Raw genomic sequence first — 55,857 nt, forward strand, 5'->3', positions numbered from 1 at the left:
TCGCCACGCCCTACCACGCGAGCATGATCACCGATACCAGGTCAGAACCCTTACAGGACACGCCCTAGTCGATGCGCAGCACCGCCCACTGGTAGTGGAGGCGGTCGTCGGCGCCCGGCCACGTCGCCCACTGCTCGAGGGTGCCGTGGCGCTGCAGTGCGTCACGGAGCCCGTCGTCGGTGCGGATGCTGAAGAACCGCGGCGGCCCGAACTCGGGCCGCTCGCCCCACCTGCTCTCGCTTCCTTGCCGGTCGCCCCACAGCCCGATCGCGAGGGGCGACCCGGGACGCAGCACGCGCGCGATCTCGGCGAGTGCCGTGTCCAGGTCGTCGTCGGCCACGTGCAGCAGCGTGCTCATCGTCCAGCCGGCATCGAAAGCAGCGGAGGCGAACGGCAGCTCCAGCACCGACGCGACGTGCACGTCGAAACCGAGTGAGCGGCAGACCGCCACGCTGCCCGGCGCGAGGTCGACACCGGTGTAGGTGAGCCCTGCCGTGACGAAGGCGGCTGCGTCGCGGCCCGGACCGGACCCGACCTCCAGCACCGATCGCCGCTCTTCGCGTTCGAGCAGGTCGAGGTAGTCCGTGCGGCGGGCGACGCGCTCGACGGGCAGGTCCCGTTCGAGCCGCGCCCGCACCTCGTTGTCGTAGTAGGTGACCAGGTCGCTCTCCCGTTGAGCTCTCGCCTCCATGCGCGCCATGGTGCCAGCGCACCGGGCCGCAAGCAGGGAGGATCGGGATCGTGGAGGACCGCGCAGCACTCGACGGGCTCGTGAACGACCGGGACGACACCTGATGGAACGCGTTCTTCGCCGACCGTGCGCGCGGCGAAACGCGCCGGCGAACCGTCGAGAACGACGTTGCCATGATCGAAAGGCCCTTTTGATCATGGCAACGTCGTTCTCGACGGGGTTGCGCCGGAGTGCAGCAGCGCCGCACCCAGCGGCGTCTGCTCGTAGAGCACCTCGCGACCGCGGCGCCGGGCCGTGACCAAGCCGGCCTCCCGCAGCACGGTGAGGTGCTGCGAGACGGTGGCAGGCGCCAGCTCCACGCGCCGGGCCAGGCCGGTGGTGGTGCTGGCGGCGGACGTCTCGGCCAGCACCAGCGCGCGCCCGGCGCCGAGGAGCCTGCCGATCGCCGCCGACCGCGCGACGGGCTCCCAGAGCCGCGCCGCACCCAACATCGGATAGGTGAGAACGGGCGTGGCAACGGCCGCATCGTCGGTCGGGCCGATCCCCAGTGCGGGCCAGCCGAAGGCGGTCGGGGCGAGGATCAGCCCGCGGCCGCGCAGGTCGACGGTGCCGCGGCGCAGCCCGGTGAGGCGCAGCGTGCCGTCCTGCCACACCGCTCGGCGGTGGAGGTCGGCGAACAGCCCCGCCAAGCCGCCGTCGGCGAGCCGGCGGGCGCGCGCGGTGATGTCCGCGTCGAGCATGCCGCGCATCCGGTCCCACAGCGGCACGACGAGTGCCTGCCAGGCCCGCCGCTGCTGCTCGACCAGCGTGTCGCGGGCCGCGACCGGGTCGCCCAGGAGCGCGTCGTACAGGTCGGCGTGCACGGTGCGCCGGTCGAGGCGTTGCGCGTGCTCGGCCAGCTCGGCGGCCACGATGTCCGGGGCGGTGGCCTGGACCTGGGCGAGATCGTCCTCGATGGTGGTGAGCGGGCTGGTCGGGCTGGGCCACAGGAAGTCCGGACCGTGGCCGCGCGCCGGCATCGCCGCGCCCAGCAGGCCCAGATCGAGCCCGGCCAGCACGTGCTGGACGTCGCGCAGCCACGGCAGGTACCAGGCGTGCCGGCTCGGGCTCTGCAGCACCAGCAGCGCCGACATCGTCTCCTGCAGCGGCGACACCGCGAACCGGCACCGGCCCTCGTCGCCCGGCCCGAACCGCAACACCAGTGCCACGTCGGCCAGGATCGCACGGACAACGATTCGACACACAGCGAATCCTCAATCCGGGCCCGTCCCGCGGCGCACCCTGTCGTCCGTGATCGAACCCGTTGCCCGGACCCGGCTGCTGCGCGACAACACCGCCTTCCGCGCGCTGTGGGCGTCGCGAGCCGTGTCGTTCGTCGGCGACGGGATCACCACGACGGTGCTCGTCCTGCTGGCCGCCCAGCGGGACGGACCGGCCGGGCTGAGCCTCCTGCTGCTCGCGAACGCGCTTCCCCGCCTCGCCGGACCGCTCGCCGGGGTGCTCGCCGACCGCGTCCCGACCCGCAGGCTGATGATCAGCTGCGAGCTGGGCTCGGCGCTGGTCGTCGCGGTGATCGCGGTCGCGCTGCCACCGCTGCCGGTGCTGCTCGTGCTCGTCGCGATCGCCGGCGCACTGGCCACCGTCCGCGGCCCGGCCGGACGCAGCCTCGTCCCGGTGCTGGTCGAGCCCGCCGACCGGGCACCGGCCAACGCCCTGTTCGGGCTCGCCCTCACGCTGCAGCTCGCCGTCGGGCCCGGTCTGGGCGGCCTCGTCGCGGCGGGCCCCGGTGGGATCCACACCGCGCTGGTGGTGGACGTCGCGACGTTCCTGCTCTCCGCCCTGCTGCTGGCCCGGCTACCGGCGATCACCCCGCCGCGCGACCCGGCGTCCGGGACCGGGATCTGGGCCGACGCGGCCGCCGGACTGCGCTACGTCGCGGCGCACCCGCAGGTCCGGATGCTGGTGCTGAGCCTGTTCGTCCTCGTGGCGTTCGCCGGCATCGAGAACGTCGCACTGGTGTTCCTGACCGGCGACGAGCTCGCCGCCGGGCCGGCAGGCTACGGCCTCGCTGCGAGCGCGTTCGGCGCCGGCATGCTCCTGACGTCGCTCGCGTGCACCCGGCTGGTGCGCGGACGCTCCCCCGTCGCCCTGCTGGGCATCGGCATCGCCGCCACCGGCGTGGGCACCCTGCTGGCCGGGACGGCCCCGGCACTCGCCGTCCTCATCGCCGCGCAGCTGATCTCCGGCGGCGGCAACGCGGCCGAGAACATCGGGTACGACACGGTGGTGCAGAACCTCGTGCCGCGGCCGCTGCTGGGCCGCGTGTTCGGCACGGTCGGGACGGCCGCCCAGCTGGGGGCCGGTCTCGCCTACGCGGCCGGCGGCCTGCTGGTCGGGCTGACCGGCGCCCGCACGACGTACCTCATCGCCGGTGCCGGCACGCTCGCCGTGCTGGCTGCGCTCGTTCCCGTGCTGCGACGGCGGGTGCGGGAGACCTCCGGCGGCTGACTACCGGCCCTCGGCCGGAGCGTCGGTCGGGTACAGCCGCCCCGGCCGGACCGTGCGCTGCGGCTGCGCGACACCGTCGACGTACCAGGCCACCGGATGGCGGGACCCGAGCTCGCCGACGGCGAACCGCGTCACGCTCGCGGCGAGCACCCGCTGGTCACACGACCGGTCTGCCGCGTAGGCACAGGCCTCCCGCTCGGCGCCGAAGACGATCTCGACGGCGCCGGCGTCGTCGGGCCGCGTCGCGTGCACGGCGAAGATCCACTTGGGGGAGCTGCTCACCGGAGTATCCTTTCGGATTTCCGAAAGGAAGGCAACCTACCGTCGATGCCGTGTCGAGCGAGGATCCCGCCGCCGAGCCGACCCCGCCCGCGGACGACATCTCAGCACTGAGCGAAGATCAACTTATCGCAGCCGTCCGCCGTTCGGAAGAGATCCGCAAGACCGGCCGGGAACGCACCGGACGGCTGCTCGCCGAGCTGCACCGGCGCGGGCAGCTGTCCTGGCCCGCCATCAGCCGGGCCACCGGGATCCGCCAGACCACGGCCTACGAGCTCGCGGTCCAGTTCATGCCACCGGATCCCGGCGCGGAGCAGTAGCGTCCGTCGCCCCCGCGCGACCGTGCGTGCCCCGCAGCACCAGCGACACCGGGATCCGCCGCTCGACGGGCGCGCCACCCGGGTCCCGGATGTCGGCCACCAGCAGGTCGACGGCCGCAGCGGCCAGCGCCTCCAGGTCGCAGTGCACCGTGGTGAGGTCCACCAGCGGCCACCCCGCCATCGGGATGTCGTCGAAGCCGATGACGGTCAGGTCTGCGGGCACCGCGATCCCCCGCTCGCGCGCTGCCGAGAGCACGCCGAGCGCGATGACGTCGTTGCCGCAGACCACTGCCGTGGGCAGATCGGGCCGTCCCAGCAGCTCGTGCGCAGCGGCCCGGCCGGGGTCGTGCCCGAACGCCGTGCGGACCGTCGCGTTGCGGCGCAACGCGATCCCGCGGCGCGCGAGCCCGCGTCGCAGCGCCTCGCCGCGCTCCAGGCCGGTGGACGTGGTGACCGGACCCTGGATCGACGCCACCCGCCGGTGTCCGAGGTCGGCCAGCAGCGCGGCGATCGCGGCAGCGCCGCCGCGGTTGTCCACCGAGCAACTGTGCGACTCGGCGCGGTCCAGCACGCGGTTGACCAGCACGTGCGGCACGCCGCGCTCGGACAGGTCGCGCGGCAGCGCGGAGCGCCGCGAGGTGGTGGTCAGGATGACGCCGTCGTAGGAGCCGTCGGCCAGTGCGTCGAGACCGATCGCGCGGTGGTCGGTGTCGGTGACGACGACGGTGCGCAGATCGTGCTCGGCGAGGTGACGGCGCAGCGGCTCGACGAGCTCCGGGTAGTAGGGGTTGGTGAGCTCCTCGGAGACGACCGCGATGCGTCGGGTGCTCCGCATCGACAACGACCGGGCCGCGTCGCTGGGCGTGTACGAGAGCTCGGCAGCGGCCCGCAGTACACGCTCGCGCGTCTCGGGTGACGTGCCAGGCAGGTTGCGCAACGCCCGCGACACCGTCGGCTGCGACACCCCCGCGCGCCGGGCTACGTCGAAGCCGGTGACCTGCTTGACCACAGTTGACAAGTATACGTATGCGATCGAGCGTTCCCGACATGTTCACGTACCTCAAGTCCGCACCGCCCACCGCCGCCGACACGGCGCGACGCTCCGGTGTCCGCACCACCGTCGAGGGCGTCATCGCCGACGTCCGGGCGCGCGGTGACGCCGCCGTGCGGGAGTACTCGGAGAAGTTCGATCGCTGGTCGCCGGAGAGCTTCCGGCTCGATGCGGAGCAGCTCGAGAAGATCGTCGCGACGGTGCCGGAGCAGGCGATCGCCGACATCCGCACGGTCCAGCAGCGGGTCCGGACGTTCGCGCAGCACCAGCGCGACTCGTTGCGCGACTTCGAGGTGGAGACCGAGCCGGGCGTCCTGCTCGGCCAGCGCAACATCCCGGTCGGCTCGGCGGGCGCCTACGTGCCGGGCGGCCGCTACCCGCTCGTCGCCTCGGCCCACATGACGGTGGTCACGGCGAAGGTCGCCGGTGTCGAGCGGGTGACGGCCTGCACGCCCCCGATCCGCGGCGAGATCCCGGCGGCGACGGTCGCGGCGCTGCACCTCGCGGGGGCCGACGAGATCCTGCTGCTCGGCGGCACCCAGGCCGTCGCCGCCATGGCGGTCGGCACCGAGACGATTCCGAAGGTCGACCTGCTCGCCGGTCCGGGCAACGCCTACGTCGCCGAGGCGAAGCGGCAGCTGTTCGGCGAGGTCGGCATCGACCTGTTCGCCGGGCCGACGGAGGTGCTGATCGTCGCCGACGAGCACGCCGACCCGTTCGTCGTGGCCGTGGACCTGCTCAGCCAGGCCGAGCACGGGCCCGACTCCCCCGCGGTGCTGATCACGACGTCCGAACCGCTGGGCCGACGCGTGCTGGCGCTCGTCGACGAGCTGCTGGTGGACATGCCGACGGCCGACTTCGCGGAGCCCGCCTGGCGCGATCACGGCGAGGTCGTGGTGGTCGACGACCTCGCCGCCGCCTACGCGCTCGCCGACGACTACGCGTCGGAGCACGTGCAGATCCTCACCACGCACCCGCGCGAGGCGCTGGAGCGGATGCGCAACTACGGCGCGCTGTTCCTCGGCGAGGGCACGTGCGTCTCCTACGGGGACAAGGTGATCGGCACCAACCACACGCTCCCCACCCGCGGCGCGGCCCGCTACACCGGAGGGCTCTGGGTCGGGAAGTACCTGAAGACGGTGACCTACCAGGAGGTCAGCGACCCGGCCGCGAGCGCCGCGCTGGGCGAGCTGTGCGGCCGCGCCGCGCGCGTCGAGTCCTTCGAGGGGCACGCCCGCTCCGGCGATGTCCGGGCGCACAAGTTCGGCGGCGCCGAGCTGCCATGGGCACCGGTGGCCCGATGAGCCTCACGGGACGAACGGCGCTGGTCACCGGTGCCGGCAACGGCCTGGGCCGGGCGATCGCCGTCGAGTTCGCCGCGCGCGGGGCGCGGGTGGTGCTGAGTGGCCGAAATCGCTCCACGGTGGAGGCAGTGGCCGGTGAGATCGGGACTGCGGCACGCGTTGCCACTGTGGACACCTCCGCGGCGGAGTCGGTCGGGGCACTGGCCGCGGAGCTGGCGGACGAGGAGATCTCGGTGCTGGTCAACAACGCCGGGGTGGCCGGACCGGTCGCACCGCTGACCGACATCGCCGTGGCCGAGTGGGACGACGTCTTCGCCGTCAACGTGCGCGGTGTGTTCCTGATGTGCCGGGCGTTCCTGCCGCCGATGATCGCGCGCGGCGCCGGCGACGTCATCAACGTCGCGTCCGTCAGCGGCAAGCGCCCGCTCGCGCGCCGGACGCCGTACACCGCGTCGAAGATGGCCGTGATCGGGTTGACGACGACGCTGGCGCACGAGGTCGGCCCGCTGGGGGTCGCGGTGAACACGCTGTCACCGGGCCCGGTGGCCGGGCCGCGGATGGCCCGCAACTTCGCGCTGGAGGCGGAGCGGACCGGTACGACGGTCGCCGCGGCCGAGGAGGAGTTCGTGTCCCGATCGGCGCTGCGCCGGATGGTGACCGAACGGGAGGTCGCGCTCGCCGCGGCGGCGATGCTCGCCATGCCCGGACTCTGCGGTGCCGACATCGACCTGTCGGCCGGGATGGTTGCGCGGTAGCGCGCAATCTCGTCGAGGGTGGCCAACGCCGCGACGGAGGACAGCTCGTCCGGCCCGATCGTCTGTCTGGATCACTACCCGACGGGTTCGAGACGAACGACGGCCATCACGAGATCGGTCACAGCGGTCAGGACGTGGCCTGGTCCCGTGGTGTCCTCCATCAGGACGATGGTGCCCGCCCCGACCCGACGCTCCTCCCCGTTGGCGGTGCCGATCGCCTCACCGGACAGGAAGAAGGCGAACTGGCGGGCCGGACTCGGGTGCGCCGGACCCGTCCAGCCCTGGGGAAAGGACAGGAACGTGACGCTGCCCGCGGCCAGGGCCTCGGTCACGAAGACCGGAGGCGCAGGCGGCGCGAAGTCCATGGGCACCGCGGAGTAGTCGAGATCCTCGAGTCGCGTGACGTTGTCCCTGTCCGTGTAGATGCGGAGGTAGCCGACCGACCGCGCGGAGGCCTGCTCTAGCTCCGCATCCTCGCCTCTGTCCATGGCTTCGGATGCTAGTGATCCCCGCCAGGTCGCCCGCCGCCCGATCCCGGCCGGGACTACACGTTGAACCGGAACTCCACCACGTCACCATCGGCCATGATGTAGTCCTTGCCCTCCATCCGCACCTTGCCCGCGGCCTTGGCCGCCGCCATCGACCCAGCGGCGATGAGGTCGTCGTAGGACACGATCTCGGCCTTGATGAAGCCGCGCTCGAAGTCGGTGTGGATCACACCGGCCGCCTGCGGCGCGGTGGCGCCCTGCGGGATCGTCCAGGCCCGGGCCTCCTTCGGCCCCGCGGTCAGGTAGGTCTGCAGGCCGAGGGTGTGGAAGCCGGCGCGCGCGAGCGCGTGCAGGCCGGGCTCGGACTGGCCGATCGACTCGAGCAGCTCGCGGGCCGACTCCTCGTCCAGTTCGAGCAGCTCGGCCTCCACCTTCGCGTCGAGGAACACGACGTCGGCGGGCGCGACGAGCTCGGTGAGCTCCTTGCGGCGGGCCTCGTCGGTGAGGACGCCCTCGTCGGCGTTGAAGACGTAGAGGAACGGCTTCGTGGTGAGCAGCGTCAGCTCGCGCAGCGGCTCGGTGTCGACCTTGGCCGCGAACAGGGTGGTGCCGCCGTTGAGGATCTCGACGGCAGCCTCGGCCGCTTCGAGTACGGGGCGGCGGTCCTTCTGCATCCGCGCTTCCTTGGTGAGGCGCGGGACGGCCTTCTCCAGCGTCTGGAGGTCGGCGAGGATCAGCTCGGTGGAGATCGTCTCGATGTCGGCCGCCGGGTCGACGCGGTTGTCGACGTGCACCACGTCGGGGTCGTCGAACACGCGCACGACCTGGCAGATCGCCTGCGCCTCGCGGATGTTGGCGAGGAACTTGTTGCCCAGTCCCGCGCCCTCCGACGCGCCCTTCACGATCCCCGCGATGTCGACGAACGACACCACGGCCGGCACGATCTTCGCCGAGCCGTGGACCTTCGCGAGCGCGTCGAGGCGCGGATCGGGCAGCGGCACGATCCCGACGTTGGGCTCGATCGTGGCGAACGGGTAGTTCGCGGCCAGTACGTCGTTGCGCGTCAGAGCGTTGAACAGCGTCGACTTGCCGACGTTGGGCAGGCCGACGATCCCGAGGGTGAGTGACACGAGGTACCAGGGTAGTCGGCCGCTACCCCATCGCTTGCAGGTACGCGAGGACGGCCCGCACGCGGCGGTTGTCGTCCTCGGACTGCTGCAGGTCGAGCTTGCCGAAGATGCTGCTGATGTGCTTGCCGACGGCCTTCTCCGTGACGACCATCGCGGCGGCGATCGCGTTGTTGGAGCGGCCCTGCGCGATGAGGTCGAGCACCTCCCGCTCGCGCGGGGTGAGGCGCTCCAGCGGGGCGGTGTGGCGGCCCAGCAGCTGCCCGATCACCTCCGGGTCCATCGCCATGCCGCCCGCCGCGACGCGACGCACCGCGGCCACGAACTCCTCGACGTCGCCGATGCGGTCCTTGAGCAGGTACCCGACACCACCGGACTGATCGGCCAGCAGCTCCCGCGCGTAGAGCTGCTCCACGTACTGCGACAGCACCAGCACCGGCAGGCCCGGGATCTCCTTGCGCGCGGCGATCGCCGCGACCAACCCCTCGTCGGTGAACGTCGGCGGCAGCCGCACGTCGACCACCGCGACGTCCGGTCGGTGCTCGAGCAGTGACGCCCGCAGCATCGGACCGTTGTCGACGGCGTCGACGACGGTGAACCCGTTGGCCGACAGCAGCCGGATCAGGCCGTCGCGGAGGAGGACGTGGTCCTCGGCGAGGACGACGCGAAGGTCAGCTGGCACGGCAACTCCATCGTCGGTTCGGTCGGCCCACCGGGGACACGACGGCTACGGGATCCGCACCGCCACGTCCATCGTCGCCGACGATCATCCCGACGGTGCCGCCGGGACCGGTGCCGGGCGAGCCGGCTCCGGCACGGTGTGCGGCACCACCACGCAGGGCAGCTCCATCGTCAGCTCGGTGGGTCCACCGACGGGCGAGGAGACCCGCAGCGTGCCGTCGAACGCGGCGAGCCTGCGCTCGATGCCGCGCAGCCCCGTGCCACCGCGCGCATCCGCACCGCCCTGGCCGTCGTCGCCGACGACCACGCGCAGCACGCCGTCGATGTACTCGGCCCGCAGCCAGGCCCGCGTCGCATCGGCGTGCTTGCCGATGTTGGCCAGCGCCTCGGCAGCCGCGAAGTAGAGGGCCGACTCGACGGGCGCCTGCGGCCGTCCGGGCAGCTCGACCGCCACGTCCACCGGAACCGGGCAGAGCAGGGCCGCGGCACCGAGACCGCCGGCGAGCCCGCGGTCTGCGAGCACCGGCGGGTGGATGCCGCGCACGAGGTCACGCAGCTCGGCGAGCGCCTTGCCGGCGTCGTCGCGCGCCTCGGTGAGCAGGGCGGCGGCGCCGTCGGGGTCGGTGCGCAGGATCTGTGACGCCAGCCCGAGCGTCATCCGCACGGCCGCGAGCCGTGCCTGCGCACCGTCATGCAGGTCGCGCTCGATCCGGCGCAGCTCGGCCGCCTGGGCGTCGACGGTTGCGGCGCGCGACTCGGTGAGCTGCTCGACCCGCTGTTCGAGTGTTGCCGCCGTCGGCGCCACCACCGTGCGCGCCAGCAGCGCGAAGCCCTGCACCAGCCACGGCACGACGAACCAGATGATCACGAGGATCACCAGCACCGGGATCGTGAGGATCGAGAACGGCTGCTCCGGCGAGATGAAGCCCTCCAGCACCAGCTGCAGGCCCCATGCCACGGCGAGGACGCCGAACCCGAGAGCGCCCTGGGCAACCAGCCAGACCAGGTCGCGGGCGGTCTGCGGATCACGCAGGCCGGCCAGCACGTTGCTCCACGTCCAGGCCGGGTCGCTCGCATACCGGCGGGGCAGCTCGACGCCGAGCACGCGCCCGACCAGGTCGATCAGCGCCCGGATCGCGCCCAGCGCGCCCGCCGCGACGGGGACGCCGAGCCCGAAGAGGGGAAGCAGCACCACACCGGCGACGAGGACGAGCAGCAGCAGGAGCGCGACGGGAGCCGTCAGCGCGACGGCCACGAGCCGCGCCGCGTCGATCAGCCACTCGTGGGGACGCCGGTAGAGGTGCACCGCATCAGTGTGGACGACCGCAACGGCCGTGGCAGTGGGTCTGGCCCTACCCCCGACTCCGGTGAACCCCCCGTCGAGCTGACGGTCCTGACCGATCGTGACCTGCGCCGGAACGCAGCACTGTCATGGTCATGACGACATTGACCGAACACCGCACCTTCCTGCGCAGCGCCCTCAACCGGCCCACCCTCCTCGGGGCACCGGTGCCCACCGGCTCGGTGCTCGCCGCCCAGATCGCCGGTGTCGTGCCCGCCTCCGCGCCGGCGACGGTGGTCGAGCTCGGGGCCGGCACCGGCGCGCTGTCACCCGCGATCGCGGCCCGCCTGGCCCCGGGATCACGCTTCGTGGCCGTCGAGGTCGAACCCGATCTCGTGGCCTACCTGAGAGCGGCGATGCCCTGGCTGGAGGTGCTGCACGGCGACGCCGGTGACATCGGCGCGCTGCTCGCCGACGCCGGGGTCGGCCCGGTGGACGCGGTGGTGTCCTCACTGCCGTGGACGCTGATCACGGCCGCCGAACGTCGCCGCATGCTCGGCGGGATCGCGGCCACGCTCGCCCCCGGCGGGCTCTTCACCACGATCACGACCCTCACCGCCCTGCCGAACCGGGTGCGGCAGTTCCGCAGCGAGCTCGAGGCGACGTTCGACGAGGTCACCGCCACGAAGCCGGTGTGGCGCAACCTGCCGCCCGCGCGCCTGTTCGTCTGCCGGGGTGCCCGGTCATGCTGACCACGATCCTCGACGCCGCGGCCGGCTGGCCCGTCCCGCTCGTGCTCGCCGCGGCTGCGCTGCTGCTGATGGTGGAGAGCGGCACCCTGTTCGGCATGGTGCTGCCGGGCACCACCGTGCTGGTCGCGCTCGGACTCTGGACCCATGTGGCACCCGGTGCGTTGGTGCCCACCGTCGTCGTCGCGGCGACGGCCACCGTCACCGGCGCCCATTTCGGCTGGTGGCGGGCCCGCACCGGCAGCGGCAGGCTGCGCAGCGGTCCGGTGTCGGCCCGGAAATGGCTCTCCGGGCGCGGTCCGGTGGCCACCGCGGGCCTGATCGCGGGCGGGCACTGGGCGTCCGCGGCCCGGCCGATCATGCCGCGGGTGGCGGGCGGCGCCGGCGTCCCGTACCGGGTGGCCGGACCGGTGCTCGCCGTGAGCGGTGCGGCCTGGGCAACCACGCTCGTGCTGCTGAGCAATGCCGTAGGACCCGCTGTGCTCGATCACGCCGGCTGGCTGCCGATCGTGGTGCTGGCCACGGTGATCGGCGCGCTGCTGGTCCGCTCCCGGCGTACGGCAGGATTCCCGACCACCACCGCGGCCGTGTTGAACGTGGCGTAGTCGTCGCGCTGCCGGGATGCACGAGGGCCGTCATGGGGTGGTGAGTGACGCGACCGCAGGGACGGCGCCAACGAATTGGCCACGGCGCCGACGTCACGACATCGGCGCGGTGGCTACGGGATTGGCGCGGTCGGGGCCCAGTGCGACGGCGCCAACGTTTTGGCCACGGCGCCGACGTCACGACATCGGCGCGGTGGCCAACGGGTTGGCGCGGTCTGCCGCGGCGGCGGGGCAGTGGGGACCATCAGCCGCGCGACCGCCGCGCCGAACACTTCGACGAAGTTCCCCCTATCGCATGACCTGGCTAACGCGGTCGCCGACAGGTCGATGGTCCAGGTGGACGTGCTCCCCGATCGACGAGGTGTTGCAAGTGCAGTTCCCGACCCGGCCGTTGCTCGCTCTCGCGGTGATCGGCACGTTCGTCGCCAGTGGCGGCACCGCGCTGACGCTCACCGCCAACGCCGTTCCCGACGAGGTCGGTGTCCCGGAGTTCGCCACGCCGAGCCAGCCGCAGTCGGCGTCCGTTCCGATCGCGTCGACGCCGCCGGTGACCGGGGCCCAGATCGCCGCGCTGGCCATCGCACCCGCCCGGGAACGAGCCGCCGCCATCGCCGCCGAGCAGGCGAAGGCCGCCGCGGCTGCCGCAGCCGCCGCCAAGGCCAGTGCCGATGCGGAGGCCGAGCGGACCGCCGCACGTCCCGAATCACGCAACGACCGGCTCCGCGCCGAGATCAAGCAAGCGTGCGCCATCGGCCTGATCCGTGGCCCGGTGTGCCGGGGCTGAAGGCCCCACACTGGCGTCCGATTTCCGCCAGTGCCCGCGCATCTGCCGTGGCAGAGTCGTTGTTGTGCTACTCGACCAGGACCGCTGCTACAACGCCGTCGCCTCCCGCGACGCACGCTTCGACGGGCACTTCATCACCGCCGTGCGCACCACCGGCATCTACTGCCGGCCCTCGTGCCCGGCCACCACTCCGAAGCGCGCCAACGTCGAGTTCCTGCCGACCGCGGGCGCCGCACAACAGCGCGGCTACCGCGCCTGCCGACGTTGCCTGCCCGACGCCGTGCCGGGTTCACCCGACTGGAACACCCGGGCCGACCTCGCCGCCCGCTCGATGCGCCTCATCTCCGACGGACTCGTCGAGCGGGAGGGCGTCACCGGCCTCGCCCAGCGCCTGGGCTACTCCGAGCGACACCTCAACCGGGTGCTCACCGCGGAACTGGGCGCCGGACCGCTCGCGCTGGCCCGCGCGCACCGCGCCCACACCGCTCGGCTGCTGATCGAGACCACGCCGCTGGGCATGGCCGACATCGCGTTCGCGGCCGGGTTCGCGAGCGTCCGGCAGTTCAACGACACCGTGCGTGAGGTCTACGGGGTGCCGCCGACCACGCTGCGCACGGAGTCCGGGCGCAAGCGCGGTGCCGTGTCGGCCGTCGCAGGCACGCTCGTGCTGCGGCTGCCCTACCGGCCGCCGTTCGACGCCGACGGGTTGCTGGCGTTCTTCGGATCGCACGCGCTCGACGGCGTCGAGTCGATCGGTGACAGCGGGTACCGCCGGACGCTGCGCCTGCCGCACGGCCCGGCCACCGTCGCCATCGCGCTCGGCACCGCAACGCACCACCACGTCACCGCGACGCTGCGGTTGAGCGATCCGCGCGATCTGGGGCCCGCGGTGGCCCGGATCCGCAGGCTGCTCGACCTGGATGCCGACCCGGCCGCCGTCGACGCGCTGCTCGGGGCCGACCCCGCGCTCGCACCCGCCGTCGCGGCCGTGCCCGGGATCCGGCTGCCCGGCACCGTCGACGGCGTCGAGACGGCGCTGCGCACCGTCCTCGGACAGCAGGTGTCGGTGGCCGCCGCGCGCACCACGGTGTCGCGGCTCGCCGCGGCGCTCGGCGAGCGGCTGCCGGCCGCGCTGGCCGGTACCGACGACGACCCCGGTCCGGACCTGCTGTTCCCGACCGCCGAGGCGATCGCCGAGCACGGCCGTGAGGCGCTCACCGGACCGGCGCGCCGGACGGAGACGGTGCTCGCGCTCGCGACCGCGCTGGCCGACGGCAGCCTCGTGCTCGACGTCGGTCGCGACGCCGCCGACCTGCGCGCCGCACTCACCGCACTACCCGGCATCGGGCCCTGGACGGCGGGCTACCTCGCCATGCGCCTGCTCGGCGATCCCGACGAGCTGCTCGCGTCCGACCTCGGTGTCCGGCGCGGGGCCGAGGTACTCCGGCTCCCGTCCGATGCCCCCGCACTCGAAGCACACGCCGACAGCTGGAAGCCGTGGCGGTCCTACGCTGCCACGCACCTGTGGCGCGCCGCGGCCGACGCCGTCACCCCGTCCCGGAGGACCTCATGAGCACCGCAACCTGGGCCACCATCGCCACCCCGATCGCCCCGTTCACCGCCGTCGTCGACGCCGACGGCGCCGTGCTGGCGTCGGGCTGGACCGACTCCCTCGACGACCTGCTGCCCCAGGTGCACCTGTCGCTGCGCCCCACCGAGCTGGTGGAGGGCGACATCGGACCGGTCGCGGACGCGATCGTCCGCTACCACGACGGTGACCTCTCCGCGATCAATGACGTCGCCGTCCGGCAGCGGTCCGGTGAGTTCCTGCAGCACGCCTGGGAGGTGCTGCGCACGGTGCCGGCCGGAGCACCGGTGACCTATGCGGAGTTCGCGGCGAAGTCCGGGCGGCCGGCAGCAGTGCGGGCAGCGGCCTCGGCGTGCGCGCGCAACGCCGCTGCACTGTTCGTGCCGTGTCACCGGGTGCTGCGCACCGGGGGGACGCTGGGCGGCTTCCGCTGGGGCGTGGAGGTCAAGCGCAAGCTGATCGCGCACGAGAGCTGAGCCCCCGGGCCTCGGCGCGTTGCTCACTCACCCGGCGCGGCAGGCCCTCGCGTTGCAGGAAAGCCACTTTGCTGCAACCTCGTTGCGGGAAAGTGGCTTTCCTGCAATGGGGCCACCCGCAGCCCCTGCGCCGAACGGTCGCCCGTTCGGGGCACCCGCAGCTCGACCATTCGTTCGACCGCTCAACGCAATCCCGAACACGATCCGGCGCGCCTGCCCGGGACCGTCGGGGTCGCGTTGCACATTGTTTTGGTGGACACCGCCGCCGTCTCCGTGCTGCTCATCGGCCTGATCGTCGGGTTGGCGCTGGGTGCTGGCGCCGCTTGGGCGCTGGTCACCGCGCGAGCCCGGGCCACCGTCTCCGACGCGGCCCGTGCCGCGGCCGACGCGTCGGCCATGCTGCGCGCCGACGCCGCCGGGCTGCGGGCCGAGCGCGCCGGGCTGCTCGAACGCGTCGAGGACCTCAGCGAGTCCCACGAGCGGGCCGTCGAGCGGTTGCGCCGGGCCGAGTCCGACGCCGCGGGTGCCGTGGCCGCGCTGCAGAGCGAACGCAGCGCGGGCGCGCAGCGCGAGGAGCTGCTGACCAAGCGCGACGTCGAGCTCAAGCAGGCGTTCCAGGCGCTGTCGGCCGACGCGCTGGCCCGCAACAACGAGCAGTTCATGGCGCTCGCGGAGGGCCGCATCAAGGAGGCCACCACCGCGCTGCACGCCAAGGCCGACGGTGACGCGAGCCAGCGGGCGCAGGCCATCGGCAAGCTGCTCGACCCGATGGCCGCCACGCTGCAGCGTGTCGAGGGCCAGCTGCGCACGGTCGAGATGGAGCGCGAGTCGGCCTACGCCGGGTTGAAGGAGCAGGTCCTCGCGATGCGCGCGAGCTCCGATCAGCTGCGCGGCGAGACGAAGCAGCTGGTCAACGCGCTGCGCGCCCCGCAGGTCCGCGGGCGCTGGGGTGAGCTGCAGCTGGAGCGCATCGTGCAGCTCGCGGGCATGGTCGAGCACTGCGACTTCTCCACGCAGGTCGTCGCGCAGGGCGAGGACGGTGGGGTCCGGCCCGACATGGTGGTGCACCTGGCAGGCGGCAAGCAGGTCGTCGTCGACGCGAAGGTGCCCTTTGCCGCGTACCTGGAGGCGGTCGAGAGCCGCGACGCCGCCGTGCATGCCGAGCGGCTCACCGCCCATGCACGGCAGCTGCGCACCCACGTCGACCAGCTCTCGGCGAAGGCCTACTGGGAGTCGTTCCAGCCGTCGCCGGAGTTCGTGGTGCTCTTCGTTCCGGGCGACCCGTTCCTCGAAGCGGCGCTGCAGGCCGACCCGTCGCTGATGGAGCACGCGTTCTCGCACAACGTCGTGATCGCGACGCCCACCACGCTCATCGCGCTGCTGCGCACCGTCGCCTACAGCTGGCGGCAGGAGGCGCTGGCCCGCAACGCCGCGCAGGTCCACCAGCTCGGCAAGGAGCTGCACGGCAGGCTCGCCACCATGGGCACGCACGTGGCGAAGCTCGGGCGCAGCCTCGACACGGCCGTCGACAGCTACAACCGCACCGTCTCCTCGCTCGAGGCGCGGGTGCTCGTCACGGCACGCAAGCTCACCGAGCTGCAGGTGGCCGACGACGACCTGCCCAACCCCGGCCAGGTCGAACGCGCCCCGCGCACGATCTCGGCACCCGAGCTGGTCGCGTCCGCCGCCGATTCCCTGATCGATCTGCACGAGGTCACCCGCAACGACGTCGGGCGTGTCGAGCAGGCCGAGCCCGGACGTGACGGGCCGCGGGCTACCGTGACGAGATGACGTCGCGAGTTGCGAACGGCGGCGGGAGCGGTCGCTGGCCGATGGCTGAGCGGTCGATCCTCTCCACCGTGCTCGGCGTGCCGCCACTGGCCGCTGTCGGCCTGGCCGCCGTGCTCACGGCGCTGGGTGTGTTCGTCGACCTGGCGCGGATCGGCGGTCTCGGCCTGATCTTCACGCTCTGCTACCTGGTGGGCTGCACGCTCGCCGTGGCGTGGGTGCGCCGCCGCAGCCTGTTCGGGCCGATGGTGCAGCCGCCGCTGCTGCTCGTCGTGGCCGTGCCGGCCGTCGTGCTGCTGGCGGGCACCCCGAAGCCGGGCGCCGGCATCGCGGAGCGCGCGATCGTGATCGGCGCGCCGCTGGTCAACGCGTTCCCGACGATGGCGTGGACCACCGCCATCGCCGTCGCCGTCGGCATCGCCCGGATCGGGCTGCAGCGGCCGCTCGACGAGCCGCCCGCGAAGGTCAGCTCCCGGCCACGGGGCTCTGGGTCTGCTTCCGCGGCGGGCGCAGCTCGCGGGGCAGCGAGAACGTCAGCGTCTCCTCGGCGGTCGTGATCTCCTCCACCGACTCCCAGCCGCGCTCGGCGAGGTAGTCGAGCACGCCCCGCACCAGCACCTCGGGCACCGATGCCCCGCTGGTGAGGCCGACGGTCTCCACGCCGGTGAGCCAGGCCTCGTCGATCTCGCGCGAGTAGTCGATGAGGTGCGCGGCGCCGGCGCCCGCCTGCAGCGCCACCTCCACGAGCCGCACCGAGTTGGACGAGTTCTTCGATCCGACGACCAGCACGAGGTCGCACTGCCCGGCCATCGCCTTGACCGCGACCTGCCGGTTCTGGGTGGCGTAGCAGATGTCGTCGCTCGGCGGGTTCTGCAGCGTCGGGAAGCGCTCGCGAAGCGCCCGCACCGTGTCCATCGTCTCGTCGACCGACAGCGTGGTCTGCGAGAGCCAGATCACCTTGTCCGGATCGCGAACCGTGACGCCTGCCACGTCGGCCGCGGTCTCGACGAGCTGGATGTGCTCCGGCGCCTCGCCAGCGGTGCCCTCGACCTCCTCATGGCCGTGGTGGCCGACGAGCAGGATGTCGTAGTCCTCGCGGGCGAACCGCTTGGCTTCGTGGTGCACCTTCGTGACCAGCGGGCACGTCGCGTCGATCGTGCGCAGCTGGCGGTCGTTGGCCTGCTCGCGCACGGCGGGCGACACCCCGTGGGCGGAGAACACCACGATCGCACCCGCCGGCACCTCGGCGGTGTCGTCGACGAAGATCGCGCCGCGCGCCTCCAGCGTCTCCACGACGTGGACGTTGTGCACGATCTGCTTGCGCACGTAGACGGGCGCTCCGTGCTGGTCCAGCGCCTGCTCGACGGCCTCGACCGCCCGGTCAACGCCGGCGCAGTAGCCGCGCGGCTTGGCCAGCAGAACCCGCTTGCTGCTTGATCCGGACATGACCCCAGGGTACGGGCGCGCGGCGGCGGAGGTCTGCCGGACGTGATCGAGGGCGCGCCGGATGGTGTCCCCGGCATCGCAGGATGGTGTCCCCGGCATCGCAGGATGGCCACCATCCAGGCGTTGAACGCTTGGATGGCCACCTTGCTGACGCCTCGGCCGGTGCGCGCCACCCGATCTTCCAGCGGGGTGACATCGCTGACGTTGGACGTCAGCGGTGTCACCCCGCTGGACAACCTGCGCCCCGGGGCTGCCATCACCGCCCCGGCAAGGGAGACTGGAGCCATGAAGCCGCTGCCGCTGCCCGTGCGGATCGCCGCAGGCCTGGTCGCCTCCGCCGTCGAGCAGGCCCGCGACCTGCCCCGGCTCGTCGCCGAGTTCCCGGTCACGGCCGTCAGCCAGGCGCTGCAGGCCTCGATGCGCGTGCAGCAGCGGGTCACCGAACTCGCCATCAAGGGCGACCGCGCGCTGGGCACCCTGCGCCCCGTCGAGGAGAAGCCGAGCTGGGCCACGTTCGACGACGAGGAGGAGCCGCCGTCGCGCAACGGCGCGTCCACCGTCACCGAGCTGCGTCCCCAGCCCGCCCGCGACCCCTTCCCCGAGGCACCGGCCGGCGAGCCCCCCGCCCGCCCGATCCCGGCAGGCGGCCCCGCGGCACTGCCCGAGTACCCGGACATGTCCATCGCGCAGCTGCGCGGGCGCCTGCGCCACCTGAGCCTCGACGACCTGCAGACGCTGCTGGTGTGGGAGACATCCCACGAGGACCGCGCGCCGTTCGTCACGATGCTGACCAACAGGATTGCGACGGTCAGCCAGGAGTGAGCAGCCCGTCCACACCGGAGCAGCCCTGGCCGGTGCGCACGGTGGCGCGCAAGATCGCCGAATGGATCGACCGGCTCGGCGCGGTGTGGGTGGAGGGCCAGCTGGCCCAGGTCACCGCCCGCGCGGGCACCGGCACGGCGTTCCTCGTGCTGCGCGATCCCGCCGCTGACGTGTCACTGCAGCTCACCGCGCCCATCGGGCTCGTCCGTGACGGCGGAGCCGCCGTGGCGGAGGGCAACCGGGTGATCGTGCACGGCAAGCCGTCGTTCTTCTACGGCCGCGGCACGCTGAGCCTGCGCGTCGACGAGATCCGCGCCGTCGGCATCGGTGAGCTGCTGGCCCGCATCGAGCGGCTGCGCAAGCTGCTCGCCGCCGAGGGCCTGTTCGACCCCGCGCTCAAGCGCAGGCCGCCGTTCCTGCCGCACTGCATCGGCCTGATCACCGGGCGCGCCTCGGCCGCCGAGCACGACGTGGTGTCCAACGCCACGGCGCGCTGGCCGTCGGTGCGCTTCCGGATCGAGCACACCGCCACCCAGGGCGCGCTAGCCGTGCCACAGCTGGTCGACGCGCTGGGCGTGCTCGACCGCGACCCGGACGTCGACGTGATCGTGCTGGCCCGTGGCGGCGGCAGCGCCGAGGATCTGCTCCCGTTCTCCGACGAGACGCTGTGCCGGGCCGTCGCGGCCTGCCGCACGCCGGTGGTGTCGGCGATCGGGCACGAGCCCGACACCCCGCTCGTCGACCACGTCGCCGACGTCCGCTGTTCCACCCCCACCGAGGCCGGTCGCCGCCTGGTGCCCGACCTCGCGGAGGAGACCGCGCGCATCGCGACGCTGCGCGACCGGGCCCGTCGCGCGCTGGCCGGCTGGGTGGACCGCGAGCAGCGACTGCTCACGGCGCTGCGGGCGCGGCCGGTGCTCGCCGATCCCCTGCGCATGCTCGACGCGCGTGGCGAGGACGTCACGCGGTTGCGCGAGGCGGCGCGGGCGAGCGTGCTGCGCGGGCTGGACCGCCGCGGCAGCGACCTCGAGCACGTCCGCGCGCGGCTCACCACCCTCGGGCCCGCCGCGACGCTGGCCCGCGGGTACGCCGTGGTGCAGCGGCTGCCCGCCACCGGCGGTGACGCCATCGACCCCGCCGCACCGCTGCCGGTGCTGCGCGCCGTCACCGAGGTCGGCGACGGTGACCGCGTGCGGATCCGTGTCGCCGACGGTGCCGTCACAGCCGTCATCGGCACCGGCGCACCGAAGAAGACACGAGCGAAGAAGGCGAGCACCCCATGACCGACCGCCCGGCCATCGACGGCCTGGGTTACGAGCAGGCCCGCGACGAGCTCGCCGAGGTCGTGCGCGCACTGGAGACGGGCGGCCTCGACCTCGACGCCTCCGTCGCGCTGTGGGAGCGCGGCGAGGCGCTGGCCCGCCGCTGCGACGAGCAGCTCGCCGGGGCGCGCAAGCGCGTCGAACAGGTCCTCGACTCCCCCGCTCCCTGACCGTCGAGAGGTCAGTGAGGGGTGCCGAGGGGTTGGGGCTGCGCGGCCAGTACCGCCGTGGCCACCGTCCGGAACTCGTCGTCCGTGCCGCTGCCCGTGATCACCAGCCGGACCGGGACGGGGCCGGGCACCGTCGCGATCCACACCGGTTCGGTGGCGGGTCGCGCGCCGTAGACCACCCAGGTCTGCCCGCCTGCGTCGACCGTGCCCTGCCCCGCAACGGGCTGCTTGCCCTTCTCCGCCGCGAGCAACGCCTCCTCCGACGCGTCGCTCTGCACGAGCCGGACGTAGGTGCCGCCCGCCGTCACGTAGCCCACGCGGACGGATCGGGCCTGGGTGTCACCGACGACGTCCTGCCCCGTCGAGTTGGATCGCCAGTCGGCGGGGACGGCCGGGATCCGCACCGGGAACGGCACCCGCGTCGCCAGGCCCCGCAGCTCTGCGGGCGCGTCGACGACGGGCAGGCCGCTCCGGTCGACCGTCGGGCCGCCGGGAGCGAACGAGCACGACCGCGACAACCCGCCGGTCACGAGCACGACCAGCAGCAACGCGCCCAGCGCCAGCACCATGTCACGCATGCGCAACGCCGAGCGCGGCGGCTTGGACGGCGGCAGCGGCGTCAGGTCCGGCGGGGGCGGCACCACGGAGCGTTCGGGTTCGGCTGGGCTGCTCACGGAGTCCATCGTCTCAGTACTCATCGGCACCGCGCACGGTGGTGATCTGCGAGGATCAGAACAACCCCCCTGCACACTCCGGGGCGCGCCGATCGACGCCACGCCGAAGGAGGCCATCAATGACGACGCCTGGAACACCCCCGCCCGGCAACGGACCCCGACGCCGGGAAGCCCCGGATCGCAACCTGGCAATGGAGCTGGTCCGGGTCACCGAGGCCGCCGCGATGGCGGCCGGTCGCTGGGTCGGCCGCGGCGACAAGAACGGCGGCGACGGCGCGGCCGTCGACGCCATGCGCCAGCTCATCGGCACCGTCTCGATGCGCGGTGTCGTGGTCATCGGCGAGGGCGAGAAGGACGAGGCGCCCATGCTGTTCAACGGCGAGGAGGTGGGCAACGGCGAGGGCCCCTGGTGCGACGTCGCGGTCGACCCGATCGACGGCACCACCCTGATGGCCAAGGGCATGCCCAACTCCGTCGCCGTGCTCGCCGTGGCCGAGCGGGGCGCGATGTTCGACCCCTCCGCCGTGTTCTACATGGAGAAGCTGGCCGTCGGGCCCGAGGCCGCTGACGTCATCGACCTCACCGCTCCCGTCGCCGAGAACATCCGCCGCGTCGCTGGAGCCAAGGGCATCGGCATCGCCGACGTCACGGTCTGCGTGCTCGACCGGCCGCGGCACGAGTCGCTGATCAAGGAGATCCGGCTCACCGGCGCCCGCATCCACTTCCTCTCCGACGGCGACGTCGCGGGCGCGATCTCGGCGGCCCGCCCGAACACCGGCGTCGACATGCTCTACGGCATCGGCGGCACACCCGAGGGCATCATCACCGCCGCGGCACTCAAGTGCATGGGCGGCGCGATGCAGGGGCGGCTCTGGCCCCGCGACGACGAGGAGCGCGCCAAGGCCATCGACGCCGGCCACGACCTGGACCGCGTCCTCACTGCCGACGAGCTGGTACGCGGCGACAACGTCTTCTTCTGCGCCACCGGCATCACCGACGGCGACCTGCTGCGCGGTGTGCACTACCGCGCGGGCGGCGCCACCACGCAGTCGATCGTGATGCGGTCCAAGTCCGGCACCGTCCGCATGATCGACGGCTACCACCGACTCACGAAGCTGCGCGAGTACTCCTCGGTCGACTTCGACCTCTCCGACGAGCAGATCGCCGCCGAGGAGAACTCGGCTCCTCCGCTCCCCTAGCCGCCGCACTGGTGACCGCCCTCTCGCTGTCCGTGATCGAATCGTGAGACCCGGGTCACCCCTTCGGTCTTGATCGGGACGGCGAGAGCGCGGATCCTCAGATGATCCGCACTGACCGGCGCCGACCGGTCACGGCGGGTCAGCGACACCCGGGGGTCGTCATGCGCGCTTTGCGTACAGTCGTTCTCGCTGTGATCGTGCTGGCTGCGGGCCTGCTCAGCGGGTCCGCCGCGGGCGCGGTGCCCACCACCCGGGCGTTGCTGACGGCCACCGTCGCCGCGTTGCCGGCGCTGGGTCCGCCGCCCGCGGTGTCCGTGCCCACCTGGGCGGCACCGGCCGACCGACCCGCGGCGCCACAACCCGTTGCGGCACCACAACCCGCAGCAGCGCAACCAGCGGCGCCGCAACCAGCGGCGCCGAAGGCCGCCGCGCCCAAGCCGGCCCCGGCCGCCTCGCCGCCGGCTGCCTCCAAGCCCGCTGCACCGCAGCTCGTCCCGGGCACGCCGTGCCTGTCCACCGCGCGCGCCTGCGTGAGCCTGTCGCGCAACCAGGCGTGGCTGATCAAGGGTGGCGCGGTGGCGTACGGCCCGGTGCCGATCACGCACGGCCGCTCCGGCTGGACCACACCGCCGGGCACGTTCCGCGTCACGATCAAGAACCGCTACCAGGTCAGCTCGCTGTTCAACGACGCGCCGATGCCGTACTCGGTGTTCTTCAACGGGGGCATCGCGTTCCACGAGGGCAGCCTGAGCGTGCTGTCGCACGGCTGCATCCACCTCTCCCGCGCCGCCGCGCAGACGTTCTTCTCGACGCTGGCGACGGGTGACGTCGTGCAGGTCGCCCGCTGATCCTCACCGACGGCGGGCCCGGTAGACATCCCTGGCAGCGAGGCCGATCGCCACCTCGTCGAGCAGCGGCTGGAAGAACGCGCGCCGGTAGCGCTCGTCGGTGGTGGTCGACGCGGTGAAGTAGAGGCCGGCGAACGCGGCGAGGAAGACCGAGACCTGGATGAGCGCGTTGCTCATCGGCAGCGGCACGCCGAACAGCGTGCCGGGCGTCAGCGGCTCGCTGCCCAGGTAGGTGGCCTGCACGGCCGGGGTGACCATGAGCGTGCCGAACACCACGAAGAACACGAACACGAGCACCGAGAACGCCACGATCTGGACGGCCTGGGCCAGCACGAGCACCAGCACGACGTTGACGTGCTCGGCGCGGGAGAGCGGGGCCCGTTCCCCCGTCGGCGCCTCCCCGGCCAGCGGGGTGTCGCGCAGGGCGGCGTCCGGCACGGCGGTGCCGCGCAACGCCGGCAGCTCGTCGGAGAACGTGGCCACGATGAAGGCGATCGCGACCAGCGACAGGAACCCGACCACGATCCACAGCTGGGCCCGGCTCAGCCCGTTGGCGGCCTGCCACAGCTCGCCGGTGAAGAAGCTGAACATCACCACGAGCAGCAGCAGCGGCAGCGCCCGCGACGCCATCGTCCCGATGCTGCCCAGCTGTCGCAGGGACTTGCGGGCCGCCCACAGCACGATCGAGCCGGCACCGATCCGGACCAGCAGGATCAGCACCACCAGCTCCGCGGCCGCAGTGAGCACCCCGAGCCAGTACGGGTAGACCCCCATCGCGCTCGCGAGCGCCGGCACCCCGAACACCGAGACGACGGCGACGCCGCCGCCCACCGCGAGCTGCGACCGGTTCGACAGGCGGTCCATCGCCTTGCCCGTCCACCAGCCCGCGGTGATCGGCAGGCCGGCGAGCACGGCGAGCGCGAGCACCGCGACCACCACCGCGAGCACGAGGATGCCCGCCGGGAGTGCGGCGTCGAGCGGCTCGTCGGGGCCGCCGTCCAGCGCGATGCGGATCTCCACGAAGACCACCAGGACCGTGAGGACGATCAGCACCACCTGCGCGGGCACCGAGCGCTGCAGCAACCTGCTGGCCTGCGCGGACCGATCGATGACGAGCGGCAGCCCCCGCCGCCGGAACCACAGCTCCGCCGCGTCGCGCTGCTCGTCGCTCATCATGACGGGCAGTATCCGATGTCGACGGTCATCCGGCGACGGCTCGCCCGAGCCGATCGCGCAACTCCGCGCAGTAGGTGACGAACCCGACCGGCTCCTCCACCCGGAACTCGACGCCCGTCATGACGGTCATGACAGCCAGCCACTCGAAGGAGTCGACCCAGGTCGTGAACCGGCAGCGGTCGCCCGCCAGCGGTTCGAGGGTGCCGTCCCCGTCGGACAACCGGCCTGTCACCTGCGCCGCCGGGGCCAGGAAGGTGATCACCGCTCGGTGCCGCGGCACCTTCAGCGCGGCGTCGATGTAGGCGGCCGCGGTCTCGGCGGGCAGCGCGCGGGGCGCGAACCGCTCGCCGGTGGACCGGACGTCGGCGAGCCGGTCGAGTCGGAACGTGCGCCACTGCCCCCGGTCGAGGTCCCAGGCCAGCAGGTACCACCGCCGCCGGACGAGCACCTGCCGGTAGGGCTCCACCCGGCGCTGCGACGTCGAGCCGTCGCGGGACCGGTGGCCGAACGCCAGCCGCTCGTGCTGCTGCGAGGCGGTGCCGACGAGGCTGAGCCGGGCGGGCGGCACCGCGGGATGCGATGTCGACGGCGCCTCGGTGGTCTCGGCCACCGCCGCGACCTGGCGGCGCAGCCGGGCCGGCAGCACCTGTTCGAGCTTGCGCAGCGCGCTCTCACCGGAGTCTGCCCCCGCGTCGGCGGCCAGGCGCAGGCCGACCGCGACGGCGACGGCCTCGTCGTCGTCGAGCAGCAGCGCGGCATCGCCGTGCCGGCGACGAGCCGGTAGTGGCCGCCAGGACCGGGCTGCGCCTCGACGGGATAGCCCAGTTCCCGCAACCGGTCGATGTCGCGGCGCAGCGTGCGGGGGCTCGTTGCGAGCCGCTGCGCAAGCTCCGCACCACCCCAGGCCCGCCCGGTCTGCAGTGCCGAGAGCAGCTGCAGCATCCGCGTGCTCACATCAGCCACCGATCCACACAATCACGGTCAGGATCTGGCCACAACTGCCCATACCGTCGAGGACATGACCGCACACACCGACCAGATCCGGGTGGTGGGCGCCCGGGTGAACAACCTGCGGGACGTCACGATCGACGTCCCCAAGCGGCTGCTCACCGTCGTCACCGGGGTGTCGGGCTCCGGGAAGTCGTCGCTGGTGTTCGGCACGATCGCCGCGGAGGCACAGCGGCAGTTCACCGACACGTTCCCGGCGTTCGTCCGCAACCGGCTGCCGCGTCCGAGCCGCCCGGAGGCCGACTCGCTACGCAACCTCGCCGCGACGATCGTGGTGGACCAGCGCAGGCTCGGCACCAACGCGCGGTCCACCGTCGGCACCGGGACCGCGGCACCGAGAAGGCGCCCGCGAAGGTGGCGGCAGCGCTGGACCGGGTGGTCACGCGGCAGCGCTGCCCGGAGTGCGGCGGGGCCCGGCTCAACGCCGCCGCCCGCGCCGCGACGATCGCGGGCCGCACCATCGGCGACTGCGCCGCGACCGAGGTCGGGGACCTCGCCACCGACATCAGGGAGATCGACGGACCGGTCGCCGCGCCGATCGTCGCCGCCATCGCGGAGCGCCTCGACACGCTCGTCTCGGTGGGACTGGGCTACCTGACGCTGGACCGGGAGACCCCGACGCTGTCGGGCGGGGAGGCGCAGCGCGTCAAGCTGGTGCGCCACCTCGGCAGCAGCCTCACGGACCTGACCTACGTGTTCGACGGGCCGACCGCCGGGCTGCACCCACACGACGTGAGCAGGCTGCTGGGCCTGCTGCGGCAGCTGCGCGACCTCGGCAACACCGTGCTCGTCGTCGAGCACGACGCCGAGGTGATCGCCGCCGCGGACCACGTGATCGACATGGGCCCCGGCGCCGGTTCCGATGGTGGCAACGTGCTGTTCGCGGGCGATCCCGCGGGGCTGCGCACCGCCGACACCCCGACCGGGCGACAGCTCGCCAGGAACCGCCCGATCAAGGGGCGGCCCCGCCGGGGAACCGGCACCCTCACGATCACGGGCAGCCGGCACAACCTGCACGACGTCCACGTCACGGTCCCGCGCGGCGCGCTGACGGCCGTCACCGGCGTGGCCGGCTCCGGCAAGAGCACACTGGCCGCCGACCTGCTGCCGCGGTGTGTGCCCGACGCGGTGCTGCTCGACCAGTCGCCGATCCGGGGATCGCGGCGCTCCAGCACCGCGACGTCCACCGGCATCCTCGACCCGATCCGCGCCGCGTTCGCGCGCGCCACCGGCCGTCCCGTCGCGCTGTTCAGCGCGAACTCACAGGGTGCCTGCCCGCAGTGCCGTGGGCGCGGCGAGAACCGCACCGACCTCGCGTTCCTCGACGACGTCAGCACTCCGTGCGAGGCGTGCAGCGGCACGGGCTTCTCCGACACGGCGCTCGCGGTGACGCTGGACGGTCGCAGCATCGCCGACGTGCTCGCCCTGACCGTTCACCAGGCCCGCGCGGTGTTCGACGAAGACGCGCTGACACAGCTCGACGACGTCGGGCTCGGCTACCTGCCGCTCGGACGGCCGGTCAGCTCGCTCTCGGGTGGGGAGCGGCAGCGGCTCAAGCTCGCCGCCGAGATCGAGTCCGCCCCCGGCAGCGTGCTGGTGCTCGACGAGCCGACGGTCGGGCTGCACATGGCCGACGTCGAGCGCCTGCTCGGGGTGTTCGACCGGCTCGTCGACGGCGGCGCCACGCTGATCGTGGTGGAGCACGACCTGGACGTGGTGGCGCACGCCGACCACGTCGTCGATCTCGGGCCGGGCCCGGGGCGCGACGGGGGCCGGGTGCTGTTCACCGGGCCGCCCGCGGAGCTGGTGGCGCACCCCACGTCGCTGACCGGCCGGTACCTGTGCGCACGCGCCCACCGTCCAGCGGGTGTGTGACACCCCACCCCGCCCGTGCGACGGCCACCACCTCCACGTGCGCCCGGAGCCCGACCGGGACGACACTGGACCCATGGCCGCCGACGAAGCCGAGTACCGCATCGAGCACGACACGATGGGGGAGGTGAGGGTGCCGGCCGACGCGCTCTGGCGAGCCCAGACGCAGCGAGCGGTCGAGAACTTCCCGATCTCCGGCCGCGGCCTGGAGCGCTCCCAGATCCGCGCGCTGGGCCTGGTCAAGGCCGCCGCCGCGCGGGTGAACGGCCGGATCGGCGTGCTGAAGCCCGAGATCGCCGAGGCCATCGCCGCTGCCGCCGACGAGGTCGCGGCCGGCGAGCACGACGCCCACTTCCCGATCGACGTGTTCCAGACCGGGTCGGGCACCAGCTCCAACATGAACGCCAACGAGGTGATCGCCACGGTCGCGAGCCGCGCGGGCACCGAGGTGCACCCGAACGACCACGTCAACGCGTCGCAGTCGTCCAACGACGTCTTCCCGACCACCATCCACCTCGCCGCCACCGAGGCGCTCGCCACCGACGTCGTCCCGGCGCTGGAGCACCTGGCGGCCGCGCTGCGCCGCCGTTCCGCCGAGTGGGTCGACGTCGTCAAGGCCGGGCGCACCCACCTCATGGACGCCGTGCCGATCACACTCGGCCAGGAGGCGGGCGGCTGGGCCACGCAGACCGAGTACGGCGCCGACCGTGTCCGCGACGTGCTCCCCCGGCTGGGTCAGCTCCCCATCGGCGGGACGGCCGTGGGCACCGGGCTCAACGCGCCGGACGGCTTCGCGGCTGGTGTGGTGGCGGAGCTGCGTGCCGCTACCGGGCTCGACGTCCTGTCGGAGGCACCCGACCACATCGAGGCCCAGGGTGCCCGCGACGGGCTCGTCGAGGCCTCCGGCGCGCTGCGGACCGTCGCAGTCTCGCTCTACAAGATCGCCAACGACATCCGCTGGCTCAGCTCCGGCCCGCGCACCGGCCTGGCCGAGCTGCACCTGCCCGACCTGCAGCCGGGCAGCTCGATCATGCCGGGCAAGGTCAACCCGGTGATCTGCGAGGCCACGATGATGGTGGCCGCCCAGGTGATCGGCAACGACGCGACCGTCGCGTTCTCCGGCACCCAGGGCAACCTGCAGCTCAACGTGATGATGCCCGTGATGGCGCGCAACGTACTGGAGTCGGCGCGGCTGCTCGCCGCGGTGGCGCGGTTGCTGGCCGACAAGGTCGTGGACGGCGCCGTCGCCGACGTGGAGCGCGCTCGCGAGTTCGCGGAGTCGTCGCCGTCGATCGTCACGCCGCTCAACCGCTACATCGGTTACGAGGAGGCGGCGTCGATCGCGAAGCAGTCGCTCAAGGAGCGCCGCACGATCCGCGACGTCGTGCTGGAGCGCGGCCACGTCGAGTCCGGGAAGCTGACGCTCGAACAGCTCGACGCGGCGCTCGACGTGCTGGCGATGGCACGAGGCGGGAAGCGGTAACTCGAACGGTCCAGTCACCTCGCTCACCGTGATGTTTCACCTGCAGTTCATGCAGCTGCACGCGCAATCGTGCTTCCATTCGGTGCCGACCGGCGCGGAGGAGTGACGATGAGCGACTACGGGCGTTTCGCCTTCGAACCCGTCCTCAACCTGGTCAACGGTCGACCGGTCGGCATCGAGGTGCACCGCTGCCAGGCCCGCGACCAGCCGGAGCTGGCGGCCCGCGGCGCGGTCTGGGGTCCACGTCAGCTCGCGGAGTTCGACGCGGGCATCGCGATCTCCTCGGCGCTGCACGACACCGACTACGACTCCACCGTGCCCGTGCACGTCGACGTGCTCGCCGACACCGTGGTGCTCGCGCGCAGCCGGATCGGGCAGCTGCGCTCGTCGCTGCACAACCGCGCCGAGGGCCGCCCGACACCGCCGGTGCTGCTGGAGATCAACCCGGCGCTCTCGGCCGCGCCGCCCGACGCGTTCGCCGAGGGCGTGGCCGCGCTGCGCGCCGACGGGTTCGGCATCGCGTTCGACACCGTCGGCCGCGGCTTCGGGCTCGACCTGATCGCCGAGCTCCAGCCCGACCTCGTCAAGATCGACGCGTCGCTGGTGGCCCGGCTGCCCCACGTGCCGCACGCGCGGACCGTGGTGCAGGCGCTCTGCGACGTCTGCCGGGCCGTCGGAGTACGGGTCTCGGCGCTGGGCGTCACGCATCCCGACGAGCTCGCGGCCGTGCGCGATCACGGCATCCCCTGGGCGCAGGGACCGCTGCTCGCCGGTTCCCGGCGGCGCCCGTCGACGGTGGGGATCCTGCTGCCCGTCGACCTGATGCCGCGCATCCACGGCGCGCCCGCATCGCCGCCGGCACCCGTTCCGGCCGCCCGCAGGCCGTCCCCGGTGCCGCGCGACGAGCCGGCCGCGCGACTGGCCGCCCTGGCGACCTTCACGCAGGCACCGGTGACGCTGCCGGAGGACGTCACGGCCGAGGCGGTGCGGCAGGCGCTCGCCGACCACCCGCACGTCGGCTGCGTCGTGCTGCTCGATCCGCAGCGGCGCCCGGTCGGCTTCCTCGACCGCAACCGCTTCATGATCGCCATCTCCGGCCCGTTCGGCCGCGCGCTCTACGCGCACCGCCCGGCCCGGACCCTCGCCGAGGAACCGCGGACCCTCGCGGCGACCGCCGATGTGCGTGCAGCACTGGCGTACTGCCTGGCCGGGGACCGGACCCGCACCTACGACGACGTGGTTCTGCTCGACGAGCGCGGCCGGTGCGCCGGGATCGTGCGGGTCACCGACCTCCTGCAAGAGGCGACGGGCGTCCACGCCGCGGCGTGAGCCTGCGCGCCTGAGCCCGGCCGCTTGGGCCGAGTGGCCGCACCAGCGGTCGCATACGCGCCGTTCCGGTTCTGTTGTGCCCGGCCGAGCCGTCCGTGATCAGATCGAGCCTCGCATTCCTGGCGAGTGCGGCGCTACATTCCCCCGACCGTAGGTCGCCGCACCGCGGCAAACGTCCCGTAATACGCAACACCAGGCCGCGGGACACCGGCACGCTCGCCCCGAGGAGCTCTACATGACCGGATCACGACGTCGGATAGTGATGGCCACGATCGGCGCCGCGCTCGCGCTGACCGCGGCAGGCTGCGTCAGCTCGGGCGGTTCCTCCAGCGCCCCCGCCGCAGGCGGCACCGACTGGAAGACCGCCACCTCCGCCCAGGCCGCAGGCGGGATGGACGCCCTCGTCGCCGCCGCCAAGGCCGAGGGCACGCTCAACGTCATCGCACTGCCGCCGGACTGGGCCAACTACGGGGCCATGCTCAAGGCCTTCACCGAGAAGTACGGCATCAAGATCGAGTCGGCCAACCCCGACGGATCCAGCCAGGACGAGATCAACGCCGTCAAGCAGCTGGGCACCCAGACCCGCGCCCCCGATGTACTGGACGTCGGGCAGTCGTTCGCCAACGGCAACATCGATCTGTACGCGCCCTACAAGGTCGCCACCTTCGACAAGATCCCCGCGGCCAACAAGGACGCGAACGGGGCCTGGGTCAACGACTACGGCGGCTACGTCTCCATCGGCTGCAACTCCAAGCTCGTGCCGGTCTGCCCGCAGACCTTCGCCGACCTCGCCAAGCCCGACTACAAGGGCAAGGTCTCCATCAACGGTGACCCGACCCAGGCCGCGGCGGCGTTCGCGGGCGTCTGGGCCGGATCGCTCGCCAACGGCGGCACCATCGACAACATCCAGCCCGGACTGGCCTTCTGGGGCGGCCTCGCCAAGAGCGGGAACCTGCTCAAGCTCGACCCGAACTCGGCCACGATCCAGAGCGGCCAGTCGCCCATCGTGATCGACTGGGACTACCTCAACGTCACCGAGACCGACAAGAACAAGGCCGCGTTCGACTGGAAGGTCGTGGTCCCGTCCGACGGCCTGTTCGCCCAGTACTACGCACAGGCCATCAACAAGAACGCCCCGCACCCCGCCGCGGCGCGCCTGTGGCAGGAGTTCCTCTACTCCGACCAGGGCCAGAACCTGTGGTTGGCCGGCAAGGCCCGGCCGATCCGGCTGGCCCAGATGACCGCCGACGGCACGGCCGACAAGGCGCTGGTCTCGGCGCTGCCACCGGTCTCCGGTGAGCCGAAGTTCCCGACGCAGGCCCAGGCCGACGCCGCGCAGAAGGTGGTGGCCCAGAACTGGGCCGCCACCACCAGCTGACGCATGACGACATTGCTCGAGCCGCCGCCCGCACCCGTCGAGAAGGTGCGGGCGGCGCGCTCCTGGACCGCGGCGCTCGGGCTGGTGCCGTTCCTCGGCTACCTGCTGATCTTCCTCGGCGGCCCGCTGTACTTCGTGGTCAGCGGGGCGCTCACCGACGCTCAGGGCCGCCCCACCTTCGACAACGTGATCGCGTCGGTCACCGAGCCGCAGTACCGGGCGGCGTTCGCCTCCAGCCTGGCGATCTCGGCGATCACCGCGATCATCGGAGCGGTGTTCGGGGTGTTCCTGGCACAGGCGGTGCTCACCAGCCGACCGGAGAGCGCGCTGCGCCGGATCGTCTCCACGGCCTCGGGGGTGCTCGCGTACTTCGGTGGCGTGCCGCTGGCGTTCGCGTTCATCGGCGCGCTCGGCCAGACCGGGCTCGCGACCCTGTTCCTGCAGGGCGTCGGCATCGATCTCTACGGGCTGGGCTTCCGGATCGACTCGCTCACGGGCCTGGGCCTGACCTACGTCTACTTCCAGATCCCGCTCATGGTCATCCTCATCACCCCGACGCTCGAAGGGCTGCTGCCGCAGTGGCGGGAGGCCGCCGAGAACCTCGGGGCGTCCGCGTGGTCGTACTGGCGACTCGTCGCCCTGCCGGTGCTGCTGCCGGCGCTGGGCGGGGCGGTGCTCGTGCTGTTCGGCAACGCCTTCGCCGCCTACGCCACGGCGCTCGCGCTGACCAGCGGGTCGATCCCGCTCGTCACCACGTCGATCGCGGCGGCGTTGTCGGGCAACGTGCTGGCCAACCAGCAGAACGTCGGGCTCGCGCTCGGCCTCGACATGGTCGTGGTGATCGGCATCGTGATGGTCGTCTACCTGCTGCTGCAGCGGCGTGCATCGAAGTGGACGTCGCGGTGAGGCCCGGGTCGTTCGCCAGGGGCAGGCGCTGGCGGGTGGTCGTGTTCGTGCTGGCTGCGCTGTACTTCCTGGTGCCGCTGATCTCCGCGGCCGAGTTCAGCCTGCGCATTCCCGGCGGGGGCTACGGGTTCGCCAACTACCTGGCGGTGGCCACCGATCCGATCCTGCTCAACGCACTGCTGGTGTCGCTCGAGATCGCGATCGCCACCGCGGTGCTCGTGCTGATACTGGTCGTGCCGACGGCAGTGTGGGTGCGGTTGCGGTTCCCGTCGATCGCCGGGTTGCTGGAGAGCGCCACGATCCTGCCGATCGTCATCCCGCCGGTCGTGATGGCGGCGGGCATCGCGTTCGTGCAGGCCAACCTGGACACGCCGCTGTTCCGCACGCTGTTCTCGTCGTCGATCACCGCGCTCACCCCGTTCTACGTGGTGCTCGCGTTGCCGTTCGCCTACCGCGCGATCGACAACGGGCTCGCCGCAATCCCACTGCGCACGCTCGTGGAAGCGGCCCGCAACCTGGGCGCCGGCCTGCCGTCGGCGTTGCTGCGGGTGGTGCTGCCAGCGATCCGCAGTGCGGTGCTGGGTTCGGCGTTCCTGACGCTGGCACTCGTGCTTGGCGAGATCGTGATCGCCCGCATCCTGCTCTACACCGACGTCTTCCCCATCGTCGTCGTCGACGTCGGACGCAGTGCGGCAGGCGTTTCGGTGGCGCTGACGCTGGCCAGCCTGGTGCTCACCTGGGTGCTGCTCCTGCTGGTCTCGTACGCCGGTGGCCGTCGCTCGAAAAGGACTCCAGCATGACCGATGTGATCAACGCTCCCACCGAGACGACGCGTGGGGCGGCCGTGGAGTTCCGCGGCATCCGGCGCAGCTACGGCGCCGCACACGCGCTCGACGGCCTCGACCTCACACTCCGCCAGGGCGAGCTGCTCGCGCTGCTGGGTCCGTCGGGGTGCGGCAAGACCACCGCGCTGCGGCTGCTGGCCGGCTTCGACAAGCCGACCGAGGGCCAGATCCTCATCGACGGCAAGGACGTCACGGGCGTCCCGGCCGCGAAGCGCGACACCGGCATGGTGTTCCAGGCGTACTCGCTGTTCCCGACCATGACGGCCACCGAGAACGTCGGGTTCGGGCTGCGCATGCGCGGGGTGGGCGGGGCCGAGCGCAAGCGGCGGGCGGACGAGCTGCTGGAGCTGGTGGGGCTGGGCAGCCGCGGCGGCTCCTACCCGCACGAGATGTCGGGCGGCCAGCAGCAGCGCGTGGCGCTGGCGCGCGCGCTCGCGGTGTCGCCGTCGGTGCTGCTGCTCGACGAGCCGCTGTCCGCACTCGACGCCCGGGTGCGCGTGCAGCTGCGTGACGAGATCCGGCGGCTGCAGCTGGCCGAGGGCATCACCACGCTGTTCGTCACCCACGACCAGTCCGAGGCGCTCGCCGTCGCCGACCGCGTCGCGGTGCTCAACGGCGGCAAGCTCGAGCAGGTCGACACCCCGCAGGAGGTGTACACCCGCCCGTCCACGCCGTTCGTGGCCGAGTTCGTCGGGGTGATGAACGCGATCCCGGTGCACGAGGGTGCCATCACCGTCGGCGCCACCGACACGCAGAAGGTGCGGCCGGAGTCGTTGCTCGTCGGAGGGGCCGGCGGCATCCCGGGCACGGTTTTGACCAGCACGTTCCTCGGCCCGGTCACCCGGATCGTGGTCACCACGGAGGTCGGCGAGCTGATCGTCGACGCCGTGAGCCGCTCGGGCCTGCCGGGCATCGGCGACGCCACGACGGTGGGACTGGATCCGCACAGCTGACGGTTCTCGATCTTCCAGCGGGGTGACATCGCTGACGTCCAACGTCAGCGGTGTCACCCCGCTGGACGTTTCGGCCGCGGTCGCACGGCGACTGTCGGTGCCCGCTGGGAGGATGCAACCGTGCTGCTCGCCGAGGTCGTCGCCACGTCCGGCGCGGTCGGGGCCACCCGCTCGCGCAAGGAGAAGTCCGCCGCGCTCGCCGCGCTGCTGCAGCGTGCCGACGGGCCAGGTGAGGTCGAGGCGGCCACGGCATGGCTCGCGGGTGAGCCGCGGCAGCGCAAGGTCGGCACCGGGTGGCGCACGCTGCTGAACCTCGGCGCCCGTCCGGCCCCGGAGCCGAGCCTCACCGTCGCCGCTGTCGATGCCACGCTCGAGGAGCTCGCCGGCACGTCCGGCGCCGGCTCCACCAAGCGGCGCACCGAGCTGCTCGGTGCGATGTTCGGCGCCGCCACCGCCGAGGAGCAGCAGTTCCTCACCCGCCTGCTCGGTGGCGAGCTGCGCCACGGCGCGCTGGAGGGTGTGATGCTCGAGGCGGTCGCCGCGGCATCCGGTGTCGCGGCCGCGGTGGTGCGGCGCGCGTTCTTCCTCTCCGGACGCCTGCCCGATACCGCGGCACTGGCGCTCACCGGCGGCACCGAAGCGCTCGAGGCGGTCCGGATGGAGGTCGGCCGACCGGTGCGGCCGATGCTCGCCTCCCCCGCCGACACGCTCGACGCGGCGCTCGCCGATCTCGGCAGCGAGGTCACCATCGAGTTCAAGCTCGACGGCGCGCGCATCCAGGTCCACCGCCACGGCGACGTCGTCCGCGTCTGGACGCGCACGCTGCGGGAGGTCACCGCGAGCGTGCCGGAGCTGGTCGAGCTGGTGCGCGGGCTGCCGTGCGAGGCCGTGGTGCTCGACGGTGAGACGCTCGCCCTGCGCGACGACGGCAGGCCGCGCCCGTTCCAGGAGACGATGAGCCGGTTCGGCAGCACCGTCGACACCGCACGGCTGTTGCAGCCCTACTTCTTCGACTGCCTGCACCTCGACGGCGTCGATCTGCTCGACGCGCCGCTGTCGGATCGTCTCGACGCGCTGCAGCGGGTGGCCGCCGATCACCGGATGCCGGGCACGGTGCGCCCGTCCCCGGAAGTGGCCGCCGACGTGCTGGAACGCGCGCTCGAGGCGGGCCACGAGGGTGTGGTCGTCAAGGCGCTCGACGCCCCGTACGCCGCGGGACGGCGCGGGCGGGCGTGGCAGAAGGTCAAGCCGGTGCACACGCTCGACCTCGTCGTGCTGGGTGCGGAGTGGGGCTACGGGCGGCGCACCGGCACGCTGTCCAACATCCACCTCGGCGCCCGCGATCCCGACGGCGGCGAACCGATCATGGTGGGCAAGACGTTCAAGGGCATGACCGACGAGCTGCTCGCCTGGCAGACGGCCACGTTCCCGGCGCTGGCCCGCGAGGACCAGGGCACCGCCGAACGTCTCGGGGCCGTCCTCATGCGCCCCGAGCTCGTCGTCGAGATCGAGCTGGACGGCGCCCAGCGCAGCACCCGCTATCCCGGCGGCGTCGCGCTGCGGTTCGCGCGCGTGCTGCGCTACCGACCCGACAAGACCCCGGCCGAGGCCGACACGATCGACGCGGTCCGGGCCCTGCTAGCACAATGATCTTGTGCTGCTTCGAACGTTCCAGCCCCTCAGCCGCGTCGCCCAGCTTCGCGGCGACGGCGTGCTCGTCGGCGACTGGCACCACGTCCCGGTCGAGCCACTCCGCGGCGGCTACCGCGCCATGGTTGCCGCGATGGCCGCGGCCGGCGTCGACACCGGCGGCAACCCACCGATCTGGGCCTGGCGCGGAGCGCTGACCCTCCTCGACTCGAGGATGTTGCTCGCCGAGCACGAGCTGCGGGCCGGCTGGGCCACGATCGCTCTCGACGCTCCCACCGAGCTGGTGGTCGAGTCCGACTACGGCGCGTGGAACGACCACCTCGCCGCGCTCTTCGACCCGGCTCCCACCGAATGGCGCCTGGTTCCGCCGCGCCCGGGGGTGGAGCCGGTGCAGGCCTGCCTGCCCCAGCTCCGAGCCGAGTGGGTGAGCGAGATCCGCCCCCTCCCGACCTCCGGCTGGGACGACCTCGACCCGAACACCCCCGCCTGACCGCGGCTCAACCTGCACCGCCCAACCCGCACCCGCCCAACCTGCAGCATGGTGGCTTTCCAAGCGTTGGATCGCAGGATGGCCACCATGCTGCGATCCGAGCGCGGGGCCCCGGGCGTCCGCTCCACGCGATCAGCGCCCGCACCGCGTCGACGACGACCGTCCGCCGGTGCGCCTGGTCCTCATCGGACACCAGCGCCGCGAGCTCGGGGGTCATCGCCGACCAGAGCCCGCAGATGTGGAGCACCTGGCCGAGCAGGTCCGCGGCCGACCAGCGGTCGGTGAGCAGGCCGTCGGCCTGCGCCTTCGCCACGGCGTCCACCTTGGCCTGCATGCTCGACACCACGATGTCGATCACGCCCTGCGAGCCGGCTCGCTCCAGCCGGTACCAGGTGGCCAGCCGCTGCACGTGCGGCCGCGCCTCGTAGCCGTCGAACAGTCGGCCCGCGTACTCCGGCAGGTCGGTGGCGTCTATCGGGGTGTCGCGCAGCGTCGTGACGAAGGTCGTGGAAGACGGCGTCGAACAGCCCGTCCTTGCTGTCGAAGTCCACATCATCCAGGTCTCGTCGGTCGGCGGGCGGCTGGCGAGCGTCGGGCTCGGGGCCTACCAGTCGGAGCAGTGGGCCGTCGGCGGCATCTCGAGCGTGCTCGCCCAGGAGGTCGCGCCGCTCGGGATCACGGTCGCCGTTCCGGAGCCCGGCGGCATGCGCACCGACTGGGCCGGCTCGTCCATGGCGATCCCGCCGGCCAGCGCGCCCTACCACCAGACGGTCGGCGAGCGCGCCTGGATGATCCGGGCCGGGATCAGCACGCTGGCGAGCGACCCGGCGAAGGTGGCGCAGGTGGTGCTCTCCGTCGCCGCGATGGACGAGCCGCCGCTGCGCCTGATGCTGGGCCGCGACGCCTACCGCTGCGGCACCGCCGCCGGGCAGGCGCTGGCCGCGTCCGACGCGACGGCGGCCGAGCTGAACCCGCTCGGCACGGCCGACGCCTGAGACCCGCTCAGCCCGCCCACCCCGTCTCCGGCCCGACGGCCTCGGCCCGGAACCGCAGCGCAGGATCGAGGTAGCGCACCTCGGGCGCCGCGTAGAGCTCCTCGATCCCCGCCCGGATGCCCGGGTAGGCGGCCGTCAGCCCGGTCACCTCGGCGTCGGAGGCGGGGATGCGGGCAGCGGCGAGCAGCGCGCGGACGGTGGTGGCGTCATCGGAGGGCATGGTGATCTCCTGCTCAGGCGGCGAGTTCAGTCGTGACGGCGGCGAGCGCGGGAACGCGCAGGTGGTGATCGGTGCGGGCCTGGAACGCCGCACCGGCCCGCAGGATCGTGGCCTCCTCGAACGGCCGTCCGGCGATCTGCAGCGACAGCGGCAACCCGGTCGCCGTCGCCCCCATCGGCAGCGCGAGCACCGGGTTGCCGACGGTGTCCCAGTACCCGGTGTGGATGTAGGTGAACAGCGCCATGACGTCGTCAGTGCCGTCGAGGAAGCCGGCGAGCTGTGGCGCGCCGATCGAGATCGTCGGGCACACCACCACGTCGATCTGCTCGAAGAGCCTCCCGAGCGCGAGCTGCGCGGCCCGGCGCATCCGCTGGGCCTGCACGTAGTCGGCACCTGATACCAGCGCGCCCTGCGCGAGCATCATCCGGGTGGCGCCGAAGTAGTCGTCCCAGCGGTGCGTCAGGTCGGTGCGGTGGTAGGCGAGCGCCTCGCAGGCCATCGTGACGATGTCTGCGGTCATCATCTGGGCCAGGAACGGCAGCTCGACCTCGACGGGATCCCCGCCGAGCGCGACGATCTCGGCGATCGCCGCGTCGAACGCCCCGGCCAGCGCCGGGTCGGCCCCGCCGGGGAAGTGCCCGGCGCGCACGACACCCACCCGCAGCCCGGTCAGGTCACCCGCCGTCGAGTTCGCGGCGAACGGCGCGTCGACGCAGTCGGGATCGCTGGCGTGCGGCCCGGCGATCACCTCCAGCACCGCGGCGCAGTCGGCGGCGCTGCGCGCCATCGGGCCGATGTGGTCGAGGCTGTATCCCAGCGGCACGCATCCCGACTTCGGCACGCGCCCGAACGTCGGCATCAGCCCCGTGATCCCGCAGAGCGCGGCCGGGATCCGGATGCTCCCCGCGGTGTCGGTGCCGAGCCCGGCCAGGAACATCCCCGCGGCCACGCCGCTCCCGGTACCCGAGCTCGAACCGCCCGGCCAGGTCGCGAGGTCCCAGGGATTGCGCGGGATCGGGAACGGCTTGCCGACATCGGGCATGCCGCAGGCGAACTCCATGGTGGTGGTCTTGCCGGTGATCACCGCGCCGGCGCCCTTGAGCCGGGCGACCACCGGTGCGTCCTTGCCGGCGCCCCACGCCCGGTCGAGCACGAGGCTCTGCGCCGTGGTCGGGCCGTCGGCCATCGCGATGATGTCCTTCACCCCGAACGGGATGCCGTGCAGCGGGCCCCGGTCCTGCCCCGCTGCCAGCTCGGTGTCGGCCCGGTCAGCGGCCGCCAGCGCCTGCTCGTCGAAGCGGTGCAGGTAGGTGCCGACCTGCTCGTCGAGCCGGTCCGCGGCATCGATCGAGGCCTCGGTGAGCGCGCGGCTCGTGATCGTGCCGGCCCGCAGCGCGGCGGCCGCATCGGTCAGCGTCAGTGGCCGGATCTCGGACAGGGTCATGCCGGTACTCCTCAGATGCGATCGGGAAGGTCAGAAGGAACGGGGCGCGAGCGCCGACGCGCGCGAGACGAACCGGAAGCGGTCGGGACGGATCCGCAGGATCGCGACGTTGAACCGGCGCCCGGACGGATCGGAGATCGCCTGCTCCATCGCCAGCAGCGGCACCCCGGGGGCGGTCTCGAGCAGTGCGGCCGTGACGGGATCGGCCTGCACGCAGTCCATGACGAACTCGGACTCGCCGAGCACCAGCCCGGCGTCGGCGAGCAGCGTGTACCAGTGACCGCGGAAGGAGGTGGCGACGAGCCGCTCCGCCTCCGGGTAGAGCACGTAGTTGGTCGCGACGGCCGCGGGCCCGCCGTCCTGCATCGCCACGTACTCCAGCCGCAGGCAGGGCGTGCCGGGCGGCACCTGCAACCAGGCGGCGAGCGCGCCGGGCGCGGCCAGCGTGGAGCGGTCCAGCACCCGCGGCCGGGTGGCCGCGTCGAGCATCTCGCCCTCGGCGACCACCCCCAGCGCCTCGTCCATCGAGGTCGTCGGCGGGCCGATGACGGCGTGAGTACCGACGCCCGGCAGCCGTTCGACGAGGCCCTCGACCCGCAGCATCGCCAGCGCCTCGCGCACGGTGGAGCGGGTGGCGCCGTAGCCGGCCATCAGCTCGCTCTCCGAGGGCAGCTGCCCGGTGATGCGCTCGGCGAGCACCGCGGTGCGCAACAGGTCGCGCAGCCTGCGCACCTCCTGCTCCCGCGGCGAGCGCTCGCGCCGCGGCGACGGGACCGCCATGGCCACCGACCGTAGGGACACCCCGTTGCCGTCGCGTGCCCCGGCGATCACGCCCGTGTGACGTGCGAGCGGTCGGCGCAGCACCGGTGCCGTCACGACGCGACCTCCGGTCCCGATACCGCGACGATCGCGGACGCACCGACCGGGACGCGCGCCCGGGGCATGCCGAGCTGCACCGGACCGCCGGGAACCGGCCGCCACGCGCTCGGCTTGCATGCGTCGTGGCACGCGCCGTCGGTCGAGCAGCACAGCGAGCAGATGGCACCGGAGTGGAACGGGCAGGTCGCCATGTCGACGAGATCGAACGTCGCGTCGCACACCACGCACGTCGCCTCGGTGGCGCCTTCGGGGAACTCGCTGGTGCGGGCGATGTAGTAGCGACCGCGGGTGAGCAGCGCCAGCACCGGCGGCAGCACGAGCGCGATCACCAGCGACACGAACGGGGCGAGCTCCGCCAGCAGCGAGCCGAACGCGCCGAAGTAGGCCAGGACCGACACGCCACCGGCAACCACCATCGAGCCGAAGCCGATCGGGTTGACGTTGAACAGGTGCGCCCTGCGGAACTCGACGTGCGCCGGGCCGATTCCCAACACCCGCTTGTTGATCACGAGGTCGGACACCATCGCGGCGATCCAGGCGATGCCGACGTTCGCGTAGACCACCGGCAGGGCCACCTCGGCCGCGGTCGCCTGCGTGTCCGCGTAACCCACCAGCAGCGTCGAGGCGAAGAAGATCACCACCGCGAAGACGGCGAACCCGGGGCCGCCCATGATCACCGCCCAGCGCCAGCCGCGCAGGCGTCCCGGCTCGGGATCGGGCATCAGGCGCAGGTAGTCACCCTGCTCCCCCACCTGCGTCGCGAGCGACAGGTTGGCTGCGGCCACCACGAACACGGCCACCAGGCTGAACCCGGCGACGGCCCCGACCCCGGCGCCGTCGAGCGGGACGGGGTCGATCATGTGCTCGCCCGCGCCGGGCGCCGTCGCTGCCGTGATCACGGCGAGCCCGATCAGCACGACCCACAACGGCCACGTCCAGGCCTGGAACCTGGCGCTGAAGCTCATCCCGTACAGCGTCAGCGGCACCATCACCGCGGAGACCACGACGTAGGACCAGTGGATGTCGAGCCCGGTCAGCGCCGTCACCGCCTGCCCCATGATCGCGCCCTCGAAGGCCAGGAAGATCAGCGTGTACGTCGCGTAGACGAGCGAGGTGACCGTGGAACCGAGGTAACCGAACCCCGATCCACGGGTCAGCAGATCGATGTCGATGTGCTTGCGCGCGATCGCGAACGCGATGACGATCGTCAACGGCAAGGTCACGATGCTGGCGATCGCGAAGCCCAGCAGCGAGTTGCCGAAGCCGAACGCGTTGACGAACGCGGCGTCGAGCGCGTAACCCGCCATCGCGGAGAGCCCGACCAGGCAGCTGAGGAACACCATCAGTGGCGACCAGGTGCGGAACGCACTGGGCGTGTAGCGCAGGGAGAAATCCTCCATCTGCGGGTTGTCGGCGAGGTGCATGTGGCGGGCCCTCCCACGTGGCGATCCGGGACGGCGGGACGCTATGAGCGCGTCTTTGCGGCTGTGTCACGCCGTTCGTTGCGCCCGGTTACGCCACAGCGCGGCGATCCGCACCCCGCAGACCTGCATCGATGCCGGACCCGATCGCCGATCCGCCGGAACCGACACCGATCCGCCGACGGCGGGAGCGATCGGGGCGGCGTACGCTTCCGCCACGTGCGCTTCCTCGACGGTCAGCAGCCCCGCCACGACCTGACCTATGACGATGTCTTCCTCGTCCCGGAACGGTCCTCGGTGGCCTCCCGGTTCGACGTGGACCTCACCACCGCCGACGGCTCCGGTGCGACGCTGCCGGTGATCGCGGCCAACATGACCGCGGTGGCCGGCCGCCGGATGGCCGAGACGCTCGCGCGGCGCGGTGGGCTCACCGTGCTCCCGCAGGACGTCGCGCCGTCCGCGGTCGCCGAGATCGTCAGCTGGATCAAGTCGCGCCACCCCGTCTGGGACACCCCGCTCGTGCTGCGCACCGGCGACGCGGTGGCCGACGCGGTCAACCTGCTGCCCAAGCGCGCGCACGGCACCGTCGTCGTCGTCGACGACGGCGGCCGTCCGGTCGGCACGGTCGACGAGGCCGCGTGCACCGGCGTCGACCGCTTCACCCGCCTGTCCGACGTGCTCGACCCGGCACCGCTGCTGCTGCCGCTCGACACCGCGCCGCGCGAGGTCTTCGAGGCACTCGGCGGGCGCGGCGTCGCGCTCGGCCTGGACGCCGACGGCCGGCTCGTCGGACTGCTCACCGCGCTCGGCGCGCTGCGGGCCGAGGTCTACTCCCCCGCGCTCGACGCGGCGGGCAAGCTGCGCACCGCGGCCGCCGTCGGCATCAACGGCGACGTCGCGGTCAAGGCGAAGGCGCTGCTCGACGCGGGTGTCGACATGCTCGTCGTCGACACCGCGCACGGGCACCAGGAGAAGATGATCGACGCGCTGCAGGCCGTGCGGCGGGTCGTCGACGACGCGGGCTCAGCGGTTCCGGTGGCCGCGGGCAACGTCGTCACGGCCGCGGGCGTGCGCGACCTGGCCGCCGCGGGTGCCGACATCATCAAGGTCGGGGTCGGTCCCGGCGCGATGTGCACCACCCGCATGATGACCGGCGTCGGCCGCCCCCAGTTCTCCGCCGTGCTCGAGTGCGCCGAGGCCGGCCGCGATGTGGACGTGCGCATCTGGGCCGACGGTGGCGTGCGGTGGCCGCGCGACGTCGCGCTCGCGCTGGCCGCCGGGGCGTCCGCCGTGATGATCGGCTCCTGGCTGGCAGGCACCTACGAGTCGCCGGGCGACCTGCTGCGCGACGAGAACGGCCGCCCGTACAAGGAGTCGTTCGGGATGGCCTCCAAGCGTGCGGTGAGCGCGCGCACCCGCGGCGACGGGGGCTTCGAGCGGGCGCTGAAGGGTCTGTTCGAGGAGGGCATCTCGTCGTCGAAGCAGCTGCTGGACCCCCAGCGTCCCGGCGTGGAGGACGTGCTCGACGGCATCTGCTCGGGCGTCCGCTCGGCGTGCACGTACGCCGGTGCCCGCAGCCTCGATGAGCTGCACGAGCGCGCGCTGATCGGCGTGCAGACGATGGCGGGATTCACGGAGGGCACGCCACACGGCCTGTAGACCTGACGCACACCGTCAGGGGTTCACGCACACCGTTGACGGTGTGCGTCGGCACCGCACGGTGTGCGTCAGCTCGCGGGCTCGCGCAAGCGGTCGATGTCGCGCCGCACCGTCCGCCGGACCTGGACTTCACCCACCCGCTGCCCGAGGCGCCCTGGTACGAGCCGGGTGCGCGCTGGTCGGCGCGGCGGGTGCTGCTGCACATCCTCGCCGAGACCGCCCAGCACGCGGGCCACGCCGACATCCTCCGCGAGACGATCGACGGGCAGAAGTCGATGGGCTGAGAAGACAACGAGCGGCCCTCCCTTCGCGGAGGGGAGGGCCGCTCGCTGCTGTCGGGTCAGGCTGCCGGGCCCTCCAGGAGTTCGGTGACCAGTGCCGCGATCGGGCTGCGCTCCGAGCGGGTGAGCGTGACGTGCGCGAAGAGCGGGTGGCCCTTCAGCTTCTCGATCACGGCGGCGATGCCGTCGTGGCGACCGACACGCAGGTTGTCACGCTGCGCGACGTCGTGCGTGAGCACCACGCGGGAGGCCGTGCCCAGCCGCGACAGCACCGTCAGCAGCACGTTGCGCTCCAACGACTGCGCCTCGTCGACGATGACGAACGAGTCGTGCAGCGACCGGCCGCGGATGTGGGTGAGCGGCAGGACCTCCAGCATCCCGCGGGCCATGATCTCGGCCATCGTGTCCTCGCTGACCAGCGCACCGAGGGTGTCGAAGACGGCCTGCGCCCACGGACCCATCTTCTCGGCCTCGCTGCCCGGCAGGTAGCCGAGCTCCTGGCCGCCGACCGCGTAGAGCGGGCGGAACACCACGACCTTGCGGTGCTGCTGGCGCTCGAGCACGGCCTCCAGACCCGCGCACAGCGCCAGTGCCGACTTCCCGGTGCCGGCCCGGCCACCGAGGGAGACGATCCCGACCTCCGGGTCGAGCAGCAGGTCCAGTGCCACCCGCTGCTCGGCGGAGCGGCCGTGCAACCCGAACGCCTCGCGGTCGCCGCGGACGAGCCGGATCCGCTTGTCGGCCGTGACCCTGCCGAGCGCGGCGGAGGCCCCGCCCAGCAGCCGCAACCCCGTGTTGCACGGCAGGTCGAGCGCCGCGTCGTGGTCGATCACTCCTTCCCGGAACAGGGCGTCGACATCGGCAGCCGGCACCTCGACATCGGCCATCCCGGTCCAGCCGGACGGCACCACGTCGAGAGCGTGGTACTCGTCCGCGGTGAGGCCGACGGCTGCCGCCTTGACGCGCAGCGGCATGTCCTTGGTGACGAGCACGACGCCGCCGAGCCCGGCCTCCTTGCGCTCCGCTGCCAGGTTCAGCGCGCAGGCGAGGATCCGGCTGTCGTTGGAGTCGGTACGAAAGCCCGCGGGGAGCACCTCCGGGTCGGTGTGATTGAGCTCGACGTGCAACGTTCCGCCTGCGGAGCCGATCGGCACCGGGGAGTCCAGGCGTCCGTGCTGGATGCGCAGCTCATCGAGCTGGCGCAACGCCGTGCGGGCGAACCATCCGAGTTCCGGATGCTGCCGCTTGCCCTCGAGTTCGGTGATCACCACCAGCGGGAGGACCACTTCGTGCTCGTCGAACCGGGTCAGGGACCACGGGTCGGACAAGAGCACGGAGGTGTCCAGCACGTAGCAGCGGGTGTTCTCCGAGGCGGGGGCGATACGACGGTCAGTCACAGGTGCTCCCTCGTGGGCGCGGCACCGCGCCCACTCTCTGGTGGGCCGGCCGGCCCTGGCTCGGGCGCCTCCTGCGACCTGGATCTCGCCGCCGAGCACGCCCGCGAGGGCCGGATGCCGGCCCCCTCGGGTGCTAACACCACGACCAGGGCCTCCCCGGGCGGTGCGCATCGGGTACGTACCGCCGAGGACAACGCTACCGGCGGTTCCCCGGGTGCGGTCAACAGCAACGCCGATACTCACCCCAGAGCCGAACCTGAAATTAACAGAACGGCCTACCGCTCGTCGCATCTTGGACACCGTCCGTCGCCGTTGAGTGACCGCACGAACACGTTCAGTCGCGGCCCATGTGCACAGCGTGCCGATGGGCGGGCGGGTCCGTGGGGGGCCGGCGCGCATCCCGGACGCCAGGAGGGCCACCTTGCTGACGTCCAACGCCTGCAGGGCCACCTTGCTGACGTCGGGAAGCGCCTGCAGCCCGGCCCGCCACCCCAACGCCCGGACACGCCCCGTTACGGGAACTGCGGCAACCGAAAAGGATACGCTCGCATTCGAGTGATTCCCGATCACGGAACGTATGGATACTTCCTCGGTCCGGGCGGAGCAATCCGGAAAATGGCCCCCCAAAAGGATGCGTAACCAAACTCAAAGTATTCGACTCACTCGATAGGGGTACGGGATTTGTCCAAAGCGCCTCTGGCGCGCTACTTTTTCCGTGGTCAGCGAGGGCTCCCCGGTCATACGCTGACACTGAATGGAATCGACTTCGGTCGGATCCGCATGAACCAAACAGGAGATGAACTGTGCTGAAGAAGGCTGGAATTGTCGTGGCTGCGGCCGCTGCCGGTCTGCTGGCTGTTAGCCCGCTCGCCTTCGCAGGCGACAAGGGCGGCGACTGGCACCACGGTCACTCGTCCTCGGTCACCAACAACAACTCCAACGGTGACACGAGCGGCGGACTCGTGAACGTGGCGGACAACAACGTCAACGTTCCGATCCAGGCGTGCAACAACAACATCCCGGTCAACGTCCTGGGTGTTCAGGTCTCCGACGTCACCGCCGAGCTCACTGGGGCCCTCGGCCTGCTGGGCACGGGCACGGTTGGCGACACCACTCAGTCGGCCGACCGCACCTGTGGCGACAACAGCGGCAGCGCGGGCGACGCCCACGTGCAGGACTGATCTAGTCTGACGCGCAAGAAGGCCCGGACCACTTTGTGGTCCGGGCCTTCTTGTATTTCCGGTCGCAACAAAATCCAGCAGGCCGCCGGTGGCGGTCAGGAACCGAACCGCCGGTGCCGGGCCGCGTAGTCCCGCAGCGCGCGCAGGAAGTCGACCTTCCGGAACTCCGGCCAGTACGCCTCGCAGAACCAGAACTCCGAGTGCGCCGACTGCCACAGCATGAACCCGGACAACCGCTGCTCACCCGATGTGCGGATCACCAGATCCGGATCGGGCTGACCCGAGGTGTACAGGTTGGCCGCGATGTGGTCGACGTCGAGCACCTCGGCGAGCTCCTCCATCGACGTGCCCGACTCGGCGTGCTGCAGCAGCAGCTTGCGGACGGCATCGGCGATCTCCTGGCGACCGCCGTAACAGACCGCCACGTTGAGCTCGAGGCCCGTGCGGCCCACGGTGCGTGCCGCAGCGGCCGTCAGCCGATCCGAGATCGGGGCCGGCAGCAGGTCGAGCGCCCCCACCATCCGCAGGCGCCAGCGCGCCGACGGACCGCTGAGATCGTCGACGACGTCGGCGATGATCTGGAGCAGCGGCGCCAGCTCGTCGGCGGGCCGGCTCAGGTTGTCGGTGGACAGCAGCCACAGCGTGACGACCTCGACGTCGGCTTCCTCGCACCACTGCAGCAGGTCGGCGATCTTGGCCGCCCCTGCCCGATGGCCGTCGTTGACGTCGGCGAGGCCTTCGTCGCGGGCCCATCTCCGATTCCCGTCGAGCATCAACGCGACGTGTTTCGGCCGCTCTCCGGCGCCACCCAGCTGACGGCTCAGCTGGCGCTCATACATCGAGTACAGCAGGTCGCGCACGCCCACGACCCGAGAGACTACGCCCGCGGTGGCGGGGTTCACGTCCAGGACACCATCGGGGCTTCCCCGGTGCCGTAGCCTCGAGAGGTGCCGCCCGGGACCATGACCACGCCGCCTCCGGGACTTCCGCACGTCAAGCCGCGGATGCGGGGCTGGCTGCACTTCTGGTCGTTCGCCGTGTCCATCGCCGCGTGCGCCAGCCTGATCGCGATCTCCGCGTCACTCGTCGGTGGCGGCGCCGCGCTCGCCACCTCCGTCTACAGCGTCACCATCCTGGGGCTGTTCGGCACGAGCGCGCTGTATCACCGCCGTACCTGGCACACCACGAGGGCCAGAGCCGTCATGAAACGGCTCGACCACTCGATGATCTTCCTGTTCATCGCCGGCACCTACACTCCGGTCGCCGTGCTCGCGATGGCTCCGAGCACGGCGCGCTGGGTGCTGATCGTGGTGTGGGCGGGTGCGCTCGCCGGCGTCGTGCTCAAGATGGTGTGGCCGCACGCGCCGGCGTGGGTCGGGGTGCCGATCTACCTCGCGCTGGGCTATGTCGCGATCTTCGTGCTGCCCGATCTGCTCGCGCACGGCGGTGTGGCCGCGCTCGTGCTGCTGCTGGCAGGCGGCCTGTTCTACACGATCGGCGCGATCTTCTACGCCACCCGCTGGCCCGACCCGTGGCCCCGCACGTTCGGATACCACGAGTTCTTCCACGCGGCCACGGTGCTCGCCGCGATCTGCCATCTCATCTCGATCTGGCTGATCCTCTTCTGATCACTCGTCGCCTGCGGCGGCGGGGCCCTTCGTGCGCAGCTCGTCGACCTTCGCCATGGCCTCGCGCAGCTCACCGAGCCACTCGTCGGCGTGCTCGCCGACCAGGCGCACGGCCCAGGCCAGCGCGTCGGACCGCGACCGCGCCACGCCCGAGTCCACCAGCGTGTCGAGCACGATGCGTTCCGGCTGCCGCAGCCGCGTCATGACCGGCACCGACGCCACCGTGAACAGCTCCTCGCTGTCACCGATCCGCGCGCCCCAGGCGACCTTGCGCTGGTAGCGGTGCTCCGCCTGGCGGGCGATCTCGATGCGCTCCTCGCGCGTGCCCTCGCGGAACCGCGAGATCCGGCCCGCCTCGGCCGCGGTCCGATCGGCGTGCCCCGCCTCGGTGTCGGCGAACTCGCCCTCGACCGCCGCCAGCTCACCGACGATCAGGATCTCCTCGCGGTCGATGGTGACCTCGGGCGCCGCGACGAACCAGTCGTCGGGCAGGCGACCCTGCAGCCAGGCCGCGGCGTCATCGGCACCCGGCAGATCGGCCTGCTGCCATCCACCGCGACCGGGCCCGCGACCGCCGCGACCTGCTGCGCCGTGCCAACCCCTGTGCATCCGTCCGGACATCTGAGCCTCCGCGCTCTCGTTGTGATTACGAGATTACACAGCTACAGGCCGATGTGCAGCCTGATGATTACGCTGCAAGCGCACCCACCCGGCGTCAGCCGCGCAGGCTCGCGGCCAGCTCCGCGACCGTGCTGACCGGGCGATCGCAGACGAAACCGCGGCAGACGTACGCCGCTGCCCGCCCGTCGACGAGCGGGCGGGCAGCCAGCAGTGGGCTGCCCGGCGCGTCCGGCTCACCGACGACGACCACGGTGCCGCCGGGCGCGACGGCGATAGCGGTGCTCACCAGCTCCGCGAGGTGCGGGTCACCCGCGTCGCCCACCACCGCCACCTGCAGCGGTCCGCTCACCGCGGCCTCGGCCGCCGTGAGCCAGTGCCCGGCGAACCGTGGATGCCGCTCCGCGAGCGTGCCGACCCCGCGCAGCGCTGCCTCTGCGACATCGCGGTAGTGGCCGCCGTCCGCCGTCAGTACCGACGCCGTGAGCAAGGCGGACGCCAGCGCCGAGCTCCCGCACGGCGTCGCGTTGTCGGTGAGCTCGCGCGGCCGGTGCAGCAGCGCCTCGGCGTCGTCGGCGGTGTCGTGGAAGGCACCCGGCGCATCCAGCACGGCGAAGTGCTCGAGCGCGACGTCGAGCAGCCCGGTGCCGGCAGCGAGCCAGCGCGGCTCGCCGGTGGCCTGGTAGAGCGCCAGCAGCCCGTCCGCCAGGCAGGCGTGGTCCTCGAGCACGCCCGCCGCGGTACCGACCCGGCCGGCCCGCGACGAGCGGCGCAGCCTCCCGTCGACGACGTGCAGCCCCAGCACCAGCTCGGCGGCCCGGACCGCACCGTCGATCCAGTCGGTGCGGCCGAGTGCGGCGCCGCCCTCGGCGAGCGCCTGGATCGCCAGCCCGTTCCAGGCCGTCACGACCTTGTCGTCGCAGGCAGGCTGCGGCCGTTGCCCGCGGGCGACCAGCAGTTCCGTGCGGATCCGCTCCCAGCGCTGCGGGTCGTCGGGGTCGGCGAGCAGCTGCAACGTCGACGAGCCGTGCTCGAACGTGCCGGGCCCGGTGACGGTCAGCAGCGCGGCCGCCCACTCCCCGTCCGCCGCGCCGAGCACCTCGTGCAGCTGTGCGGGCGTCCAGGCGTAGGTCAGGCCCTCGACACCGTCGGTGTCGGCGTCGAGTGCGGAGGCGAACCCACCTTCGGGGGTGCACAGCTCCCCCAGCAGGAACCCGGCGATCCCGTCCGCGACCCGCAACGGCAGCGCGTCGCCGGTGACCCGCGCCAGGTGCGCGTAGACCCGCAGCAGCAGGGCGTTGTCGTAGAGCATCTTCTCGAAGTGCGGCACCACCCACTGCGCGTCGACGCTGTAGCGGGCGAAACCGCCGGCCAGCTGGTCGTACATGCCGCCGCGAGCCATGCGCTCCGCCGTGAGCCCGACGAGGCGCAGCGCCTCGGCCGATGCCGTGCGCTCGTGGTGGCGCAGCAGGAACTCGAGCGCCATCGACGGCGGGAACTTCGGCGCCCCGCCGAAGCCGCCGAACCGGGCGTCGAAGGTCTCCCCCAGCGTTGCAGCGGCCCGGTCGAGCGCGTCGGCGTCGACGACCGACGACGGCAACGCGGCCGCGGCGTTGTCGGCGAGGCGCGCCGCGATCTCCCCCGCGGCGCCCCGCACCCGCTCGCCGTCGTCACGCCACGCCGTGGTGACGGCGTCGAGCAGCTGGCGGAACCCGGGCATGCCCTGGCGCGCCTGGGGCGGGTAGTAGGTGCCGCAGTGGAACGGCTCGCCTGCCGGGGTGAGGAAGCACGTCATGGGCCAGCCGCCCTGACCCGTCATCGCCTGGGTGGCCGCCATGTAGATCGCGTCGATGTCGGGACGCTCCTCGCGGTCGACCTTGATCGCGACGAAACCGGCGTTCACCTGCGCCGCCGTCGCCGCGTCCTCGAACGACTCGTGCGCCATGACATGGCACCAGTGACAGGCCGCGTAGCCGACCGACAGCAGGACCGGCACATCCCGGCGGGCGGCCTCGACGAAGGCGGCCTCGGACCACTCCCACCACTCGATGGGATTGTCCGAGTGTTGCAGGAGGTACGGGCTGGTGGCGGCGGCGAGCCGGTTGGGCATGGCCTCAGCCTGTCAGGCGCGCTCGCGAGACGGTGCGGGTGGCGTCAGGGGTGCGCCACGGGCGCGGCCGGCTGGGGAGTGGGCAGGTATGGGTTGGCCGGCCCGGCGCCTCATGGAACCTTGTGGCTGATCGGGTCGGGCCGGCGGAGCCGCCAGCAGCCATATGGAACCTTGTGGCTGCCCACCGAGCGCCGAGCAACGCGCAAAGTCCCGCCCGGCCTTCATGCTCGGAACATGCCGACCAGCGAGCCATCAACGTGAGGTACCCAACGATCGCCGCGGGTACTGCTCAGGCCCGGGTACTCCCCGCCTCGTCGCCCGTCGAAGGAGCGTCGCCGGGTGCGTCGAAGCTCGCCGGCAGCTTCTTGATGCGTCTGGTCATCGAGCGAATCAGGAAGACGGTGGCGATGCCGAGCAGCACGATGACGACGAGCGCGATCGGTGAGGCCTTGCCGAACTCCTCACCCTTGCCCGGCGGCGGCTCCGGATCCTGCATCGGAACCCCGACAACGGGCAGCGCGGAAGCCGCGGAGACCGCCCCGAGATCGACAAGCAAGCCGTTCACCGCTGCTCCTTCCGTGCCGATGGTGCACGCAAGAGGCTACGCGGACCTCTTGCACGCACGTCAGTTGGCCGGGCCGACCGCCACCTTGACGTCGATGCCGGCGAACAGATCGCGCTCCGGATCCGGGACGTCGACGAGCGTGCGGACGAGCTCGTAGTCCTCCGTGGGCCAGACCTCGCGCTGGATCTCCTGGGGCACGAAGAACCACCGGCTGGTGGGGTCGATCTGCGTGGCGTGGGCCAGCAGCGCGGCATCGCGCACGTCGAACCACTCGGCGCACTCGACGCGGGTGGTGACGCGGAGGCCCGGATCGGGCCGGTCGCTCCAGTTGGCCAGCCACTCCTTGTACGGCGACTCGAGCCCGCGCGCTTCAAGTGCGGCGTCGAAGGCGATCAGGCGCGCCTTCGAGAAGCCGTGCGAGTAGTACAGCTTGAGCGGCTGCCATGGATCGCCCGTGCCCGGGAAGCGATCGGGATCGCCCGCTGCGTCGAACGCCGCCATGGAGATCTCGTGGGTCTTGATGTGATCGGGGTGCGGGTAGCCGCCGTTCTCGTCGTAGGTGACGAGCACGTGCGGGCGGAACTCGCGGATGAGCGCCACCAGCGGAGCCGTGGCCTCCTCGAGCGGGACGAGCGCGAAGCAGCCTTCGGGTAGCGGCGGCTTCGGATCGCCCTCGGGCAGGCCGGAGTCGACGAAGCCGAGCCAGCGGTGCTGGACACCGAGGATCTCGGCGGCCTTCGCCATCTCGGCGCGGCGGACGGCGGGCAGATCGGCCAGCACCTCGGGCCGATCCATCGCCGGGTTGAGGATGCTGCCGGCCTCGCCGCCCGTGCACGTGACGACCATGACCTCGTGGCCCTCGGCGACGTAGCGGGCGCTGGTGGCGGCCCCCTTGCTCGACTCGTCATCGGGATGCGCGTGCACCGTCATGAGCCGCAGAGGGGTGGAGCTGCGCTGATCGGAAGACGACATGAGGTCGGCCGCGGTCCCTTCTGAGATGTGGAGCTGACGGGATCGTTGCAGAGTGCCCCGACAACCTTCGCTACGAGGTCGAACGCTGTATCGGCCGCGCACCTTCCCGCGCCCTAATTTCGTGACCCAGCGTAATTGTCGGTGGGTGTGAATAGGGTCGTGCGCGTCGCCGGGACACGGTCGGCGGCACAGTTCGCGAACCTGAGCGGAAGGGGCTACGGTGAGCGGTCGCACGGCGATGCGTGCACGTTGCAGGTGCGCATTGCAGGTACAACTGCAAGCGGTTGACCAGCAGGGATACGCGAAGCGGGAACTCTTCGGCACCCCCAACCGTTCGTCGAAAGGCTGCGACGAGTGGCTGGCACCGTGTTACCGTGAGCTGCACACGGCCCGCAGGCGGGTCGTGTTTTTCCTTACTCGGGGCTATGCCGCCATCGAGATCGGGATCGCCCACGACGGGTTGATCCCGTCCGCGGGCGAACGGTCCGTGGCTGCATGGAACTGGACAGGCTGGAGGAGTGATGACCGTGACGGACACGCAGGTGACCTGGCTGACCCAGGAGGCCTACGACCGGCTCAAGGGCGAACTGGACGTGCTGATCGCGAACCGCCCCGTCATTGCTGCTGAGATCAATGCCCGCCGCGAAGAGGGCGACCTCAAGGAGAACGGCGGTTACCACGCCGCGCGCGAGGAGCAGGGTCAGCAGGAGGGCCGCATCCGGCAGCTGCAGGAGCTGCTGCGTACGGCGCAGGTCGGCGTCGCACCGTCGAGTTCCGACGTCGCCGCGCCCGGCATGGTCCTCAAGATCCGTTACGACGACGAGGACACCGAGACGGTGCTGCTGGGCTCCCGCGAGGAGGGCGCACACGGCGACCTGCAGGTGATCTCCCCCAACTCCCCGCTGGGCGCGGCGCTGCTGGGTGCCAAGGTCGGCGAGACCAGGACCTACCAGCTGCCCACGGGCGGCAACATGGAGGTCTCCCTCGTCTCGGCCGAGCCCTTCAAGGGCTGAGTTCTTCCACGGGCTGAGTTCTCCAGCTTCACCAGCCACCGGGCACACCGTCGGCGATCTCGCCGACGGTGTGCCCTGCTGTCCGCAGGGCGTTCACCAGCTCGGCGCAGTGTTGCGGGCCACGGGTCTCGAGGGTGACGTCCACGTCCACCTCACCGAGCGAGAGCGCCCCTGATATGCGGGAATGGGCCACGTCCAGGACGTTGGCACCGTGCGAGCCGATCTGCACCAGCAGCTCGGCCAGCGCTCCCGGACGGTCGCTCACCCGCACCCGCAGCGCGAGGTAGCGCTTCGCCGTGGCCATGCCGTGCTGGATCACGTGCAGCAGGACGAGCGGGTCCACGTTGCCGCCCGACAGCACCGCCACGGCGGGGGTGGCGAAGCGGCGCGGGTGCTCCAGCAGCGCGGCCACTCCCGCGACGCCTGCCGGCTCCACCACGAGCTTGGCGCGTTCGAGGCAGTGCAGCAGCGCGCGCGAGAGCGCGTCGTCGTCCACCGTGATCATGTCGTCGACGAGCGCGGCCACCTGCGGGAACGTGATGTCACCCGGGCGCCCGACGGCGATGCCGTCGGCGATCGTGCGCATCGCGGCGAGCGAGCGGGGTTCTCCCGCCGACAGCGAGTCGGGCCACGCCGCGGCGCCCTCTGCCTGCACGCCGACCACGTGGACGTCGGGCCGTTGCGCCTTGATGGCGGCGGCCACGCCCCCCAGCAGCCCGCCGCCGCCGGTGCCGACGAGCACGGTGCGCACGTCGGGCACCTGCTCGAGGATCTCGAGGCCCACCGTGCCCTGTCCGGCGATCACATCGGGATGGTCGAAGGGGTGCACGAACACCGCGCCCGTGAGCGTGGCGAACTCCCTGGCGGCGGCGATGCTGCCGTCCACGGTCTCCCCGGCGAGCTGGACGGTGGCACCGTAGCCGCGGGTGGCGCCGACCTTCGGCAGCGCAGCGCCGACCGGCATGAAGACCGTGGCCTCGATGCCGAGGAGCCGCGCCGCCAGCGCCACTCCCTGCGCGTGGTTGCCCGCGCTCGCCGCCACGACCCCGCGGGCGCGATCGACGTCCGACAGCCGGGCAATGCGCGTGTAGGCCCCGCGGATCTTGAAGGAGCCGGTGCGCTGGAGGTTCTCGCACTTGAACCAGACCGGCCCGCCGCACAGGTCCGACAACGTGCGGGAACCGGCCACCGGCGTGACCGAGACGACCCCGGCCAGCAGTTCCCGCGCGGCCCGGATGTCGTCGATGCCGACGGGCGGGACGGCCACCCCCTGCGTGGTCATGGGCCCATCCTCGCACCGGCCGTGCGGGCCCGGACCACCACGCGGCGCACCGCGCACCCGGCAGCGGTAACCTCGGTCCGGGACAGCTCGGGGGATGCCGCGCGAGCATCGTGGCGGCCACTGTCCGGTGGAGGTCGAGATGACACGGCTGTTGAGATGACCCGGCTGCGGGCCATGGCACCACTGCTGGTGGCTGCCGTCCTCACCGCCGTCGCGGTGGCCACCGTGCAGGCGGCGGGTTGCGACGACCCCGGCCACTACGAGCTGCAGGACGGCCGCTACGTGCTGGTCGGAGGGTGCATCGCCCCCGGCGACATCGTGGTGCCCAACCCGGCCCCGAACTCCACCACGCGCGCCGACGCCGACGCGCCCGCGCGCAGCTGACGCCCCACCGCGCCAACCCCACCGCGCCAACCCCATAGCCACCGCGCCAACGTCCCGACATCGGCGCCGTGGCCGCTGCGTTGGCGCCGTCGAACCGGCGCTCCCACCGCGCCAACCCCGTGGCCACCGCGCCAACGTCCTGACGTCGGCGCGGTGGCCATCCGGTTGGCGCCGTCAGGCGGCGTCGAGCGCCGTGCGCAGGTCCTCCACCAGGTCCTCGACGTCCTCGATGCCCACCGAGAGGCGCACCAGCGAGTCGGGCACCTCCAGCGCGGAGCCGGAGACCGAGGCGTGCGTCATGGCGGCGGGGTGCTCGATCAGCGACTCGACGCCGCCGAGCGACTCGGCCAGCGTGAACAGCTCGGTGGCCCCGCACACCCGCAGCGCCGCCTCCCGGCCGCCCGCGACGGTGAACGACACCATGCCGCCGAAGCGGCGCATCTGCTTGGCCGCCACCTCGTGGCCGGGGTGCTCCGCGAGTCCCGGGTAGAGCACGCCGGAGACGGCGCTGTGGCCGCTGAGCATCTCGGCGATGCGCTCGGCGTTGTCGCAATGGCGCTCCATGCGCACGGCGAGCGTCTTGACACCCCGCAGCGTCAGCCAGGCGTCGAAGGGGCCGGGCACCGAGCCGACGGAGTTCTGCGTGAACAGGATCTGCTCGGCCAGCTCGTCGTCGCTCGTGACGAGCGCGCCCCCGACGACGTCGGAGTGACCGCCGACGTACTTGGTGGTGGAGTGCAGCACCACGTCGGCGCCGAGCGCGAGCGGGTTCTGCAGGTACGGCGACGCGAACGTGTTGTCGACGACGAGCCGCGCGCCCGCGCCCCGCGCGACGTCGGCCAGCGCCGCGATGTCGGCGATGCCCAGCAGCGGGTTGGTGGGCGTCTCGCACCAGATGGCCCGGGTGGTCGGACGGATCGCGGCCCGCAGCGCGTCGACGTCACCGAGGTCGACGGTGCTGTGCTCCACACCCCACTGCGAGAGCACCTTGTCGACGAGGCGGAACGTGCCGCCGTAGGCGTCGTGCGGGATGACCATGTGGTCGCCCGGCTTGAGCAGCACCCGCATGAGGACGTCGGAGGCGCCCATGCCGGAACCGAACGCGACGGCATGGCGGCCGCCCTCGAGCGCCGCCAGGCACTCCTGCAGCGCCGTACGCGTGGGGTTGGCGCTGCGGGAGTACTCGTACCCGGCACGCAGGCCACCGACGCCGTCCTGGGCGAACGTGGAGGACGGGTGGATCGGCGTGATCACCGCTCCGGTCGTGGGATCCGGCTCCTGGCCAGCATGAATGGCATTGGTGGAGAAACCGCGCATGGGCGAAACGCTACGCGCGGGAGGCTCGCGCACACCGCCGGGGGCTCGCACCCACCGCGCATGGTGGGTGCGAGCACGCTCCGGTGTGCGCGGGTCAGCTGCCGGAGCCGATGAAGGCCAGCACGTCCGAGCGAGTGACGACGCCGGCGGGCTTGCCGTCGACGAGCACGAGTGCCGCGTCGGCCTGCGCGAAGGCCGCCATCGCCGTGTCCAGCGCTTCACCGGCCCCGAGCGTCGGCAGCGGTGCGGACATGTGCCGCTCGAGGCGGTCCGAGAGCTGGGCCCGGCCGGTGAACAGCGCGTCGAGCAGGTCGCGCTCGACCACCGCGCCTGCCACCTCCGCCGCCATCACCGGCGGCTCCGCCCGCACCACGGGCATCTGCGAGACGTGGAACTCGCGCAGGTAGTGGACGGCGTCGGCGACGGTCTCGTTCGGGTGGGCGT

Annotated in this window: 56 protein-coding genes and 3 pseudogenes (1 of these 59 only partly in view); 32 read left to right on the forward strand and 27 right to left on the reverse strand. The window is 72.4% G+C overall.

Annotation, left to right across the window (positions count from 1 at the left end; all coding sequences use genetic code 11):
- Window positions 1–64: 64 nt before the first annotated feature.
- Together ACFPFQ_RS26075 and ACFPFQ_RS26080 are read right to left on the reverse strand one after the other, a co-directional pair.
- Window positions 65–691 (reverse strand): class I SAM-dependent methyltransferase, encoded by a 627-nt coding sequence (locus ACFPFQ_RS26075; RefSeq protein ID WP_379623301.1) that lies wholly within the window; start codon window positions 689–691, stop codon window positions 65–67.
- A gap of 194 nt (window positions 692–885) precedes the next feature.
- Complete coding sequence (locus tag ACFPFQ_RS26080) at window positions 886–1,935, reverse strand: ArsR/SmtB family transcription factor (RefSeq protein WP_379623303.1); 1,050 nt, start codon at window positions 1,933–1,935, stop codon at window positions 886–888.
- A gap of 46 nt (window positions 1,936–1,981) precedes the next feature.
- Here ACFPFQ_RS26080 and ACFPFQ_RS26085 point away from each other — a divergent pair, with 46 nt between their 5' ends.
- The gene (locus tag ACFPFQ_RS26085; protein WP_379623305.1) at window positions 1,982–3,199 is read left to right on the forward strand and encodes an MFS transporter; all 1,218 of its coding nucleotides are present in this window, start codon (window positions 1,982–1,984) and stop codon (window positions 3,197–3,199) included.
- On the opposite strand, the gene ACFPFQ_RS26090 is transcribed toward ACFPFQ_RS26085, so the two are convergent.
- Window positions 3,200–3,481: a hypothetical protein gene (locus tag ACFPFQ_RS26090; protein ID WP_379623307.1), complete on the reverse strand. Its 282-nt coding sequence runs from the start codon at window positions 3,479–3,481 to the stop codon at window positions 3,200–3,202.
- A 50-nt stretch (window positions 3,482–3,531) separates the two neighbouring features.
- Between ACFPFQ_RS26090 and ACFPFQ_RS26095 the strand changes: the two genes are divergently transcribed.
- On the forward strand, window positions 3,532–3,798 hold the full coding sequence (locus ACFPFQ_RS26095) for a hypothetical protein (RefSeq protein ID WP_379623309.1): 267 nt from the start codon (window positions 3,532–3,534) through the stop codon (window positions 3,796–3,798).
- Here ACFPFQ_RS26095 and ACFPFQ_RS26100 read toward each other — a convergent pair.
- The gene (locus tag ACFPFQ_RS26100; RefSeq protein ID WP_379623311.1) at window positions 3,767–4,807 is read right to left on the reverse strand and encodes a LacI family DNA-binding transcriptional regulator; all 1,041 of its coding nucleotides are present in this window, start codon (window positions 4,805–4,807) and stop codon (window positions 3,767–3,769) included. The genes ACFPFQ_RS26095 and ACFPFQ_RS26100 overlap by 32 nt on opposite strands.
- Before the next feature lie 38 nt (window positions 4,808–4,845).
- Here ACFPFQ_RS26100 and hisD point away from each other — a divergent pair, with 38 nt between their 5' ends.
- Both hisD and ACFPFQ_RS26110 read left to right on the forward strand, forming a co-directional pair.
- Window positions 4,846–6,153, forward strand: a complete 1,308-nt coding sequence (gene hisD / locus ACFPFQ_RS26105; RefSeq protein WP_379623313.1) for a histidinol dehydrogenase — start codon at window positions 4,846–4,848, stop codon at window positions 6,151–6,153.
- On the forward strand, window positions 6,150–6,908 hold the full coding sequence (locus tag ACFPFQ_RS26110; protein ID WP_379623315.1) for an SDR family NAD(P)-dependent oxidoreductase: 759 nt from the start codon (window positions 6,150–6,152) through the stop codon (window positions 6,906–6,908). Before hisD ends, ACFPFQ_RS26110 begins: the two co-directional genes overlap by 4 nt.
- Before the next feature lie 74 nt (window positions 6,909–6,982).
- On the opposite strand, the gene ACFPFQ_RS26115 is transcribed toward ACFPFQ_RS26110, so the two are convergent.
- The 4 genes from ACFPFQ_RS26115 to ACFPFQ_RS26130 form a co-directional block, all read right to left on the reverse strand.
- Window positions 6,983–7,396 carry a hypothetical protein gene (locus tag ACFPFQ_RS26115; RefSeq protein ID WP_379623317.1) on the reverse strand — a complete coding sequence of 138 codons (414 nt, stop codon included), beginning with the start codon at window positions 7,394–7,396 and terminating at the stop codon, window positions 6,983–6,985.
- A 56-nt stretch (window positions 7,397–7,452) separates the two neighbouring features.
- Window positions 7,453–8,526 (reverse strand): redox-regulated ATPase YchF, encoded by a 1,074-nt coding sequence (gene ychF / locus ACFPFQ_RS26120; RefSeq protein ID WP_379623319.1) that lies wholly within the window; start codon window positions 8,524–8,526, stop codon window positions 7,453–7,455.
- A 22-nt stretch (window positions 8,527–8,548) separates the two neighbouring features.
- Window positions 8,549–9,205, reverse strand: a complete 657-nt coding sequence (locus ACFPFQ_RS26125) for a LuxR C-terminal-related transcriptional regulator (RefSeq protein ID WP_379623321.1) — start codon at window positions 9,203–9,205, stop codon at window positions 8,549–8,551.
- Between the two features lie 84 nt (window positions 9,206–9,289).
- Window positions 9,290–10,510, reverse strand: coding sequence for a sensor histidine kinase (locus tag ACFPFQ_RS26130; RefSeq protein ID WP_379623323.1), 1,221 nt, complete (start codon window positions 10,508–10,510; stop codon window positions 9,290–9,292).
- 131 nt (window positions 10,511–10,641) lie between these two features.
- Between ACFPFQ_RS26130 and ACFPFQ_RS26135 the strand changes: the two genes are divergently transcribed.
- The 7 genes from ACFPFQ_RS26135 to ACFPFQ_RS26165 all read left to right on the forward strand — a co-directional run bounded on the left by ACFPFQ_RS26135 (window position 10,642) and on the right by ACFPFQ_RS26165 (window position 17,033).
- Window positions 10,642–11,238 (forward strand): class I SAM-dependent methyltransferase, encoded by a 597-nt coding sequence (locus ACFPFQ_RS26135; protein WP_379623325.1) that lies wholly within the window; start codon window positions 10,642–10,644, stop codon window positions 11,236–11,238.
- The gene (locus ACFPFQ_RS26140; RefSeq protein ID WP_379623327.1) at window positions 11,232–11,840 is read left to right on the forward strand and encodes a hypothetical protein; all 609 of its coding nucleotides are present in this window, start codon (window positions 11,232–11,234) and stop codon (window positions 11,838–11,840) included. The genes ACFPFQ_RS26135 and ACFPFQ_RS26140 overlap by 7 nt, the downstream gene beginning before the upstream one ends.
- Before the next feature lie 370 nt (window positions 11,841–12,210).
- The gene (locus ACFPFQ_RS26145; protein ID WP_379623329.1) at window positions 12,211–12,624 is read left to right on the forward strand and encodes a hypothetical protein; all 414 of its coding nucleotides are present in this window, start codon (window positions 12,211–12,213) and stop codon (window positions 12,622–12,624) included.
- 64 nt (window positions 12,625–12,688) lie between these two features.
- The gene (locus ACFPFQ_RS26150; RefSeq protein ID WP_379623331.1) at window positions 12,689–14,197 is read left to right on the forward strand and encodes an AlkA N-terminal domain-containing protein; all 1,509 of its coding nucleotides are present in this window, start codon (window positions 12,689–12,691) and stop codon (window positions 14,195–14,197) included.
- Window positions 14,194–14,688: a methylated-DNA--[protein]-cysteine S-methyltransferase gene (locus tag ACFPFQ_RS26155; protein WP_379623333.1), complete on the forward strand. Its 495-nt coding sequence runs from the start codon at window positions 14,194–14,196 to the stop codon at window positions 14,686–14,688. The genes ACFPFQ_RS26150 and ACFPFQ_RS26155 overlap by 4 nt, the downstream gene beginning before the upstream one ends.
- A 252-nt stretch (window positions 14,689–14,940) precedes the next feature.
- Window positions 14,941–16,479, forward strand: a complete 1,539-nt coding sequence (gene rmuC / locus ACFPFQ_RS26160) for a DNA recombination protein RmuC (protein ID WP_379623335.1) — start codon at window positions 14,941–14,943, stop codon at window positions 16,477–16,479.
- Window positions 16,476–17,033, forward strand: a complete 558-nt coding sequence (locus tag ACFPFQ_RS26165; protein ID WP_379623337.1) for a DUF6542 domain-containing protein — start codon at window positions 16,476–16,478, stop codon at window positions 17,031–17,033. The genes rmuC and ACFPFQ_RS26165 overlap by 4 nt, the downstream gene beginning before the upstream one ends.
- Here the strand turns inward: ACFPFQ_RS26165 and ACFPFQ_RS26170 are convergent.
- Window positions 16,942–17,922 carry a 4-hydroxy-3-methylbut-2-enyl diphosphate reductase gene (locus ACFPFQ_RS26170; protein ID WP_379623339.1) on the reverse strand — a complete coding sequence of 327 codons (981 nt, stop codon included), beginning with the start codon at window positions 17,920–17,922 and terminating at the stop codon, window positions 16,942–16,944. The genes ACFPFQ_RS26165 and ACFPFQ_RS26170 overlap by 92 nt on opposite strands.
- Before the next feature lie 189 nt (window positions 17,923–18,111).
- Between ACFPFQ_RS26170 and ACFPFQ_RS26175 the strand changes: the two genes are divergently transcribed.
- The 3 genes from ACFPFQ_RS26175 to ACFPFQ_RS26185 are packed head-to-tail and all read left to right on the forward strand — an operon-like array spanning window position 18,112 to window position 20,236.
- Window positions 18,112–18,744, forward strand: a complete 633-nt coding sequence (locus ACFPFQ_RS26175; protein ID WP_379623341.1) for a lipid droplet-associated protein — start codon at window positions 18,112–18,114, stop codon at window positions 18,742–18,744.
- The gene (gene xseA / locus ACFPFQ_RS26180) at window positions 18,741–20,027 is read left to right on the forward strand and encodes an exodeoxyribonuclease VII large subunit (protein WP_379623343.1); all 1,287 of its coding nucleotides are present in this window, start codon (window positions 18,741–18,743) and stop codon (window positions 20,025–20,027) included. Before ACFPFQ_RS26175 ends, xseA begins: the two co-directional genes overlap by 4 nt.
- The gene (locus tag ACFPFQ_RS26185; protein ID WP_379623345.1) at window positions 20,024–20,236 is read left to right on the forward strand and encodes an exodeoxyribonuclease VII small subunit; all 213 of its coding nucleotides are present in this window, start codon (window positions 20,024–20,026) and stop codon (window positions 20,234–20,236) included. The genes xseA and ACFPFQ_RS26185 overlap by 4 nt, the downstream gene beginning before the upstream one ends.
- An 11-nt stretch (window positions 20,237–20,247) precedes the next feature.
- Here ACFPFQ_RS26185 and ACFPFQ_RS26190 read toward each other — a convergent pair whose 3' ends face one another.
- Window positions 20,248–20,910, reverse strand: coding sequence for a DUF4245 domain-containing protein (locus ACFPFQ_RS26190; RefSeq protein ID WP_379623347.1), 663 nt, complete (start codon window positions 20,908–20,910; stop codon window positions 20,248–20,250).
- Between the two features lie 119 nt (window positions 20,911–21,029).
- Here ACFPFQ_RS26190 and glpX point away from each other — a divergent pair, with 119 nt between their 5' ends.
- Both glpX and ACFPFQ_RS26200 read left to right on the forward strand, forming a co-directional pair.
- A complete protein-coding gene (gene glpX / locus ACFPFQ_RS26195) occupies window positions 21,030–22,109 on the forward strand; it encodes a class II fructose-bisphosphatase (protein WP_379623349.1) in 1,080 nt (359 codons plus the stop codon).
- Between the two features lie 191 nt (window positions 22,110–22,300).
- On the forward strand, window positions 22,301–22,957 hold the full coding sequence (locus ACFPFQ_RS26200) for a L,D-transpeptidase (protein ID WP_379623351.1): 657 nt from the start codon (window positions 22,301–22,303) through the stop codon (window positions 22,955–22,957).
- Between the two features lie 3 nt (window positions 22,958–22,960).
- Here the strand turns inward: ACFPFQ_RS26200 and ACFPFQ_RS26205 are convergent, their stop codons facing one another.
- From ACFPFQ_RS26205 to ACFPFQ_RS26215, 3 genes and pseudogenes are all read right to left on the reverse strand, one after another.
- A complete protein-coding gene (locus ACFPFQ_RS26205; protein ID WP_379623353.1) occupies window positions 22,961–24,133 on the reverse strand; it encodes a hypothetical protein in 1,173 nt (390 codons plus the stop codon).
- Between the two features lie 25 nt (window positions 24,134–24,158).
- Window positions 24,159–24,779, reverse strand: a complete 621-nt coding sequence (locus ACFPFQ_RS26210) for a helix-turn-helix transcriptional regulator (RefSeq protein ID WP_379623355.1) — start codon at window positions 24,777–24,779, stop codon at window positions 24,159–24,161.
- 203 nt (window positions 24,780–24,982) lie between these two features.
- Window positions 24,983–25,075 (reverse strand): annotated as a pseudogene (locus ACFPFQ_RS26215) (YafY family transcriptional regulator); the annotation flags it as partial.
- Between the two features lie 76 nt (window positions 25,076–25,151).
- Here ACFPFQ_RS26215 and ACFPFQ_RS26220 point away from each other — a divergent pair.
- From ACFPFQ_RS26220 to ACFPFQ_RS26260, 9 genes and pseudogenes are all read left to right on the forward strand, one after another.
- A pseudogene (locus tag ACFPFQ_RS26220) lies at window positions 25,152–27,016 on the forward strand (ATP-binding cassette domain-containing protein).
- 73 nt (window positions 27,017–27,089) lie between these two features.
- A complete protein-coding gene (locus tag ACFPFQ_RS26225) occupies window positions 27,090–28,496 on the forward strand; it encodes a class II fumarate hydratase (RefSeq protein ID WP_379623357.1) in 1,407 nt (468 codons plus the stop codon).
- A gap of 108 nt (window positions 28,497–28,604) precedes the next feature.
- Window positions 28,605–29,825, forward strand: coding sequence for an EAL domain-containing protein (locus ACFPFQ_RS26230; protein WP_379623359.1), 1,221 nt, complete (start codon window positions 28,605–28,607; stop codon window positions 29,823–29,825).
- Between the two features lie 235 nt (window positions 29,826–30,060).
- Window positions 30,061–31,203, forward strand: a complete 1,143-nt coding sequence (locus ACFPFQ_RS26235) for an ABC transporter substrate-binding protein (protein WP_379623361.1) — start codon at window positions 30,061–30,063, stop codon at window positions 31,201–31,203.
- Between the two features lie 3 nt (window positions 31,204–31,206).
- A complete protein-coding gene (locus ACFPFQ_RS26240) occupies window positions 31,207–32,109 on the forward strand; it encodes an ABC transporter permease (protein WP_379623363.1) in 903 nt (300 codons plus the stop codon).
- The gene (locus tag ACFPFQ_RS26245; RefSeq protein ID WP_379623365.1) at window positions 32,106–32,909 is read left to right on the forward strand and encodes an ABC transporter permease; all 804 of its coding nucleotides are present in this window, start codon (window positions 32,106–32,108) and stop codon (window positions 32,907–32,909) included. The genes ACFPFQ_RS26240 and ACFPFQ_RS26245 overlap by 4 nt, the downstream gene beginning before the upstream one ends.
- Window positions 32,906–33,907, forward strand: a complete 1,002-nt coding sequence (locus tag ACFPFQ_RS26250) for an ABC transporter ATP-binding protein (protein WP_379623367.1) — start codon at window positions 32,906–32,908, stop codon at window positions 33,905–33,907. The genes ACFPFQ_RS26245 and ACFPFQ_RS26250 overlap by 4 nt, the downstream gene beginning before the upstream one ends.
- Window positions 33,908–34,027: 120 nt before the next feature.
- Window positions 34,028–35,557: an ATP-dependent DNA ligase gene (locus tag ACFPFQ_RS26255; protein WP_379623369.1), complete on the forward strand. Its 1,530-nt coding sequence runs from the start codon at window positions 34,028–34,030 to the stop codon at window positions 35,555–35,557.
- A 4-nt stretch (window positions 35,558–35,561) separates the two neighbouring features.
- Window positions 35,562–36,047: a hypothetical protein gene (locus ACFPFQ_RS26260; protein ID WP_379623371.1), complete on the forward strand. Its 486-nt coding sequence runs from the start codon at window positions 35,562–35,564 to the stop codon at window positions 36,045–36,047.
- Between the two features lie 7 nt (window positions 36,048–36,054).
- On the opposite strand, the gene ACFPFQ_RS26265 is transcribed toward ACFPFQ_RS26260, so the two are convergent.
- Window positions 36,055–36,603, reverse strand: coding sequence for a hypothetical protein (locus ACFPFQ_RS26265; RefSeq protein ID WP_379623373.1), 549 nt, complete (start codon window positions 36,601–36,603; stop codon window positions 36,055–36,057).
- Here ACFPFQ_RS26265 and ACFPFQ_RS26270 point away from each other — a divergent pair.
- Window positions 36,554–37,042, forward strand: coding sequence for an SDR family NAD(P)-dependent oxidoreductase (locus ACFPFQ_RS26270; protein ID WP_379623375.1), 489 nt, complete (start codon window positions 36,554–36,556; stop codon window positions 37,040–37,042). The genes ACFPFQ_RS26265 and ACFPFQ_RS26270 overlap by 50 nt on opposite strands.
- A 7-nt stretch (window positions 37,043–37,049) precedes the next feature.
- On the opposite strand, the gene ACFPFQ_RS26275 is transcribed toward ACFPFQ_RS26270, so the two are convergent.
- From ACFPFQ_RS26275 to ACFPFQ_RS26290, 4 genes are read right to left on the reverse strand one after another with little or no spacing between them, the layout of a single operon-like run.
- On the reverse strand, window positions 37,050–37,262 hold the full coding sequence (locus ACFPFQ_RS26275; RefSeq protein ID WP_379623377.1) for a hypothetical protein: 213 nt from the start codon (window positions 37,260–37,262) through the stop codon (window positions 37,050–37,052).
- A 13-nt stretch (window positions 37,263–37,275) separates the two neighbouring features.
- Window positions 37,276–38,706 carry an amidase gene (locus tag ACFPFQ_RS26280; RefSeq protein ID WP_379623379.1) on the reverse strand — a complete coding sequence of 477 codons (1,431 nt, stop codon included), beginning with the start codon at window positions 38,704–38,706 and terminating at the stop codon, window positions 37,276–37,278.
- Between the two features lie 30 nt (window positions 38,707–38,736).
- The gene (locus ACFPFQ_RS26285; protein WP_379623381.1) at window positions 38,737–39,582 is read right to left on the reverse strand and encodes a GntR family transcriptional regulator; all 846 of its coding nucleotides are present in this window, start codon (window positions 39,580–39,582) and stop codon (window positions 38,737–38,739) included.
- Window positions 39,579–41,009 carry a purine-cytosine permease family protein gene (locus ACFPFQ_RS26290; protein WP_379623383.1) on the reverse strand — a complete coding sequence of 477 codons (1,431 nt, stop codon included), beginning with the start codon at window positions 41,007–41,009 and terminating at the stop codon, window positions 39,579–39,581. The genes ACFPFQ_RS26285 and ACFPFQ_RS26290 overlap by 4 nt, the downstream gene beginning before the upstream one ends.
- 216 nt (window positions 41,010–41,225) lie before the next feature.
- On the opposite strand from ACFPFQ_RS26290, the gene ACFPFQ_RS26295 reads away from it, so the two are divergent.
- On the forward strand, window positions 41,226–42,665 hold the full coding sequence (locus tag ACFPFQ_RS26295; RefSeq protein ID WP_379623385.1) for a GuaB1 family IMP dehydrogenase-related protein: 1,440 nt from the start codon (window positions 41,226–41,228) through the stop codon (window positions 42,663–42,665).
- 116 nt (window positions 42,666–42,781) lie between these two features.
- Window positions 42,782–42,949: pseudogene (locus ACFPFQ_RS26300) on the forward strand (DUF664 domain-containing protein); the annotation flags it as partial.
- A 56-nt stretch (window positions 42,950–43,005) separates the two neighbouring features.
- On the opposite strand, the gene ACFPFQ_RS26305 reads toward ACFPFQ_RS26300, so the two are convergent.
- Window positions 43,006–44,343, reverse strand: coding sequence for a PhoH family protein (locus tag ACFPFQ_RS26305; protein ID WP_379623387.1), 1,338 nt, complete (start codon window positions 44,341–44,343; stop codon window positions 43,006–43,008).
- An 803-nt stretch (window positions 44,344–45,146) separates the two neighbouring features.
- Here ACFPFQ_RS26305 and ACFPFQ_RS26310 point away from each other — a divergent pair.
- On the forward strand, window positions 45,147–45,524 hold the full coding sequence (locus ACFPFQ_RS26310) for a hypothetical protein (RefSeq protein ID WP_379623389.1): 378 nt from the start codon (window positions 45,147–45,149) through the stop codon (window positions 45,522–45,524).
- A gap of 95 nt (window positions 45,525–45,619) precedes the next feature.
- On the opposite strand, the gene ACFPFQ_RS26315 is transcribed toward ACFPFQ_RS26310, so the two are convergent.
- Window positions 45,620–46,384 carry an isoprenyl transferase gene (locus tag ACFPFQ_RS26315; RefSeq protein WP_379623490.1) on the reverse strand — a complete coding sequence of 255 codons (765 nt, stop codon included), beginning with the start codon at window positions 46,382–46,384 and terminating at the stop codon, window positions 45,620–45,622.
- Window positions 46,385–46,486: 102 nt separating this feature from the next.
- Between ACFPFQ_RS26315 and trhA the strand changes: the two genes are divergently transcribed.
- Window positions 46,487–47,152, forward strand: coding sequence for a PAQR family membrane homeostasis protein TrhA (gene trhA, locus ACFPFQ_RS26320; RefSeq protein WP_379623391.1), 666 nt, complete (start codon window positions 46,487–46,489; stop codon window positions 47,150–47,152).
- Here trhA and ACFPFQ_RS26325 read toward each other — a convergent pair whose 3' ends face one another.
- The 4 genes from ACFPFQ_RS26325 to mca form a co-directional block, all read right to left on the reverse strand.
- Window positions 47,153–47,761, reverse strand: a complete 609-nt coding sequence (locus ACFPFQ_RS26325) for a hypothetical protein (RefSeq protein ID WP_379623492.1) — start codon at window positions 47,759–47,761, stop codon at window positions 47,153–47,155.
- A gap of 106 nt (window positions 47,762–47,867) precedes the next feature.
- Window positions 47,868–49,880 carry a thioredoxin domain-containing protein gene (locus ACFPFQ_RS26330; protein ID WP_379623393.1) on the reverse strand — a complete coding sequence of 671 codons (2,013 nt, stop codon included), beginning with the start codon at window positions 49,878–49,880 and terminating at the stop codon, window positions 47,868–47,870.
- A 289-nt stretch (window positions 49,881–50,169) separates the two neighbouring features.
- Entirely contained in the window at window positions 50,170–50,445 is a 276-nt protein-coding gene (locus ACFPFQ_RS26335) for a hypothetical protein (RefSeq protein ID WP_379623395.1), read from the reverse strand.
- Between the two features lie 60 nt (window positions 50,446–50,505).
- Window positions 50,506–51,375, reverse strand: coding sequence for a mycothiol conjugate amidase Mca (gene mca, locus ACFPFQ_RS26340; RefSeq protein WP_379623397.1), 870 nt, complete (start codon window positions 51,373–51,375; stop codon window positions 50,506–50,508).
- A gap of 569 nt (window positions 51,376–51,944) precedes the next feature.
- On the opposite strand from mca, the gene greA reads away from it, so the two are divergent.
- Entirely contained in the window at window positions 51,945–52,430 is a 486-nt protein-coding gene (gene greA / locus ACFPFQ_RS26345) for a transcription elongation factor GreA (RefSeq protein WP_379623399.1), read from the forward strand.
- A 28-nt stretch (window positions 52,431–52,458) separates the two neighbouring features.
- Here greA and ilvA read toward each other — a convergent pair whose 3' ends face one another.
- A complete protein-coding gene (gene ilvA, locus ACFPFQ_RS26350) occupies window positions 52,459–53,712 on the reverse strand; it encodes a threonine ammonia-lyase (protein WP_379623401.1) in 1,254 nt (417 codons plus the stop codon).
- 156 nt (window positions 53,713–53,868) lie between these two features.
- Between ilvA and ACFPFQ_RS26355 the strand changes: the two genes are divergently transcribed.
- On the forward strand, window positions 53,869–54,096 hold the full coding sequence (locus ACFPFQ_RS26355; protein ID WP_379623403.1) for a hypothetical protein: 228 nt from the start codon (window positions 53,869–53,871) through the stop codon (window positions 54,094–54,096).
- Window positions 54,097–54,270: 174 nt separating this feature from the next.
- Here the strand turns inward: ACFPFQ_RS26355 and ACFPFQ_RS26360 are convergent, their stop codons facing one another.
- Together ACFPFQ_RS26360 and ACFPFQ_RS26365 are read right to left on the reverse strand one after the other, a co-directional pair.
- Entirely contained in the window at window positions 54,271–55,413 is a 1,143-nt protein-coding gene (locus ACFPFQ_RS26360) for a cystathionine gamma-synthase (protein WP_379623405.1), read from the reverse strand.
- A 94-nt stretch (window positions 55,414–55,507) separates the two neighbouring features.
- On the reverse strand, window positions 55,508–55,857 hold the 3' portion of the coding sequence (locus ACFPFQ_RS26365) for a cystathionine beta-synthase (protein ID WP_379623407.1). It continues 1,021 nt past the right edge of the window; only the last 350 of its 1,371 coding nucleotides appear in the window; its start codon lies off the right edge, out of view — the gene reads right to left on this strand; its stop codon occupies window positions 55,508–55,510.

The organism is Pseudonocardia sp. GCM10023141 (genome assembly GCF_042653605.1).

Bases quoted from the DNA above. Each gene is read 5' to 3' on its own strand.
- ACFPFQ_RS26170 (WP_379623339.1), bottom strand. From the start codon at position 17,922: ATGTCCGGATCAAGCAGCAAGCGGGTTCTGCTGGCCAAGCCGCGCGGC.
- ACFPFQ_RS26185 (WP_379623345.1), top strand. From the start codon at position 20,024: ATGACCGACCGCCCGGCCATCGACGGCCTGGGTTACGAGCAGGCCCGC.
- ACFPFQ_RS26155 (WP_379623333.1), top strand. From the start codon at position 14,194: ATGAGCACCGCAACCTGGGCCACCATCGCCACCCCGATCGCCCCGTTC.
- ACFPFQ_RS26235 (WP_379623361.1), top strand. From the start codon at position 30,061: ATGACCGGATCACGACGTCGGATAGTGATGGCCACGATCGGCGCCGCG.
- ACFPFQ_RS26135 (WP_379623325.1), top strand. From the start codon at position 10,642: ATGACGACATTGACCGAACACCGCACCTTCCTGCGCAGCGCCCTCAAC.
- trhA (WP_379623391.1), top strand. From the start codon at position 46,487: ATGACCACGCCGCCTCCGGGACTTCCGCACGTCAAGCCGCGGATGCGG.
- ACFPFQ_RS26165 (WP_379623337.1), top strand. From the start codon at position 16,476: ATGACGTCGCGAGTTGCGAACGGCGGCGGGAGCGGTCGCTGGCCGATG.
- ACFPFQ_RS26360 (WP_379623405.1), bottom strand. From the start codon at position 55,413: ATGCGCGGTTTCTCCACCAATGCCATTCATGCTGGCCAGGAGCCGGAT.
- ACFPFQ_RS26355 (WP_379623403.1), top strand. From the start codon at position 53,869: ATGACCCGGCTGCGGGCCATGGCACCACTGCTGGTGGCTGCCGTCCTC.
- ACFPFQ_RS26280 (WP_379623379.1), bottom strand. From the start codon at position 38,706: ATGACCCTGTCCGAGATCCGGCCACTGACGCTGACCGATGCGGCCGCC.
- ACFPFQ_RS26110 (WP_379623315.1), top strand. From the start codon at position 6,150: ATGAGCCTCACGGGACGAACGGCGCTGGTCACCGGTGCCGGCAACGGC.
- glpX (WP_379623349.1), top strand. From the start codon at position 21,030: ATGACGACGCCTGGAACACCCCCGCCCGGCAACGGACCCCGACGCCGG.
- ACFPFQ_RS26115 (WP_379623317.1), bottom strand. From the start codon at position 7,396: ATGGACAGAGGCGAGGATGCGGAGCTAGAGCAGGCCTCCGCGCGGTCG.
- hisD (WP_379623313.1), top strand. From the start codon at position 4,846: ATGTTCACGTACCTCAAGTCCGCACCGCCCACCGCCGCCGACACGGCG.
- ACFPFQ_RS26330 (WP_379623393.1), bottom strand. From the start codon at position 49,880: ATGCCCAACCGGCTCGCCGCCGCCACCAGCCCGTACCTCCTGCAACAC.
- ACFPFQ_RS26325 (WP_379623492.1), bottom strand. From the start codon at position 47,761: ATGCACAGGGGTTGGCACGGCGCAGCAGGTCGCGGCGGTCGCGGGCCC.
- ACFPFQ_RS26230 (WP_379623359.1), top strand. From the start codon at position 28,605: ATGAGCGACTACGGGCGTTTCGCCTTCGAACCCGTCCTCAACCTGGTC.
- ACFPFQ_RS26205 (WP_379623353.1), bottom strand. From the start codon at position 24,133: ATGATGAGCGACGAGCAGCGCGACGCGGCGGAGCTGTGGTTCCGGCGG.
- ACFPFQ_RS26240 (WP_379623363.1), top strand. From the start codon at position 31,207: ATGACGACATTGCTCGAGCCGCCGCCCGCACCCGTCGAGAAGGTGCGG.
- ACFPFQ_RS26265 (WP_379623373.1), bottom strand. From the start codon at position 36,603: ATGATGTGGACTTCGACAGCAAGGACGGGCTGTTCGACGCCGTCTTCC.
- ACFPFQ_RS26290 (WP_379623383.1), bottom strand. From the start codon at position 41,009: ATGCACCTCGCCGACAACCCGCAGATGGAGGATTTCTCCCTGCGCTAC.
- ACFPFQ_RS26275 (WP_379623377.1), bottom strand. From the start codon at position 37,262: ATGCCCTCCGATGACGCCACCACCGTCCGCGCGCTGCTCGCCGCTGCC.
- mca (WP_379623397.1), bottom strand. From the start codon at position 51,375: ATGACGGTGCACGCGCATCCCGATGACGAGTCGAGCAAGGGGGCCGCC.
- ACFPFQ_RS26075 (WP_379623301.1), bottom strand. From the start codon at position 691: ATGGAGGCGAGAGCTCAACGGGAGAGCGACCTGGTCACCTACTACGAC.
- ACFPFQ_RS26225 (WP_379623357.1), top strand. From the start codon at position 27,090: ATGGCCGCCGACGAAGCCGAGTACCGCATCGAGCACGACACGATGGGG.
- ACFPFQ_RS26140 (WP_379623327.1), top strand. From the start codon at position 11,232: ATGCTGACCACGATCCTCGACGCCGCGGCCGGCTGGCCCGTCCCGCTC.
- ACFPFQ_RS26250 (WP_379623367.1), top strand. From the start codon at position 32,906: ATGACCGATGTGATCAACGCTCCCACCGAGACGACGCGTGGGGCGGCC.
- ilvA (WP_379623401.1), bottom strand. From the start codon at position 53,712: ATGACCACGCAGGGGGTGGCCGTCCCGCCCGTCGGCATCGACGACATC.